57 protein-coding genes and 2 tRNA genes (2 of these 59 only partly in view) are annotated in these 56,470 nt (G+C 40.2%); 37 read left to right on the top strand and 22 right to left on the bottom strand.

Annotated features, from left to right (window positions below; genetic code table 11):
- Positions 1 to 709, top strand: partial view of an OmpH family outer membrane protein gene (locus tag AC6JA8_RS19010; protein ID WP_497975174.1) — the 3' end only. 1,376 nt of this gene lie to the left of the window's left edge; the window shows 709 of its 2,085 coding nt (coding positions 1,377-2,085); the start codon falls outside the window, past its left edge; it ends in the stop codon at positions 707 to 709.
- A 52-nt stretch (positions 710 to 761) separates the two neighbouring features.
- Here AC6JA8_RS19010 and AC6JA8_RS19005 read toward each other — a convergent pair whose 3' ends face one another.
- Positions 762 to 2,225 carry a hypothetical protein gene (locus AC6JA8_RS19005; protein ID WP_497975173.1) on the bottom strand — a complete coding sequence of 488 codons (1,464 nt, stop codon included), beginning with the start codon at positions 2,223 to 2,225 and terminating at the stop codon, positions 762 to 764.
- Positions 2,226 to 2,363: 138 nt separating this feature from the next.
- On the opposite strand from AC6JA8_RS19005, the gene AC6JA8_RS19000 reads away from it, so the two are divergent.
- The 6 genes from AC6JA8_RS19000 (at position 2,364) to AC6JA8_RS18975 (ending at position 8,260) form a co-directional block, all read left to right on the top strand.
- On the top strand, positions 2,364 to 4,301 hold the full coding sequence (locus AC6JA8_RS19000) for a transglycosylase domain-containing protein (RefSeq protein ID WP_497975172.1): 1,938 nt from the start codon (positions 2,364 to 2,366) through the stop codon (positions 4,299 to 4,301).
- Positions 4,302 to 4,366: 65 nt separating this feature from the next.
- Positions 4,367 to 4,441, top strand: a tRNA-Gln gene (locus AC6JA8_RS18995).
- Between the two features lie 41 nt (positions 4,442 to 4,482).
- Positions 4,483 to 5,427, top strand: coding sequence for a ribose-phosphate diphosphokinase (locus AC6JA8_RS18990; RefSeq protein WP_491638791.1), 945 nt, complete (start codon positions 4,483 to 4,485; stop codon positions 5,425 to 5,427).
- An 11-nt stretch (positions 5,428 to 5,438) separates the two neighbouring features.
- Entirely contained in the window at positions 5,439 to 6,008 is a 570-nt protein-coding gene (pth, locus tag AC6JA8_RS18985) for an aminoacyl-tRNA hydrolase (RefSeq protein ID WP_497975171.1), read from the top strand.
- Positions 6,009 to 6,026: 18 nt separating this feature from the next.
- The gene (gene ychF, locus AC6JA8_RS18980) at positions 6,027 to 7,136 is read left to right on the top strand and encodes a redox-regulated ATPase YchF (protein WP_497975170.1); all 1,110 of its coding nucleotides are present in this window, start codon (positions 6,027 to 6,029) and stop codon (positions 7,134 to 7,136) included.
- An 8-nt stretch (positions 7,137 to 7,144) separates the two neighbouring features.
- Complete coding sequence (locus tag AC6JA8_RS18975; protein WP_497975169.1) at positions 7,145 to 8,260, top strand: lipase/acyltransferase domain-containing protein; 1,116 nt, start codon at positions 7,145 to 7,147, stop codon at positions 8,258 to 8,260.
- On the opposite strand, the gene AC6JA8_RS18970 is transcribed toward AC6JA8_RS18975, so the two are convergent.
- Both AC6JA8_RS18970 and AC6JA8_RS18965 read right to left on the bottom strand, forming a co-directional pair.
- Positions 8,261 to 10,264 (bottom strand): lytic transglycosylase domain-containing protein, encoded by a 2,004-nt coding sequence (locus AC6JA8_RS18970; RefSeq protein WP_497975168.1) that lies wholly within the window; start codon positions 10,262 to 10,264, stop codon positions 8,261 to 8,263.
- A 119-nt stretch (positions 10,265 to 10,383) separates the two neighbouring features.
- Entirely contained in the window at positions 10,384 to 10,950 is a 567-nt protein-coding gene (locus AC6JA8_RS18965; protein ID WP_497975167.1) for a hypothetical protein, read from the bottom strand.
- Positions 10,951 to 11,131: 181 nt separating this feature from the next.
- Between AC6JA8_RS18965 and AC6JA8_RS18960 the strand changes: the two genes are divergently transcribed.
- From AC6JA8_RS18960 to AC6JA8_RS18935, 6 genes are all read left to right on the top strand, one after another.
- Entirely contained in the window at positions 11,132 to 12,301 is a 1,170-nt protein-coding gene (locus AC6JA8_RS18960) for an Mrp/NBP35 family ATP-binding protein (protein ID WP_497975166.1), read from the top strand.
- Between the two features lie 20 nt (positions 12,302 to 12,321).
- The gene (locus AC6JA8_RS18955) at positions 12,322 to 12,861 is read left to right on the top strand and encodes a hypothetical protein (RefSeq protein ID WP_102245375.1); all 540 of its coding nucleotides are present in this window, start codon (positions 12,322 to 12,324) and stop codon (positions 12,859 to 12,861) included.
- Between the two features lie 52 nt (positions 12,862 to 12,913).
- A complete protein-coding gene (locus AC6JA8_RS18950; protein WP_102245374.1) occupies positions 12,914 to 13,105 on the top strand; it encodes a hypothetical protein in 192 nt (63 codons plus the stop codon).
- A gap of 196 nt (positions 13,106 to 13,301) precedes the next feature.
- A complete protein-coding gene (locus AC6JA8_RS18945; protein WP_497975165.1) occupies positions 13,302 to 14,318 on the top strand; it encodes a hypothetical protein in 1,017 nt (338 codons plus the stop codon).
- 79 nt (positions 14,319 to 14,397) lie between these two features.
- On the top strand, positions 14,398 to 14,730 hold the full coding sequence (locus AC6JA8_RS18940; protein WP_497975164.1) for a tRNA-binding protein: 333 nt from the start codon (positions 14,398 to 14,400) through the stop codon (positions 14,728 to 14,730).
- Positions 14,731 to 15,108 (top strand): DOPA 4,5-dioxygenase family protein, encoded by a 378-nt coding sequence (locus AC6JA8_RS18935; protein ID WP_497975163.1) that lies wholly within the window; start codon positions 14,731 to 14,733, stop codon positions 15,106 to 15,108. It begins immediately after the preceding gene.
- Here AC6JA8_RS18935 and AC6JA8_RS18930 read toward each other — a convergent pair.
- Genes AC6JA8_RS18930 through AC6JA8_RS18920 form a run of 3 tightly spaced genes read right to left on the bottom strand, consistent with a single transcriptional unit; the run spans position 15,098 to position 17,564 of the window.
- Positions 15,098 to 15,841 carry an ABC transporter permease gene (locus tag AC6JA8_RS18930; RefSeq protein WP_497975162.1) on the bottom strand — a complete coding sequence of 248 codons (744 nt, stop codon included), beginning with the start codon at positions 15,839 to 15,841 and terminating at the stop codon, positions 15,098 to 15,100. The genes AC6JA8_RS18935 and AC6JA8_RS18930 overlap by 11 nt on opposite strands.
- Entirely contained in the window at positions 15,838 to 16,548 is a 711-nt protein-coding gene (locus AC6JA8_RS18925; RefSeq protein ID WP_497975161.1) for an ABC transporter ATP-binding protein, read from the bottom strand. The genes AC6JA8_RS18930 and AC6JA8_RS18925 overlap by 4 nt, the downstream gene beginning before the upstream one ends.
- A complete protein-coding gene (locus AC6JA8_RS18920) occupies positions 16,548 to 17,564 on the bottom strand; it encodes an ABC transporter substrate-binding protein (protein WP_497975160.1) in 1,017 nt (338 codons plus the stop codon). Before AC6JA8_RS18920 ends, AC6JA8_RS18925 begins: the two co-directional genes overlap by 1 nt.
- Positions 17,565 to 17,650: 86 nt before the next feature.
- Between AC6JA8_RS18920 and AC6JA8_RS18915 the strand changes: the two genes are divergently transcribed.
- Genes AC6JA8_RS18915 through AC6JA8_RS18900 form a run of 4 tightly spaced genes read left to right on the top strand, consistent with a single transcriptional unit; the run spans position 17,651 to position 21,771 of the window.
- Entirely contained in the window at positions 17,651 to 19,030 is a 1,380-nt protein-coding gene (locus AC6JA8_RS18915) for a class I adenylate-forming enzyme family protein (RefSeq protein ID WP_497975159.1), read from the top strand.
- On the top strand, positions 19,031 to 20,440 hold the full coding sequence (locus tag AC6JA8_RS18910) for an MBOAT family O-acyltransferase (RefSeq protein WP_497975158.1): 1,410 nt from the start codon (positions 19,031 to 19,033) through the stop codon (positions 20,438 to 20,440).
- Positions 20,441 to 21,541 carry a hypothetical protein gene (locus tag AC6JA8_RS18905; RefSeq protein ID WP_497975157.1) on the top strand — a complete coding sequence of 367 codons (1,101 nt, stop codon included), beginning with the start codon at positions 20,441 to 20,443 and terminating at the stop codon, positions 21,539 to 21,541.
- Entirely contained in the window at positions 21,541 to 21,771 is a 231-nt protein-coding gene (locus tag AC6JA8_RS18900; RefSeq protein WP_497975156.1) for a hypothetical protein, read from the top strand. Before AC6JA8_RS18905 ends, AC6JA8_RS18900 begins: the two co-directional genes overlap by 1 nt.
- A gap of 29 nt (positions 21,772 to 21,800) precedes the next feature.
- Here AC6JA8_RS18900 and AC6JA8_RS18895 read toward each other — a convergent pair whose 3' ends face one another.
- The 6 genes from AC6JA8_RS18895 to AC6JA8_RS18870 all read right to left on the bottom strand — a co-directional run bounded on the left by AC6JA8_RS18895 (position 21,801) and on the right by AC6JA8_RS18870 (position 26,527).
- Positions 21,801 to 22,763, bottom strand: a complete 963-nt coding sequence (locus AC6JA8_RS18895) for an electron transfer flavoprotein subunit alpha/FixB family protein (RefSeq protein WP_497975155.1) — start codon at positions 22,761 to 22,763, stop codon at positions 21,801 to 21,803.
- Positions 22,764 to 22,781: 18 nt separating this feature from the next.
- Entirely contained in the window at positions 22,782 to 23,570 is a 789-nt protein-coding gene (locus AC6JA8_RS18890; protein ID WP_102245362.1) for an electron transfer flavoprotein subunit beta/FixA family protein, read from the bottom strand.
- Between the two features lie 21 nt (positions 23,571 to 23,591).
- Complete coding sequence (locus AC6JA8_RS18885; protein ID WP_497975154.1) at positions 23,592 to 24,731, bottom strand: acyl-CoA dehydrogenase family protein; 1,140 nt, start codon at positions 24,729 to 24,731, stop codon at positions 23,592 to 23,594.
- Positions 24,732 to 24,811: 80 nt separating this feature from the next.
- Positions 24,812 to 25,273 carry a 2-amino-4-hydroxy-6-hydroxymethyldihydropteridine diphosphokinase gene (gene folK, locus AC6JA8_RS18880; RefSeq protein WP_497975153.1) on the bottom strand — a complete coding sequence of 154 codons (462 nt, stop codon included), beginning with the start codon at positions 25,271 to 25,273 and terminating at the stop codon, positions 24,812 to 24,814.
- Between the two features lie 2 nt (positions 25,274 to 25,275).
- Entirely contained in the window at positions 25,276 to 25,518 is a 243-nt protein-coding gene (locus tag AC6JA8_RS18875; RefSeq protein WP_497975152.1) for a hypothetical protein, read from the bottom strand.
- Positions 25,508 to 26,527, bottom strand: a complete 1,020-nt coding sequence (locus tag AC6JA8_RS18870) for a putative outer membrane beta-barrel protein (protein ID WP_497975151.1) — start codon at positions 26,525 to 26,527, stop codon at positions 25,508 to 25,510. The genes AC6JA8_RS18875 and AC6JA8_RS18870 overlap by 11 nt, the downstream gene beginning before the upstream one ends.
- Before the next feature lie 124 nt (positions 26,528 to 26,651).
- Between AC6JA8_RS18870 and AC6JA8_RS18865 the strand changes: the two genes are divergently transcribed.
- The 4 genes from AC6JA8_RS18865 to AC6JA8_RS18850 all read left to right on the top strand — a co-directional run bounded on the left by AC6JA8_RS18865 (position 26,652) and on the right by AC6JA8_RS18850 (position 30,125).
- The gene (locus tag AC6JA8_RS18865) at positions 26,652 to 27,383 is read left to right on the top strand and encodes a LysM peptidoglycan-binding domain-containing protein (RefSeq protein ID WP_497975150.1); all 732 of its coding nucleotides are present in this window, start codon (positions 26,652 to 26,654) and stop codon (positions 27,381 to 27,383) included.
- A 66-nt stretch (positions 27,384 to 27,449) separates the two neighbouring features.
- Positions 27,450 to 28,232 carry a hypothetical protein gene (locus tag AC6JA8_RS18860; RefSeq protein ID WP_497975149.1) on the top strand — a complete coding sequence of 261 codons (783 nt, stop codon included), beginning with the start codon at positions 27,450 to 27,452 and terminating at the stop codon, positions 28,230 to 28,232.
- Positions 28,229 to 29,263, top strand: coding sequence for an aminoglycoside phosphotransferase family protein (locus AC6JA8_RS18855; protein WP_497975148.1), 1,035 nt, complete (start codon positions 28,229 to 28,231; stop codon positions 29,261 to 29,263). The genes AC6JA8_RS18860 and AC6JA8_RS18855 overlap by 4 nt, the downstream gene beginning before the upstream one ends.
- On the top strand, positions 29,208 to 30,125 hold the full coding sequence (locus tag AC6JA8_RS18850) for a nucleotidyltransferase family protein (RefSeq protein WP_497975147.1): 918 nt from the start codon (positions 29,208 to 29,210) through the stop codon (positions 30,123 to 30,125). Before AC6JA8_RS18855 ends, AC6JA8_RS18850 begins: the two co-directional genes overlap by 56 nt.
- Here AC6JA8_RS18850 and AC6JA8_RS18845 read toward each other — a convergent pair.
- Positions 30,122 to 30,325, bottom strand: a complete 204-nt coding sequence (locus tag AC6JA8_RS18845; RefSeq protein WP_497975146.1) for a 4Fe-4S binding protein — start codon at positions 30,323 to 30,325, stop codon at positions 30,122 to 30,124. The two genes, AC6JA8_RS18850 and AC6JA8_RS18845, sit on opposite strands and share 4 nt — an antisense overlap.
- A 64-nt stretch (positions 30,326 to 30,389) precedes the next feature.
- Here AC6JA8_RS18845 and AC6JA8_RS18840 point away from each other — a divergent pair, with 64 nt between their 5' ends.
- The gene (locus tag AC6JA8_RS18840) at positions 30,390 to 31,121 is read left to right on the top strand and encodes a hypothetical protein (RefSeq protein WP_497975145.1); all 732 of its coding nucleotides are present in this window, start codon (positions 30,390 to 30,392) and stop codon (positions 31,119 to 31,121) included.
- Between the two features lie 39 nt (positions 31,122 to 31,160).
- Complete coding sequence (locus AC6JA8_RS18835) at positions 31,161 to 31,658, top strand: hypothetical protein (protein WP_102245351.1); 498 nt, start codon at positions 31,161 to 31,163, stop codon at positions 31,656 to 31,658.
- A gap of 28 nt (positions 31,659 to 31,686) precedes the next feature.
- Here the strand turns inward: AC6JA8_RS18835 and AC6JA8_RS18830 are convergent, their stop codons facing one another.
- A complete protein-coding gene (locus AC6JA8_RS18830; RefSeq protein WP_102245350.1) occupies positions 31,687 to 32,523 on the bottom strand; it encodes a TIM barrel protein in 837 nt (278 codons plus the stop codon).
- A 311-nt stretch (positions 32,524 to 32,834) separates the two neighbouring features.
- Here AC6JA8_RS18830 and AC6JA8_RS18825 point away from each other — a divergent pair, with 311 nt between their 5' ends.
- From AC6JA8_RS18825 to AC6JA8_RS18805, 5 genes are read left to right on the top strand one after another with little or no spacing between them, the layout of a single operon-like run.
- A complete protein-coding gene (locus AC6JA8_RS18825) occupies positions 32,835 to 33,566 on the top strand; it encodes a hypothetical protein (protein ID WP_497975144.1) in 732 nt (243 codons plus the stop codon).
- Between the two features lie 3 nt (positions 33,567 to 33,569).
- On the top strand, positions 33,570 to 35,450 hold the full coding sequence (locus AC6JA8_RS18820; RefSeq protein WP_497975143.1) for an ATP-binding protein: 1,881 nt from the start codon (positions 33,570 to 33,572) through the stop codon (positions 35,448 to 35,450).
- A 37-nt stretch (positions 35,451 to 35,487) separates the two neighbouring features.
- Positions 35,488 to 36,984: a sigma-54-dependent transcriptional regulator gene (locus tag AC6JA8_RS18815; RefSeq protein WP_102245347.1), complete on the top strand. Its 1,497-nt coding sequence runs from the start codon at positions 35,488 to 35,490 to the stop codon at positions 36,982 to 36,984.
- Positions 36,985 to 36,993: 9 nt separating this feature from the next.
- Positions 36,994 to 37,497, top strand: coding sequence for a signal peptidase II (gene lspA, locus AC6JA8_RS18810; protein ID WP_102245346.1), 504 nt, complete (start codon positions 36,994 to 36,996; stop codon positions 37,495 to 37,497).
- 37 nt (positions 37,498 to 37,534) lie between these two features.
- On the top strand, positions 37,535 to 38,221 hold the full coding sequence (locus AC6JA8_RS18805) for a prolipoprotein diacylglyceryl transferase (protein WP_497975142.1): 687 nt from the start codon (positions 37,535 to 37,537) through the stop codon (positions 38,219 to 38,221).
- Here AC6JA8_RS18805 and AC6JA8_RS18800 read toward each other — a convergent pair.
- On the bottom strand, positions 38,202 to 39,785 hold the full coding sequence (locus AC6JA8_RS18800; RefSeq protein WP_497975141.1) for a methyl-accepting chemotaxis protein: 1,584 nt from the start codon (positions 39,783 to 39,785) through the stop codon (positions 38,202 to 38,204). The two genes, AC6JA8_RS18805 and AC6JA8_RS18800, sit on opposite strands and share 20 nt — an antisense overlap.
- 271 nt (positions 39,786 to 40,056) lie before the next feature.
- Here AC6JA8_RS18800 and AC6JA8_RS18795 point away from each other — a divergent pair, with 271 nt between their 5' ends.
- Positions 40,057 to 41,061: a hypothetical protein gene (locus AC6JA8_RS18795; RefSeq protein WP_497975140.1), complete on the top strand. Its 1,005-nt coding sequence runs from the start codon at positions 40,057 to 40,059 to the stop codon at positions 41,059 to 41,061.
- A 19-nt stretch (positions 41,062 to 41,080) separates the two neighbouring features.
- Here AC6JA8_RS18795 and AC6JA8_RS18790 read toward each other — a convergent pair whose 3' ends face one another.
- Positions 41,081 to 41,506: a 4Fe-4S dicluster domain-containing protein gene (locus AC6JA8_RS18790; protein ID WP_102245342.1), complete on the bottom strand. Its 426-nt coding sequence runs from the start codon at positions 41,504 to 41,506 to the stop codon at positions 41,081 to 41,083.
- A 100-nt stretch (positions 41,507 to 41,606) separates the two neighbouring features.
- On the opposite strand from AC6JA8_RS18790, the gene icmF reads away from it, so the two are divergent.
- Together icmF and AC6JA8_RS18780 are read left to right on the top strand one after the other, a co-directional pair.
- Positions 41,607 to 44,762: a fused isobutyryl-CoA mutase/GTPase IcmF gene (gene icmF / locus AC6JA8_RS18785; RefSeq protein ID WP_497975139.1), complete on the top strand. Its 3,156-nt coding sequence runs from the start codon at positions 41,607 to 41,609 to the stop codon at positions 44,760 to 44,762.
- Positions 44,762 to 45,334 carry a cob(I)yrinic acid a,c-diamide adenosyltransferase gene (locus AC6JA8_RS18780; RefSeq protein ID WP_497975138.1) on the top strand — a complete coding sequence of 191 codons (573 nt, stop codon included), beginning with the start codon at positions 44,762 to 44,764 and terminating at the stop codon, positions 45,332 to 45,334. Before icmF ends, AC6JA8_RS18780 begins: the two co-directional genes overlap by 1 nt.
- Here AC6JA8_RS18780 and AC6JA8_RS18775 read toward each other — a convergent pair.
- Positions 45,331 to 45,930, bottom strand: a complete 600-nt coding sequence (locus tag AC6JA8_RS18775) for an FHA domain-containing protein (protein WP_497975137.1) — start codon at positions 45,928 to 45,930, stop codon at positions 45,331 to 45,333. The genes AC6JA8_RS18780 and AC6JA8_RS18775 overlap by 4 nt on opposite strands.
- A gap of 141 nt (positions 45,931 to 46,071) precedes the next feature.
- Between AC6JA8_RS18775 and AC6JA8_RS18770 the strand changes: the two genes are divergently transcribed.
- Together AC6JA8_RS18770 and AC6JA8_RS18765 are read left to right on the top strand one after the other, a co-directional pair.
- Positions 46,072 to 46,404, top strand: coding sequence for a HesB/IscA family protein (locus tag AC6JA8_RS18770; protein ID WP_102245338.1), 333 nt, complete (start codon positions 46,072 to 46,074; stop codon positions 46,402 to 46,404).
- A 2-nt stretch (positions 46,405 to 46,406) separates the two neighbouring features.
- A complete protein-coding gene (locus tag AC6JA8_RS18765; RefSeq protein ID WP_497975136.1) occupies positions 46,407 to 47,966 on the top strand; it encodes a tetratricopeptide repeat protein in 1,560 nt (519 codons plus the stop codon).
- On the opposite strand, the gene AC6JA8_RS18760 is transcribed toward AC6JA8_RS18765, so the two are convergent.
- Positions 47,931 to 49,367, bottom strand: a complete 1,437-nt coding sequence (locus tag AC6JA8_RS18760; protein ID WP_497975135.1) for an aKG-HExxH-type peptide beta-hydroxylase — start codon at positions 49,365 to 49,367, stop codon at positions 47,931 to 47,933. The genes AC6JA8_RS18765 and AC6JA8_RS18760 overlap by 36 nt on opposite strands.
- A gap of 88 nt (positions 49,368 to 49,455) precedes the next feature.
- A complete protein-coding gene (locus AC6JA8_RS18755; RefSeq protein ID WP_497975134.1) occupies positions 49,456 to 50,274 on the bottom strand; it encodes a penicillin-binding transpeptidase domain-containing protein in 819 nt (272 codons plus the stop codon).
- 105 nt (positions 50,275 to 50,379) lie between these two features.
- On the opposite strand from AC6JA8_RS18755, the gene AC6JA8_RS18750 reads away from it, so the two are divergent.
- Complete coding sequence (locus AC6JA8_RS18750) at positions 50,380 to 50,787, top strand: response regulator (RefSeq protein WP_497975133.1); 408 nt, start codon at positions 50,380 to 50,382, stop codon at positions 50,785 to 50,787.
- Positions 50,784 to 52,205, top strand: a complete 1,422-nt coding sequence (locus tag AC6JA8_RS18745) for a PAS domain-containing sensor histidine kinase (RefSeq protein WP_497975132.1) — start codon at positions 50,784 to 50,786, stop codon at positions 52,203 to 52,205. The genes AC6JA8_RS18750 and AC6JA8_RS18745 overlap by 4 nt, the downstream gene beginning before the upstream one ends.
- Positions 52,206 to 52,225: 20 nt before the next feature.
- Here AC6JA8_RS18745 and AC6JA8_RS18740 read toward each other — a convergent pair.
- A tRNA-Asn gene (locus AC6JA8_RS18740) sits at positions 52,226 to 52,300 on the bottom strand.
- Positions 52,301 to 52,469: 169 nt separating this feature from the next.
- On the opposite strand from AC6JA8_RS18740, the gene AC6JA8_RS18735 reads away from it, so the two are divergent.
- Together AC6JA8_RS18735 and AC6JA8_RS18730 are read left to right on the top strand one after the other, a co-directional pair.
- Positions 52,470 to 53,069 carry a hypothetical protein gene (locus AC6JA8_RS18735; protein WP_497975131.1) on the top strand — a complete coding sequence of 200 codons (600 nt, stop codon included), beginning with the start codon at positions 52,470 to 52,472 and terminating at the stop codon, positions 53,067 to 53,069.
- 1 nt (position 53,070) lies between these two features.
- Entirely contained in the window at positions 53,071 to 54,267 is a 1,197-nt protein-coding gene (locus tag AC6JA8_RS18730; protein ID WP_497975130.1) for a DUF2252 family protein, read from the top strand.
- Between the two features lie 39 nt (positions 54,268 to 54,306).
- On the opposite strand, the gene AC6JA8_RS18725 is transcribed toward AC6JA8_RS18730, so the two are convergent.
- Positions 54,307 to 54,957 (bottom strand): hypothetical protein, encoded by a 651-nt coding sequence (locus tag AC6JA8_RS18725; RefSeq protein ID WP_497975129.1) that lies wholly within the window; start codon positions 54,955 to 54,957, stop codon positions 54,307 to 54,309.
- A gap of 108 nt (positions 54,958 to 55,065) precedes the next feature.
- Positions 55,066 to 56,470: the 3' portion of an aldehyde dehydrogenase family protein gene (locus tag AC6JA8_RS18720; RefSeq protein ID WP_497975128.1), read on the bottom strand. Its footprint extends 119 nt past the window's final position; only the last 1,405 of its 1,524 coding nucleotides appear in the window; the start codon falls outside the window, past its right edge — the gene reads right to left on this strand; its stop codon occupies positions 55,066 to 55,068.

The raw sequence follows: 56,470 nt of genomic DNA, 5'->3' as shown, positions 1-56,470 counted from the left end.
AAAGCCATTAACTTTTGAAGCAGCTAACAAGCAACAAGTTGAGAAGCTTCAACGTTTTGATAAAACTCTTAATGATTGGACAGACCAATACCTTGTTGGACAAGGGAATATGTACCCAATCAAGAAAACAGAAAATGAGCGTCAAGCGGCCATTGACCGTATGAACTCTCGTTACGCTGCTTTTGAAAAGAAAGAGTATCAAGATTACAACAGCTACTGTGCGGTTGGGATGCTTGGAAGTGTGAAGAACCCGGTTAAGTGTAAAGAGTTCGTAAGCGGAAGAGATAAGCGTATGGCCGCTGAGCTTAAGAGACGTGAAAAAGACCTTTATTACATCAAAGGTAGAAATGATAAGTTAACAAAGATGGGTACAAACTATAACGAGTACCAGAGAAAAGTAGCTTCAAGAGAAGAAGCAGAAGCTGATATGTATGAGCCGTACGGATCATCATATACAAGCTACGAAGACAACTTCGCTGACAGATACCCTGGATACTATGGACCAACAACATCTACAGCATACGATGCTTCTATGTACAACATGGGAGGACAAAGTGCTGCGATGATGATGGGTCAACAACAACAACAGATGTACTACCCTCAACAGCAGTCACAAATGATGTACGGGCAGCAACAAGGTTACCAATACCAGATGCCGCAAATGAATCAAATGGGTGGACAGCAGATGGGTGCATGGCCTTCGATCTAATGAAAAATTAAAATTGAAACAAAAAGGCCCTCGAAAGAGGGCCTTTTTTATTTTAGAAAGTAACTGAAGTGTTGATTTGCAGAAGAAGCGAGTTTTTAGTTTCGTTCTTAATCGTTGTATCGTTCGTGTAACTGAAATAATCCCCAGTGATCAGGTAACCAAGACCAGCACCGATAGAGATCTCATTGTTCCACTTGTAAGTCGCGTTTACGTCGATTTCAGTCCCAAGGTCATCAGACTGAGTTGTCACAGCATTAAACATTTTGTTTTTTGTGTGATTGTAAGCAGCTTTACCAGCTTCAGCTGTTTCAAGAGCTTTAGCGTAGATAACGGCAGTATCAAACGTCCACTTCTCAGTGCTGTAGCTTGATTTCAGTTTGAAGTACATTGTGTTTGTAATGTATGAATCGTAAACACTTGCAGTGTTTGGAGCACCAATGGCGTTCAGGTTATAACGGAAAAGAATGTTTGCAACCTGGTAGTTTGGATTTAAGAAAAGAGCGCCGAATTTGCTTCTGCTTCCATCTTGTCCATTAACACGTCCACCATTGAATCCGAAATTCCAAGAGTCACTTGCTTTATAGTTTGCTTCAACAAGGATTGCTTTTGTTGAGTAGCTTGTCACTGTGTTGTCTGCGTTTGTTTTTCCTAAGTCACCAGAGATAAGCGGAACTTCAAGAGCTACATCAAATTTACCCCAAACTTTTTTAAGGTAGATATCTGTGATCTTAACGTCAGTTTCTCCAACTTGCTTGTTAGTATCTGTTGGGTCAATTGATGTTGTGAAGTGAGTGTTGTTTGCACTGCTTGATTTAACTGTGTAAAGAAGACCAAAAGCAATGTCTCTTTCCGGGTTATCGTAAAGAAGGCCAGCTCCTAATTCTTTTGAGTTTGTTGCATCAGTTAAGCCGCCGTTAGAAACTTTCGACCAGAATGGATTCACGTAGAAGTTTCCGATTTTAAGTTTCATCGTGATCCCGTCGCGTGAAGAAGCGTGGCGATCCCATGCGTTTGAACCATCGTTATAGATTGCTCCAAGACCCCAGTTATAAGTGTGGCGACCAATCATATATGTCGCTGTATCAGAGTAAAGCTCAAGGTAAGCTTTCTTGATATTAACCGATGAGCCCTTAGCTTCATTGTGGTAATAAACAGGAACGTTGTTAGCTCCGGCCTTATCTGTTTGAGCAGAGTCGCCAAGGAATCCGCCGCTAGCATAACCAGTTGTCAGTTCCGCTTTAAACGTAGCTGCGTCATTGATGATCATCGTTGGAGCAAGCTTTAGAACGTAGCTTTGCCAAGAAGCCGAAGATTTATCGCCTGTATCAAGTGCAACTTCTTGTGAACCGTTGTTGGTTGCTGTGCGAGCAGTTTTTCCATCGATTCTACGGAAGCTTGAAAGAAGAGTTGAGTCCACGCCGAAAGAGCCGTGCCAGTCGATAGGAAGAGCAAATGATGTCGCTGGAATAACCGCAAGAGAGGCGATGGCCAGGAATCTGTTCAAAGACATAGTCATGAAATACTCCAAAAAAGAGGTCAATTAACATTGGAAAGTTTTATCAAAATACTATATGAAATGGGACTGGTTAAGTCAAAATGAGAAACACAAGAATTATGACTGGATTATCCCTGTATTTGTGAGATTATAGATAAGATGAAGCAATGGGCAATTCGCATATTTATCTTCCTGCTAGCACTCCTGGTTCTGGTAACTATTGGCGTGTACATTTTTGTTAAGACAACGCTTAACGAGACGTCGATCGCTCTCTTGGAAGATAAAATTTTAAAAAGCTACGATCCTTACATCACTTCTTACCCGGTAGTGACTCTTGAAGAAGGCGCTCTGGTTAAAAGAGACGAACTTCAACGCTTTTATCTCTTTACTGCAGAAAAAAACAGTTTTGATGATTTTATGGCGCGCTCACGTGAAAGTGGTGCGATCTCAGATCTAAAGGCCATTCCTGGTCTGCTGCAAATCAATCATGATGTCTCTTTTAAAAACTTGATGAGCAACGATTGTGTTGAGATCTATTGTTACCAACACTACTTGCCATTTGAATACATACCTTCGATTTTCTGGAAGGGTCTGATTGGTGTAGAAGACCAACGCTACCTTGATCACTTTGGTGTCGATCTAAAATCTTTATTCCGTGCTTTTGTGACTAATTTAAAAACGATGCGCTACACGCAGGGTGGATCGACGATTTCTCAACAGCTGGTAAAAAACCTATTTTTTACCAATGAAAAAACGTTTACTAGAAAATTAAAAGAAATGGTTGTTTCAATTTATATCGAAACAAAATTTCCTAAAGAAAAAATCCTGGAAGCTTACTTGAATGAAGTTCACTGGGGAGCTCTTCAGGGAATAAAAATGAAAGGGGTCCTTTCCGCTTCACTTTTTTACTTCGGTAAAAAACCGGCCGACATCACTCCATTTGAAGGGGCAATCCTGATTGGCCTTTTAAAGGGGCCGGGCTATTTTCACCCGCTTAAAAAACTAGAAAGACTTCAGGAAAGAGCGGACGTCGTTTACAAAAAACTCGTCCAGGAAAATTTTGTTCCCAATGATCCAAGCCTCATCTGGAAACAAGCAGATTGGGATAATTGGACTGCTCGTCTGAAAAAACTTGAGACAGCTCGTTATCACCAGTCGATCTGGAGAACATTAAACGACCAGGAGCCAACGCTTTCTGAGTACGAAAAATTTGTTCTTATCCAGAAAGTGGCCGATGTAAAAAGCAAAATCAATGAGCGCTTTAACGATAAATTCAACACAGTTGATATCTCGGTAAAGGTTATGCTTGGACCACTGAGTTCTGATTCTTGGTATAGCTATTACAACCGTGTAGAAAGAAATAAAGAAAAGGCACTTTCAAAAGAAAGACACCAGGTCGGAAGTACAATCAAGCCGATTATCTACAGTGTTTTTGAAGATCTTGGACGCAGAATGGATGAATGGGTTATCACAGATCCAATCACTCTTCAGTTAAAATCCGGCCCGTGGACTCCAAGAGAGGCCCATCGCAATCTTCCACCACAAGTGACTTACACAGACGCACTTTTAAAATCGCTTAACCGTCCGGTTATCAGAATCGCCAGCGAACTAGGATTTCCTCAGGTAGAAGAAAAGCTAAAACCGTATTTCCCTGAGTTAAAAACCCCACTTGATCAGTACCCATCAGAGCTTCTGGGAAGTATGGAACTGAGCATGAGTGAGCTAAGGGATGTCTATGCGAACTTTATTAAAACAGAATGCGGCAAAATAAAAAATAGTGAGCGATTCATGGACCAGTCGGTGCTTCAGCTTCTGTCTGACCCGAACCAGACGACAGTAGAGCGTGCCGTAGATGTTGTTATGCAAAAGCTTAGGTTCTTCGGTAAGACCGGAACGACAAACAATGGTTATGACAACTGGTACGTGGCCTTCGATGGCAAGAACATCACCCTCATCTGGGTTGGGTACGAAGGAGAGCGCAAAACAAAATCACTGGGATTATACGGCGCAACTACCGCCTTTGATGTCTTCCAGAATTACTACCGCGACAGAGGCAAGCGCTTCCAGCAATTTGGCTGTGAGCTGGTTTCAAACTAGGCCCTTTTTTTAAGGACATGCTTGCAAAAAAGCGTCTCACCGTTTATATTGAATTCACAAAAGATTGGGGTGTCGACAAGTGGTAAGTCAGCAGATTTTGATTCTGCCATGCCAAGGTTCGAATCCTTGCACCCCAACCATTTTGTAAAATCAGTCCCACATTTATTTTAGAGAGGATCTTGTGAAACGAATTGTCTTAGTTTCTGGTTCTTCAAATCCAAGCCTTGCCAATCAAATATCAGATTTTTTAGATGTGCCGCTGGTTAATCCCCAATTAGTTCGTTTTGCTAATGGCGAAATTTTCTGTGAAATCGAAAAGCATGTTCGTGGTGCTGATGTTTTTGTTGTTCAGTCAACAAGTGCTCCGGTTAACGATAACCTGATGGAACTTTTGATTATGATCGATGCTCTAAAGCGAGCTTCGGCTTCATCAATCACAGCAGTGATTCCTTTCTACGGATACGCCAGACAAGATAGAAAAGCTTCTCCACGCACTCCGATTTCAGCAAAACTTGTTGCCGATATCGTAACAGTGGCAGGAGCAACGAGAGTCGTGACGATGGACCTGCACGCGGGCCAGATTCAGGGATTCTTCAATATTCCATTCGATAATATTTACGCTTCACCTGTAATCTTAAACTACATCAAGAAAGAAATTTTCACTGAAAACTCAGTGTTTGTTTCTCCTGATGCTGGTGGTGTTGAGCGCGTTCGTTTCTACGCTAAGAAATTAAACTCAGATATCGCCATGATTGATAAACGTAGGACTGGTAAAAACATCGCTGAAGCGATGAACGTTATCGGTAACGTTAATGGCAAAGAATGCATTATCATCGACGATATGATCGATACAGCAGGAACACTGGTTGAGGCCTGTAAAGCTCTTAAGAAAAATGGAGCGACTAAGGTTTATGCTTGTGCGACTCACCCGGTATTTTCTGATCCTGCGATTAAGAGAATTTCTGAGTGTGCTGAACTCGATAGAGTTATTGTCACAGATACAATCCAGTTAACTGAAGCTGCTAAAAAATGCGATAAGATTAAAGTTTTATCGACAGCAGAACTTCTAGCGAAAGCTATTCACAGAACATTCAACAACGATTCTGTCAGCTCACTGTTTATTTAGGTGAGGATTTGATGGACCGTTTGATTATTGGGCTGGGAAACCCCGGAATAAAATATCATTACACTCGCCACAACATTGGCTGGGATGTTTTTGAAGAACTAAGTTTCGCGGGCAATCTGAAATGGACGGACAAGTTTAAGGGCCAGTACGCCGTTTACCAAAACGGTGATGAGAAGATTTACTTCTTAAAACCCCAGACTTTTATGAACCTTTCTGGTGAAAGTGTTCAACCTTTGATGAACTTCTTTAAGATCCCCGTGGAAAATATCCTGGTTGTTCACGACGAGCTGGATTTGCCGTTTGGGACGATCGCTTTTAAAAAAGGCGGCGGTCTGGCCGGGCATAATGGCTTGAAATCTATTGCCGGACTCTTGGGAACGCAGGAATTCAGACGCGTGCGCGTAGGGATTGGCCGCCCGGTTCATGGCGATGTTTCCAATTGGGTTCTCTCAGGGTATACCGGAGAGGATAAGGATTTTTTCAGACCTTTTTTAAAAGGAACCGCAGAAGCGCTTGAGCAATATATCAAACTGGGTTTTGATAAAGCGGCGACTGCTTATAGTAAGAAAAAAATTGTTTAAATAAATAGAGGAATTTTTATGGGATTAAATTGTGGAATTGTAGGTCTTCCAAACGTTGGTAAGTCGACAATCTTCTCTGCTATCACTTCAGCTCCAGCAGAAGCTGCTAACTATCCATTTTGTACAATCGAACCAAACGTAGGGATCGTAGCAATGCACGACCCACGTATGAAAGCGATCGGAGACATCATTGGGCCGGAAAAAATGGTTTATACGACTGTTGAGTTCGTAGACATCGCAGGTCTGGTAAAAGGAGCTTCAAAAGGTGAAGGTCTTGGAAACCAATTCCTGGGACACATCAGAGCAGTAGACGGAATCGTTCACGTTGTTCGTTGTTTTGATGATGGAGACATCATCCACGTTCACGGAAAAGTTAACCCAAAAGACGATATCGAAACAATCAATCTTGAGTTAGCGTTTGCTGACCTTGAAGTTGTTGAGAAGAAACTGGCAAACATTCCAAAACTTCTTAAGTCACAAAATAAAGACGTTCTAACGTCGGCTAAAATCCAACTTCCAATCCTTGAGAATTTAAAAACTCAACTAGAAGCAGGTGTAGCGGCTAGAAACGTTGAAATGTCTGACGAAGACAGAGAAGCGATTAAAGATCTTAACCTGATCACTGGTAAAAAAGTTATTTACCTTTGTAACGTAGACGAAGAAGGTCTTTCAAAAGACAACGATTACGTAACAGCGGTAAAAGCCTACGCAAAAGCAGAAAATTCTGAAGTTATGGTTCTTTGTGGAAAACTAGAATCAGAAATCGCAGCTCTTGAGACTCTTGAAGAGAAAAAAGAGTTCCTTGAAGCAGCAGGAATTACAGAGTCTGGTTTAGATAAACTTACTCGTGCAGCTTACAACATGCTTGGCCTTAAGACTTACTTCACAGCAGGTGTTAAGGAAGTTCGCGCATGGACTTTTCATGAAGGTTACAAAGCGCCTCAGTGTGCTGGTGTGATCCACTCTGATTTCGAGCGCGGATTTATTAAAGCAGAAGTTTTCCACTTTGATGACCTGATCAAATACGGATCAGAAGCAAAAGTTAAAGAAGCTGGAAAATTTAGAGTTGAAGGTAAAGAATACGTCGTTAAAGATGGCGATATTATGCACTTCAGATTCAACGTCTAGTTAAACGCATGCCCAGAAAAATCCTCCTCTTCGTTCCCGGTTACTACGGGTCAATGCTAAAGGAAGAAAGGACCGGAAAGGTCCGCTGGGCAAAAGCTTCAAATTTTCTTCTCAGCCAAAAAGGCCTTTCACAAAACATTCCTGGAACAAAAATTGGATCTTTTAAAAAACTGGTGCCCGCTGGAATTTTAAAGAATGTTGTCGTTATTCCTCGTTATTGGGATGTCGACTCCTACGGGAAAACGCTCTCGCAATTAGAAATCTTCACTAGAGAAAATCAAATTGAATTAGCGACAGTTGATTATGACTGGCGCGATGATTTTATTGACTGCCTAAAAGTGATTGATCAAAAAATTAAAAGTCTCAACCTGCAGGATTCGGATGAACTTTATGTTCTTTGCCACAGCATGGGTGCGCTTTTAATGTCGTATTACCTTCGTTATGGTGCTCAGGATGTCGATCATGCAACTGAGAATTGGGAAGGGCTTCGCCATGTAAAAAAAGCAGCGTTGATTGCTCCTCCTTTGCATGGGCTGATGATTCTTTTTCGGGATATGGAGACTGGAACACGTCTGGCCTTTAACCGCACATTACTTTCAAATCTTGATTATTCAACATTTCGTTCGAGTTATTTTTTTCTTCCGCCTAAAGGTGAAGACGTGGGAATGGAGAAAAATGGTAACAGGCATTCGCTTGGGATTCACGACATCGAAAAATGGCAGAAAAATTTATGGGGGCCTTTTAAGCATGCGCGCTTAAATGAGCAAAAGACGGTTCGCGAGTTTGTGGAAAAAATGATGGAGAGATCAACTAAGTTCCATGCACTCTTAAGAGCGCCTGTTCTTGTCCATCCTTCCGTGAAGATACCGCTTCTGCACGTCAGAGGACTTGGTCATAAGACGCTGGAGATTGCGACTTTAAATCGTTCAAAAGGCCGTTTGAATTATCGCTTCACCAAAAAAGGGGCGGTGGATGGAGATGGAACAGTGACTGCCGTTTCCGGTGCGTCTTTGGCCTATTTTAATGTTTTTGATTTCAATGGCGTTGATAGCAGACTCGGGCATCTGGACGTTTTGGCCAAACCCGAGTCGCAAAAAATTATTCAAGATTTCTTTAAAAAATAATTACTTTAGAGATGTCGAAAACGTCACTTTGAACGTCTCGTCAAGTGGAGTCGTAAGCACTGAACGATTCGATAGAAGTGAATAGAAAAACTTATTTCTATAAATCAGCTTCACATAGTTTCTCGTTTCTTCATAAGGAATAGATTCAATCGTCGCCAATGGATCTTCATTTCTAAAGATCTCTTTTTTCCAGCGGTCGATTCTATTTTCACCAGCGTTGTATGAAGCCAGAGTGTAAATCAGGTTGCCATCAAACTTTGTGAATAACTGCTTTAAATATTTTGTCCCTAGAGCAACGTTGGTTGATGGGTCACTTAAATGTTTCACTTTAATTTTGCGGTTAAAACGCTTTGCTGTTGCTGGCATTAACTGCATTAAGCCTTTGGCCCCTACACGAGAAGTGGCTTCCGGGTTAAAAGCAGACTCTTGTCTAATAAGCGAGATAACAATAAGTGGGTCAAGGTCGTTTGAGTTTTTCTCAATAACGCTAAAATAGCTTAATGGGAAAACATACTTAATTAAGCGGTAGTTAAGACTTAATGAGTTCTCACCCAAAGAGTCCTGGAAAACTTTAAAAGACGTAATGAACTTATCTTGTGAATGCAGAAGGCGCACAAGGTTTAATACCACAAATTCTTTAGCATCATTAGCAGAAGCATTTTTTAAAGTATCGGCATCTTTAAAGATGTCTTTTTTATCCATTCCCTGGATATAACGAAGCTCTAGTGTGGCAAACCTTTCATGGCCAAGCTTATTCCACACGGCCAGGCGCTTAAGTGAATCTTTAAGCGTGTCTGTTGCCACGTCCATTTTGTATTCGGCCGGAGAATCCTTCGTGATAAGTTTTGAAAGAATTTCCTGCTCGCTCTTTCCTTTTTCTTGAGCAGCAAGCTCTTTTAGGGAAATGATTGAATAGAATGAATACGGTGAGCTGTTAATGATCTTGTGGAAATAATCATTCGCTTTTTTAGTATTGCCTGTTTTTAAAAGAGAGTAGGCGATCCAGTACTGAAGCTTTGAATCGTAAGAGTCAAAATTCTTCTCAAGATTGTTTTTATCAACTACGGCCTTCATCGCTTTATAGTCTTTATTAATTAGGTGCGGCCAAAGAAGGTAGAATGTAGATTCTGAGTTCTCTTCTTTAGGAGCAATTGTGCGTGAAAGGGCAAAGACTTCAATGGCATCGTTGTCACGGCCTTTGTAGTAAAGAGCTTTTGCAGCGAGAACTGCACCAACCCAAGCACGTCTTTCATCAATAAACTTTTTGTTTTTGCCGTAGAAGTTTAAGGCGGCAATAACCTGTTGCTTGGCCATGGCGTAATCGCCTTTGTCACTTGAGTCTTGCGAATCTTTAATCAGGCGCTGGTATTCTTCCTGGAAGAATGAACCAGAATTGTTATCAAGGTGAAGGTTGTTAGCAAGGAACTGGTTAAGTAGCTTACTTACATGAAGGTTTACCAAAATGGCCGATGTTGGTTTCGTTTTAAAGTCGACGTATTTAGCGATTAAGATATCTGAGATCTTTTCATGCTCAACTTTGTTTGCCTTGTAGTGCTTTAACAATGCTGAAACTTCAGACTGGTTTTCTCCGCTGGCATAAAAAGGAGCAGCATCTTTTAGGTAGTTTAAGTCTCTCGTCGACAGGTTGATGTTAGGAGAGAACTTTCTCATGTTTTTTAAATACAGAAAGCGACAATAGCGATCAAGCGTGATGTCCATTCTGTGTGCCAGGCTTTCGGTGAATTCATTGACCGGACGAGGTTGAATCGCACAGTTTGTATAAAACGAGTCTTGGTCTTTAATGGCCGCAATTTTTTCAAGACGATCAATCATTGGGTTTAAGTGATCGAACGAATGTGATTTGCCTTTGTATGAAGAAACTTTTTTAACCGTAGCTGAATTTAGTTCGTTTTTTGTCAGTTCATTGTAAAGAGTCACGAGCTCTTTTCCATAGTCGAGATCAGCTGGAGAATAGTTCAGCTTGAACGGAATATCATCGGCCATGGCAATGGATGCAAAATTGAGATTAGGATTAGCCAGCGCCACAGAGAGTGAACATGTGGTAAGGGCCGCTAATGTGATTAGCCGTAAAATAAAGACCTCCGTGTCTTGGCCTATTTTAGTTAGTTCTTATTAGTAAATCTCTCCTGAATTTCAGAGAGCCGCGAAGAGATTTCATTTAGTACGACTCGTTTGTCATCCGGGACAACGAGGCTTAGGTTATATATATATGAATTTACTTCGCTTAAATAGACCAGGTCATTTTTGTACCCGTCTTCGATATACTCGATCGTGTCATTCAAATCATCTGCAACGTCTTGGAAATAGTCGCCTTTTCTAAAAAATAATTTCCCCGGAGTAAATCCCTCGCGGATAGCGCGCAAATGTTTTTGCAATTTGTATAAAGGACCTGCAATTCGGTGAGAAAAAAAGATGCATCCAAAGAAAGTCAGGATGGCAAAACCGAAGTGAAGACCTGTTAAAAGCAGGATTAATAAATCGCGCTTCTCGCTATAATAAAGAGCAATTTCAGGGTTTTTAAGGGCGAAATTAGCACTAATAGCGCTCAATAAAACGTAAATAGTAAATGGGTAGATAAGCCCTGTTACGAATACCAGAATAGAAGCATAGAGGCTCAATCTGTATTGGAACTTGGGATTAATTAAATAGATTTTTCTACTGTAAGACACGAGATCCCCTAAAGCATTCAAAATATACTTTTATTTTAGTGTATAAAGGCGCACACACCTAGGAAAAATTGAAACACCCTGACAATTGTTGACGAGTCCCATCAGTCATTGGAAAACCTTTAACAATCGTAGCTCTTCAGGTATAAATAGCCTTGGAAAAAATCAAAATTTAGGGGCCTTTATGACCATCGAAAACATCCAAAATCAATTAAAAGTTATCGTGAATCCGAATACAGGGAAAACTCTTCATGAAGAAGGAAGAATTGTCGAAGTAAAAGCAGACCAAAATGAGCTGCTATTTAAATATAAACGCGATGGAATTACGCCGGAACAAAAGCGTGCGATCGAAACACTTGTTGTAAATATTGCAGCTCCAACTTATTCGGCAGACAAAGTAACGGTTCTGACAATTTCAGAAAATTCAGCAGATGTTTATGCTGGAAAAACTTTTACGAAACCAGAAACAAAAGCAGCACCAGCAGCTGCTGCTCAAATTAAAACAGGCCATGGTCCAGTTGGACAAAATAAGAAACACGTTGCTGGTGCAAAAAAGGTTATCGCCGTGTCTTCATGTAAAGGTGGAGTTGGTAAATCGACTGTGTCGGTTAACTTAGCTTTCGCTCTAAAAAATCTTGGATTAAAAGTAGGTCTTCTGGATGCAGATATCTACGGGCCATCAATGCCTATGCTTCTTAACCAAAGAGGCGCAAAACCTGGAGCGACTCCAGAGAAAAAAATTCTTCCCATCGATGCTTACGGAATTCCATTCATCAGCTTCGGCCTTTTTATCAATGAAAAAGATCCGGTTATCTGGAGAGGGCCAATGCTTGGAGGAGTTCTTAACCAATTCCTTTTTGATGTTGCCTGGGAAGGACTAGATTATTTAATTATCGATCTTCCTCCGGGGACAGGAGATATGCAGCTTTCAATGATTCAAGCGACAGATATCGACGGTGCGGTTGTTGTTTCAACTCCACAAGAAGTAGCTATCCTGGATTCTAAAAAAGGTCTTAACATGTTTAACCAGGTTAAAGTTCCAGTTCTGGGAATGGTTGAGAACATGAGTTACTTTGTTCCGGATGATAACACTTCTAAGAAGTATTTCATCTTCGGAGAAGGCGGAGTGAAAAAAGCTGCAGAAGAACTTAACGTTAATCTTTTAGCTGAAATTCCTTTAGAGATCGCTCTTCGCGAGGGATCAGACCAAGGAAAGCCATACATGAATGAAAAGAAGTATGAAGGCCGTCCAGTGTGGAATGCTTACATGCAACTGGCGAAAAATATCAACCAGTGTTTCAATGGCGAACCTCAAGGTGAATCAAAAGGTTTTTTTAAAAGACTTTTTTCATAAACTCGCACTAGAATAGAGTTATGAATAACTTGATAGACGTTTTAAAAGAGCAGGCCTCATTCGGATTTACGGGAAAGATTAATCTTCTCTCAAAAGAAAATGGCCAGTTTCTTGGAGTCATCTATCAACAAGAAGGTCTCATTGTCGGCGCTCAAATCAGAGAGCTGAAAGGCAAGAAGGCCCTTTTAAAAATGATCTTCGACGACGTCGAATCCAACGAAAATTTCAAATTCATTGTCGAGCCGGAAGTTCTTCCGGCCGAAGTGCTGACAATGAGAATTGCTTTTGAAGAAATCAAACTTGAAGCTCAAAAACATTTTCAAGAATACCTCTCTGCTAAAAAGCTCCGCCCGGCAGCCCACCTAAAACTGGTCATTGACCCTGAGGTTATTGTCTCTAAAGAGGACATTACCCCGCAGGAATTTGATGTCCTGGCAGTGATTAGCGAGTGGTGTAATGTTAGTGATATCTATAAATACAGTAAGTTAATGGATTTTGAGGTCACTCATGCCCTGGTGTCTCTACGTAAAAAAAGAGCAATAAAGGTGTTCCAAAACTAAGGCGAGAGCATTAGAATTTCATGGTTTTTATAAGTGATACATTGGAGAAACTATGAAAAGTCAGGTGCACAATCAAGGCGAACTTAAAGAATTAAACGTTAAAATCGAGAAAGACGTAGTGGAATCATTCGAGAGAATGAGCAAAGCTTCAGGTCTATCAGTTGAAGATATGGTGGTTATCGCTATGAAGAGATACCGCTCATCTCACTCTGATTGGGATGTTAAGTCTTCGAAATCAGAATAAGTCTAAAATATAGACACCTGGCCGTAGCATGTAAATGTTATAGCCAGGGTGTTTAAAATCTAATCACTTCCTTTTCACTGTCCAAAAAACATACATTAGAATTCAATAGCTTACCCTCAAAAATACCCGATTAAAGTGTTTTGAAACATGGCATTATCCTTGCTCCTTAAAGCTCAAACAATTAAGGGGAACGGTTATGAAAGTTTTAACATCTAAAAAGGCCATCATCGCAATCCTGAGCTTAGGTTCTGTGGTTCTAGCTGGTACAATTAAAGATATTAATTCACGCACCGTAAGTAGAAAGCATGCTCTAGAAGAACTTCCAGTAGAAAGAAGTTTAGCTTCAGATGTTGCACCTTCAATGAGGATTGCAGTAATGAGGGTAGAGATGTCGGAAGCCTTTAAGGTTAACGGTAAATGGGAAATCACTCGTATTGTAGGAAGCGATGAAGTCGTAACTTACGATAAGCTTAATAACCCGGAAGACTCTAAGAAAAACATTGTTGTGCCACTAAAATTAGTTGGGACTTCAAGCGTAATGGTTAATAACGATAGAGACCTGGTTTATAAAATCTCTCTTCTTTCTGACTTCGGAACAATCGCTATCTTTAAAAAGATGGGTAACGGTTTCGAAATCATTGAAGCGAGAATGATCAGAGAGAAAAAAGCAGAAGTAGCAGTTGCTGAAGAAGTTGAACTGGTACTGGAGAGAGCACTTAACCAGTCAAAGTCTAACAAGATTCTTTCTGGTTCAGACATCTCTGGTGAAATGACTTTAACAAAAAAATCAATTGAAGGACTAAGTGTATCTTTAACAAATACTAACGGTGAAGTTCAAAACATCGACATCGCCAGCGCTCAACTTTTAGATGGTGGATCATTTAAAGCTGACGTAGATGGTGAAGAGGTTTCTGGTGTAATCTTCAACAATGGTAAAGATGGATACAGATTAAGTTTCGTAACTGGTCCACTTGCAGGTGCAATGTTAAACTTCGTAACTGCTGGTGAGCTTGAAAGAATCGAACAAAAAGATGCTGAACAAAATGATAACTACTTCGAGCAAGAAGAACAAAAGATTCAAGAAATGGCCCAAAACGAAGTAGTAGAAGAAAGAAGAGAGATGGCAGAAAACGTTGAGAACTATGAGCCGGTAAAAATCTTAAGTGCTGATGAAATTAAAGAAACAGCAGAAACTCAAGGCTTCAACTTCTAAAATAAAAACCAAATAAAAAACACGAAAACCTCGCATCAGCGAGGTTTTTGCGTTTTAATGGATTCATGGAGAATACTATATGATTTCATGGGAAGATTTTGAGAAAGTAGATATTCGCGTCGGCACTATTGTTCAGACAGAAGAATTTCCAGAGGCGAAAAGGCCAGCTTATAAATTATGGGTAGATCTTGGGCCGGAACTTGGAATTAAGAAGTCGAGCGCACAAATCACGACTGTTTATAAACGAGAAGAGCTGGTAGGAAAGAAGGTCTTGGCCGTTGTTAATTTTCCTCCGCGCCAGGTTGGGAAATTTATGTCGGAAATCCTGGTGACGGGATTCTATCGCAATGATACAGATGTGGTGCTGGCGACAGTTGATCAAGACGTGCCCAATGGAGCAAGGTTAAAGTAGATGGAAACGAGAAACTTTAAAGTAAATTCAAAACTCTTACCGGTTGGGTTTCCTCGCGAGTTTGATGCACATATTTACTTTAAGTCAGAAGAGCTTGAAGCGGCGACTTTTTTAAGAGACAAAATTAAAGATCATTTCAAGGATGAGACATTTTTCGTTGGTGACATGATTGATGTTCCTATAGGACCACATCCAATGCCGATGTTTGAGGCGAACTTTCCTCAAGATATTTTTACCGAAGTTGTCCTGTGGCTAATGAAAGAAAGAGGGACATTTAATGTTCTTGTTCATCCGTTATCTGGCGATGATTATTATGACCATACTCAAGGTGCAATGTGGTTAGGTGATTCAGTGAAGCTGGATTACTCTAGGTTCTAGTCCACTTATCAATCATAGTATCAAGCACGTAAGAAAAGCAGAGTCCCAGAAGGCAAAGAATCAGGACTCCAGCATACATATCAATAATCCTGAACTGATCCCAAGCTTGCCAGATAAAATGCCCAATACCATTTTTGCTGACACTAAATTCACTCACGACAACCAAGAGTAGACCATATCCCAGCGCTGCTTTTAGGCCGACGAGAAAATCTCTGAAAACTCCTTTTAAAAGGAAATGATAGTAATAGTTCCATCCAGAAATTTTATAAACATGAACGATATCCATTAGTGATGAAGTTAGTATTCTTTTCGTTCCATTTCTTACGTTAATATAAATTAAGTAGAACATCCCGATAGCAATTAAAATAACTTTCGATGAATCACCAAGCCCAAAAATAAGCAGGATCAAAGGAAAAATTGCAACTTTTGGGAGAGGATAAGTCAAAGCGAGAAAGGGATTAATAATTCGATCTGCGATTTTTGAAGCCCCGGCCTCAAGTCCTAAAAGGCAAGCAAGCGGAATGCTGATAAGTCCGGCAAGAAAAAAACGCCAGAGACTATTACACAAATCATTGTGAAAGAAGTCACCTTTTAAAAGTTCAAACATTTTGGCGATGAAAAGATGAGGTGGTGGAAAAAATTGGACATCAATAATCTGTTTAAAGGCCAACAATTCCCAAAAAAATGCCATGAAAAGAATTGTAAGTGTTGAGAGCAGGAAGTTTTTCATCATTCTTCCTCTTCTTTTAAGTGAGTGTAGATATGAGAGAAAGATTGCTGGTAAAAAGCCGATTTCTTAAGATCTAAAATGCTTCCCTTTAATTCACCGATCATCACTTGGTCGACAATCTTTTTCTCATTTTTTCCGTAAAGAGAAATTTCTTGAGAAAGAAAAATGGCTTCATCAATATCGTGAGTGACAAAAAGAATGGTTGGACGATTTTTCTTCCAAAGCTGGATTAAAAAATGGTGAAGGTCTTCTTTTTGAATGGAATCGATATGGACAAAAGGCTCGTCCATTAAAATGAGATCGGGAGAGCCCAAAAAACATCTTAGTATATTTACCTTTTGAATCATCCCACCAGAAAGCTGGCCTGGAAAAAGTGAGGAAATAGAGTCAAGTTTGAAAGCTTCCAGGTATTGAGAAATTTCATCGTGATTTTTCGAGCAGACTTTTAAATTGTCTTCAACTGATAGCCAGGGAATGAGCGGGGACTGCTGAAAAGCAAAACTGATTTTTTTAGGAAGATTAAGTATCTCACCAGAAGAGAGAGGAAGTAGTGAGGCGATCAGTTTGAGGGTTAGCGATTTGCCAACCCCACTCTTGCCGATGAGTGAGTGAATCGATCCTTTTTTGATAGTTAAATTTAACCCATCAAGAATCTTATTGGTTCCATAAAAAAAGGAAATGTCCTTTAAGATAATTGATTCTTGAATCATTACTTCTTCTTTTTAACTTTTTTATTCAATTCTAGAGAAGCTGCTTTAGCAAACTGGTTATCGACCAGTTCTGTCATTGCCGGAACCGCCGTAATATACTTTTTACTTAAGTACCACTCCATATCTTCTTTCAAGGCTGCCTCATTTAGCTTTCCATCACTATCGAGACCAACCATGATCATTTTATTCCAAACATTGTCGTCTTCAATTTTTAAAGTCTTTTTAAGGTCAGCGATAACTTTGTCTTTATCTTTTCCTTTTTCAAAAGCGTTGTTGTAGTCGCGAACACCTTTTAAGTAGGCCACCATAAACTTCACTGCCAGGTCATGGTCCTTTTCAATAAAGTTTTGAGAATAAAGAAGAGCAGCACTTTGTTGATGTGGGTGAACATCTGTCGCCGGAAGTACATTTTGAGCAAACCCTTCCAGAACTGCTTTTGTTAAGAATGGCTCGATTTGAATAGTTGCATCGATAAGTTTTGCCTTAAGGGCATTATTCATTTCGGCATATGAGAGTTTGATAAATTCGACATCGTTAGGTTGTAGACCATTTTTAATCAGGATTCTCTCGGCAACAATTTGTTGAGAAACTCCATCAAGAGAAGTTAGCCCCATCTTAAAACCTTTAAGGTCCTTAGGTGTTTTATAACGTCCCGAAGTGATATGGTCAGCTCTTACAAGAAGAGCAATATAGTCCTTTTTCTTCTCAAGATGCCCTTTGTCTGCAACCAATTTAAACTTTTGTCCCATGTTAATGGCATTGAAGTGTGCAGACACGAGGTTGCCGGCCCCAACATCTAACTCACCTTTTGAAAGTAGCGCCGTCATTGAGGCACTTGAGTTGTTAAAGTCAGTGATATCAACTTCGAGACCTTGCTCTTTAAAATAGCCGCGCTCTTGTGCCAGGTAAATTCCAGCAGAACTCACAACAGGTGAAGAACCAACTTTAATGATACGCGGAGGAGTTGTTTGAGCGAAGCCAAGAGAAATAAAACAAGCGATCAAAAAGTTAACCATAACTAGAATTCCCTGTTAAAATGAAGAGACTTTAAGATTTTGGCAACAAAACTTATTCATGTAAAGTGATTTGAAAGAGCGATGGAATGCAGTTCAAAGAAGACATTTTAAAGAGCTTAGGTAACGAAAGCATTCTTTTTTTAGAAGATAAAAAAAACTTTATTTCCCATTCACTCATTCAGAAAATAGAGAAACGCAAGCACCAATTGTCATCGCAGGGATTAGGTCCTGGGCATAAACTTGTTTTGTGCCTGCCAAACTCAGAACTTCTTTGTGAGTATCTACTTGCAGGGCTCGCTCTCGGGATATGCCTTGTCCCTTTGTCTTCACAATCTACAGAAAATGAAATTAAGGAAATACTAAATCGCTTGCAGCCTTCGCTTGTTGTTTTCTCTGGAGGAAAAGAAGAAAAAATCTTAACTCCGACGATGACATCAAAAGAAGATGCTTTCATTCTTTTTACTTCAGGATCAAGCGGAAAGCCCAAAGGAGTCATTCTGACTCAAAAAGCGCTGGCCCATAAGCTTATCCTTTATCAAGAGAATCTTCCTCAGTCCTTTGAAAGAACGTTGTGCATGCTTCCTTTGAATTTTGGACATGGACTTATTTCTAATTTTCTCTTTCCTTTGCTGGCCGGAAATCAAGTGATCTTAGCTCCGAGTGGGCAGATGGAAATTTATACATCACTTGGCAGCCTCGTTGATGATTTCGGCATAACGAGTTTTAGTTCAGTTCCATCAATTTTAAAGATCGCGTCTCACTTTGGAGAATCACCAAAAAAGAAAACACTAAAAGATGTTTTTTGTGCTTCGGCCAATCTCGATCTGGCCACATGGAGTGCCGCTACCAACTGGCTAGATGGAATCAGGCTTCATAACATGTATGGGATGACAGAATTAGCTTCATGGGTTGCTGGAGACTTAAAAAGCACTCAAGGATATAAAGAGAGCACTTTTGATTTGCCGTGGAATGCTGAAGTTAAAATGGCAGAAGAGACGGGAGAAATCTGGATTAAGTCTGATTCTTTGATGAGCGGTTATTACAATGACCCAGAGGCCACTAAAAAAGTTTTAGAAAATGGCTGGTTTAAGACCGGTGATGTCGGGGAGATCTCTTCAGAACACATCATTCTTAAAGGACGTGCTGATAATGTCATTAACTTGGGCGGAATTAAAATTTACCCGGAAGAAATCAATAGAGTCATCAGGTCGCACCCAGACGTTATGGATTGTTATACATTGGGGTTAAAATCGGCAGATGGTCTAACGGATCAAGCGATTGGATGCCTGGTTGTTCCTAAAAATTCTTCTTTTAAGGTTGTGAGTCTCGAGGAGATTTGTCGTCATCATTTATCGGCCTATAAAGTTCCAGGACAATTTTTAGTTAGCGACAAGGTTCCAGTTAATCAGAGAGGAAAGCCTGATCATGGTGCAGTTAAGTTGTTATTTCAAGCAAAGAGGAATTAATTGGCCATAACCTTTGCTAATATATTTTTTCTCGCAGTCATTTTCGTTCTCTTTTATTCAAAGAAAGACGAAATCTTTCGCATGCGTGTGCTTCTTTATGGAAGTTTACTTTTTTATTTTTACTACGAGCCTTTTTTAACGCCATTAATGGCGGCGATCACTCTCGTCTCTTACCTGGCGGGAAACGCCCTGGCAGCCTTTCCTAAATATAAAAAGGGCATTCTGTGGGCCTTTTTACTTTCGCTTCTATGTCTTTATTACCCATTTAAGTACAACGGAACCTTTGCCATTATTGTGAATGACGTCTTTCACTTCAAAGGACTCAGATGGTTATATCTTCCGCTAGGTCTGTCGTTTTATTCATATAAGACCATGACTTATATTTTTGATATCTACTATGAACGCTCAACTCCACAAAAGAGCGTAGAGAAATACGTGCTCTTTATTAGTTATTTCCCACAAATATTCTGTGGGCCCATTATGGGTGCGGAAGAGTTCTTCAAACAACTCAAGTTTGATCAGGACTATCAGCACGACAATGTCTTTCATGGATTAAGGACGATTATTATTGGTCTTTTTAAAAAGCTTGTCCTCGCTAATAATTTAATTCTGCTTATTCAGCCGGCCTATTTCACCCCCTCTCAGGTCTCTGGGTTAGAGTGGGTTGTAATCTGTGTTCTCACTCGTTTTTATGTCTATTACGATTTTTCAGGTTACTCTGATATCTCTAATGGCGTGTCACTGCTTTTTGGCATTAAGGTGAAAAAGAATTTCGATCTGCCATTTGTCTCAAAAAGTATCGGTGAATTCTGGAGGAGATGGCATATTTCACTGGCCGCATGGATCAGGGATTATGTTTATTATCCATTAGTCAGTAAGTTCTCCAGTTATGCAGGCATCTATATCAGCCTCATTATTTCATTTGTGTGCCTTGGTCTTTGGCATGGAGATCATATTAATTATATTCTTTATGGTTTCATTAATGGTGTTGCTGTTGCCACCAGCACTTACTTTATGAAGAAAAACCGCCTAGCGCCTCCTGCTCCAAAGTGGAAAGTGATCCTGTCGCGTTTCGGGCTATACTTTTTCCTGATTTTTATGCCATCTTTTCTGCTTCTTTCTCCAGACTCCGCAACGTTTTTTGAAATCGTAAAGGCCTTTGTAAAAACGGATTCATGGTTTGCGACAGATTACATTAGTAACCTAAATATTCTTTCAATTATTTTCTGGGTCATCCCGCTCTTTTTACTCTTTGAATATGTGTTGGTCTTTTATGGAGAGAAGCTACGTTTAAAATTTGAAGAAGTTTCTAGGCCCGAGCGATTGATTTGGCTTATCGTTGGGATTTTTGTGACGTTTTCACTACTTTCTCCACAGATAAATTACCGCTTTTTATACCAGGGATTTTAGATGAAGCTTTGGAGTAAGACATTCATTCTGGTTATAATCGCGCTTCTTGTCGCTTTTGGCGGCAGCACGCTGAATTCTTACTATTATGAGAATTCCTCAATCAATGATGTCCTGTTGGAAGCAGGGAACACTTATAAAGAGTTCCAAAAAAATTATGATCCGTCCAAAAAGACGATTGTTATTATCGGTCGATCAACTTCTCTGTATTCATTTAATGATCAGGAGGCTGAACCTGTTCGAAACAGTTATGCAGATCTCTTAAAGTATCAGGCCAATGTTCTAAATCTTTCATCCATTTCTCTTTTTAATATCGCCCAAGCTAAGGCCCTATTGAAGTTTGCCCGTCAGAACGTTTCAAAAATAGACCTGATTGTTTTAGAGAATTTATTTTTTATGAGGAATGTGGATATTTTTGAAGGTTATAACTACTTTCAGGTTGTCGAGCTTTGCGCGAAAGATGGACTAAGAGATATTCTTTACCCGAGTCGAGGACAAAGATTGCATGAAAAGTTTGTTTGTAGAGGTCTTTTAGAAACAAACCTTGGAGAATCAAAATTTATTCCTAATCCTTGCATCAAAAAATATCAGGAAGCTTTAAAACTCTCTTTTATTAAAGGCCCTCAAGATAGAGTTAAAATGATTACACAAACTTTAAAGTGTGACAGAGGGGCCGAGGTGCAACTTTATCTAACGAGAATGTTTTATCATGAGTTTTTTGACGATCTAAAACAAGGTTTTTTGGCCGTCGGTCGAGATGTAAGTGTTTGGGAAAAAGAGTATATGGAAGACTATACAACCGATGAGCTTATTCTCATTAATAAGTTCACGGCAGAGATGTTCCCGAATCATGACCAAAATGTTTTATTGATCCCGGCATTTTCTAAAGTGACAAAACACCTGGAAGAGCTCTCTATTTTTCATCGCGAGGATGGAAAAGTGCAGTTGTTAGATATTTCGGGTGACATTAGCAGGGTTAAAAATCAAAATCATCTGAGTTTTGGAGATGTCTTTCACGATGGTTCCCACTCAAAAACCTGGGTTCATGAGTTGATCGCCGCTAAAATTAGTGAGCTGTATTTCAATATGCCGGAGAAGAAGTAATGAATGAAGCTGAAGTAAATAAGCGTATTGAGGACGTCTTTCATTCCGTTTTAGGCAGTGGTCTGGAAGCTTATACCAAAGGTGACAGGCAGATTGAATCGGTGATTTATGTCGAGCTTTTAATCGCTTTTCAAAACGAATTTAAAATCAAATTCAGCACTCAAGAATTTTTCTCGCTTCGCTCGATTGAAAACATTCGAAAGGGTGTTGTCGATAAACTGCAAAAATAAAAAAGGCCCCTTTCGGGGCCTTTCATTTATTACTTACCAAGTAAGTTTTTAAATTCTTGAGTCATGATCGGAACGATTGTGAAAAGGTCACCAACAATTCCGTAGTCAGCTTTTGTGAAGATCGGAGCATCTGGATCAGTGTTGATCGCAACAATAACTTTCGATGTTCTCATACCAGCTAAGTGCTGAATCGCTCCTGAGATACCACAAGCGATGTATAGAGAAGGAGCAACTGTCTTACCAGTTTGTCCAACTTGCATAGCGTGTGGAGCAAATCCTGAGTCTACAGCGGCACGTGAAGCACCAACTGTTGCACCGATAACGTTTGCCATTTCTTCAAGAATTTTAAAGTTAGCAGCGTCTTTCATTGCACGTCCACCAGAGACGATGATGTTTGCTTCAGTTAAATCTAGCTTTTCAGAAGCACCTTTAACGATGTCTTTGATCATCGCGCGGATGGCTCCAGCATCAACTGCGTCTTCTTTCACAGCAGCTGCCCCAGATGTTGGGTTAGCGTTCATCCCAAGAGCGTTTGGTCTAACTGTTACGAAGTGTGGTTTTGGTCCTTGAAGTTCAACTTTCGCGAAACACTTACCAGCAAATAGTGGGCGAGTTCCTGCGAATTTATCGCCTTCCATAATGAAGTTTGTCACTTCAGATGCCATACCAGCATCAAACATAGTTGCAACACGTGGAAGAAGGTCTTTTCCAAGTGAAGTTGCTCCAGCAAAAACGTAATCGTAAGATCCACCAGCGATGAATCCTTTAAGTGCGTTTGCGTATCCTTCTGGAGTGTACTTATCTAAGTTTGCACCCTTTAGAGAGTGAACATTAGCAGCTCCGAATTTTGCCAGGTCTGCGATAGCTTCAGCTGGGATTGCTCCGATAGCTGCAACGTCAACAGTGTGGCCTGAAAGCTTTCCTAAGATTTCTAAAGTCACACCTTTAACGTGTGATCCGTGAAGTTCTGTGAATACTAAAATTTTAGCCATAAAATCCTCTTAAATTAATTAAATTACTTTTGCTTCAGTTCTAAGTAGACCAACAACATCTTTTACAACTTGAGCTTGTTTAGCAGCGTCTGTTGCATCGAATTTCTTCCCAGGTGGTTTTTCTGGTGGAAGTTGGAAGTTAGAATATTTAACTCTCTTATCAGCGTCAGAAACACCAACGTCAGCAAGAGATAGAGTTGTAAGAGGTTTTTTCTTCGCTTTCATGATCCCTGGAAGAGAAGCGTATCTTGGAGTGTTGATCCCTTTGTTACAAGCGATCATTGCTGGAAGTTTAACACCGTAAACTTCAAGAGCTCCACCTTCAACTTCACGCTTTACAGTGATGTCAGTAGCAGATCCTTCGTATCCAACAACAACTGAAACCGATGGAAGGTTAAGCATTGTTGCAAGAATTTGAGGAACCTGAAGACAGTCGTCGTCGATAGCTTGTTTACCAGAAAGGATAAGGTCTGGAGTTTTTCCAGATTTTTCGATCGCGCCTTTAAGAGCTTTAGCGATCATATAAGAATCTAAGTTATCAGCAGCTTCAACCAGGAAAGCATCGTCAGCTCCCATCGCCATAGCTGTTCTTAGAGCTTCAGTGTCTTTTACACTTCCAACGCGAACAACTGTTACAGTTGAACCAGCGTTAGCTGCTTGAACAAGAAGAGCTTGCTCTACTGCAAATTCATCATAAGGGTTCATAATCCATTTAATTGAGCTAGTTTCAATAAATGATCCGTCACCAGATGGAACAATCTTTGTTTCTGTGTCTGGTACTTGTTTTACGCAAACGAAAATATTCATATATAAATTCTCCTGGGGTAATTACCTAGTAAATATTTCTTTAGCTATAACTAATCGCTGAATTTGAGATGTGCCTTCGTAGAGCTGGATGAGTTTCGCGTCTCGCATGATTTTTTCGACGGGATACTCTTTGCTGTATCCATATCCACCATAAATTTGTACCGCATCCGTCGCTATTTGCATACACGAATCGGCCGCAAACGCCTTAGAGTAAGACGCTAGCTGTGTATTGGGAAGATGGTTATCCAGAAGCCATGCCGCTTTGTGAACCAGAAGTCTTGAAGCTTCAATCTTCATGGCCATATCAGCGATCATAAATTGAATTGCTTGATGATTGGCGATAGGCACATTGAACTGCACGCGCTCTTTCGCATATTTTACAGCGTGGTCAAGCGCACATTGTGCACCACCGACCGCACTTGAAGCTACCATTGGTCTAGAGTGATCTAGAGTTTTCATGGCAATCTTCCAGCCTTGATTCAGGCCGCCTAAAATATTTTTCTTTGGGACGCGAACATTGTTGAAAGTCACAGCTCTCGTATCCGAGCAGCGATGACCCATCTTGTCTTCTTTTTTGCCAACTTCGATTCCAGGAGTACCTTTTTCAATAACAACGGCCGTAATCCCTTTGTGTTTTAAAGCAGGGTCAGTTGTCCCGTATAAAACAAAAAGATCAGCGTATCCGGCATTGGTGATCCACATTTTGTTTCCGTTGATTACAACGTCGTCACCGTCTTCTTTAATCAGTGTTTTGATCCCACCAGCATCCGAACCATTTCCTGGTTCTGTTAAGCAGAATGCGGCGATCTTATAGTCTTGAGTAAAGGGAGTGAGAAATCTTTTTTTCTGCTCATCATTTCCACCAATCACGATTGGAAGAAGGGCGAGGTCATTGGCCATGATAGATGTATTCATCCCCATACAGCCATAGGCCAAGGCTTCAGTGATAATCATTGAATCAACAGCTGTAAAACCGTTTCCACCGTATTCAGCAGGAATACAAGTGTTCACTAATCCAAGCTCCCATGCCTTTCTTAAAATATCTAAAGGCATTGTTGCTTTTTCATCAAACTCAGATGCCTTTGGCATCATTTCGTTTTTAGCAAACTTCATGGCGAGATCTTTGATCTCGAGTTGGTCGTTCGTCAGGTTGAAATCCATAGATTTTCCTTGGTGATCTTAGATGATCTTGAGATATTTTGATCTAGATAATTTTACTTCCCGAAAGCGATTTTGGTCAATCAGGAAATAGGAGAGGCAGTATTGTCGAAGGTGAATGTAAAAGGATATTTTTTTTGCAAAAGTTTAAAACCCGGAAGCTCAGATAAAGGAAGAACGACAAAGCTTCTGGTGAAAAGGCGAGGGTGAGGCAAAGTAAGTTTCTCACTTTCAATTGTCAGATCACTCCAAAAAAGAATGTCGAGATCGATGATCCTAGGCCCTTTAGGTATCGTGCGATTTCTTCCCATGATTTTTTCTGTTTCCAGAAGGAAGTCCATGATGCTCTCTGGCGAATCGGCAGGAAGTTTAAACTCCAATACTTGATTATAAAAGTCTGGTTGGTTGAGATAATCCACGGCCGGGCTTTCATAAATTCGGCTTTCAGCTATGAATGTGAGCCTTTGGGAAAGTAGATTGCGCGCTTCCTCTAAATGGATTTTGCGCTCGCCGAGATTTGATCCTGTCGCAATAAAAAGTGACATGATTATTTTGTCGTTTTCTTGTTGTCTTCCGTCTCGGTGCTTGGACGGACCTGATCTTCAACGCTAGAGACTGGTGGCTTATCTTTTGTGCGTTCAATTTCTTCTGGCGTGAGTTCAGTTGTTCCGGTGTATTCGCGGATGTAAGAATCCACGCTGGTATCCGGATACTGTACAGGCGGAGCTTTGACTCCACAGCTTGATAGTGTGATTGAAATAAGAGAAAGAAGAAGTATTTTAGAATTCAAGAGTCATACCACCGCTAATAATATCGCTTCCTAGGTCGGCCCTAATAAACCAACCAGGCACAATCCTTTTTAGAACAGTGACACCGAAAATAACAGAACTCTTTTTTAAATCATCAACTAAGGCCAGTTCATTTTCTCTTTGCGCGGCGGTTGTTGTCCCGTCATCCACACCGGCCCCCGGAGAATCGACATTAATAACCTGATAACCGACATAAGGCATGATGTAGCTATAGAAAGGTGCATTGAAAGTGTACTTAAATTTCCCAGTGATATTCACCATACGGGTATCTAGCCCTGTTGATGGATAATCATTGATCGTGTTCATTCCTGCGCCCAATTCGGCCCAGATATTGTCGCTTAACTGATATCCCCATGAGGCATTAAAGTGAGTGTAGCGCTTGCTTGCACCTTGATCATCTTTTCCTGCGATTAAACCAACACCGGCAGAAAGTAGGTTGTCAGTTTTAATTAAACGCTTAGATGTCTCTTCTAGTGAAAGATCATCATCATTGAGTGTTGTCGAGTTAAAGAGGTCATCTTCGTCCTGAACCTTGAGATCATTTTTCGCTTTTTCGGCAGTCTCTTTAGGGGCCTTTTCTAAGTTGCTATAGTAACTGTCGTCACCTTTTAGCACTAAAACTTCTTTTCCCTGATTGAGTTGCTTCCATAAATTTACATTGTAAATTTTAACGATCTTAATTCCCGACATGGCCTCATCATTTGTTTTTGCAACTAAAGCACGGCAAACTAATTTATTGGCCAAAAGAAGGGAGATGAAGTCACCCTTAGAAAAAGTTTTATTTTCATTAGTAAGGATGAAGATTTTTTTAGAAGGCGAGATTCTTTTGATCGTTTCTGAGACTAAATTAGGAGCAGCATCCGTCTGAGCGGTCTCCATGCGGTCTTCTTCCTCTATATCATCTAATACATTTTGGGCATATCCCGCCGAAATCATTAGCGTAAATAGTAGAGTAAAAAGAATAGGTAATTTAATATCCTTTAAGAACATAAAAATATTCTAGGATTTCGCGAAAAATTTGCAACTTAAATAATTCCCGCACCTTTTGTTCCACTTTGGTGACTAAACTATTTGGCAACATTTGCCGATATAGGTACCAACAAGAGGTATTTATATGAAGATTGTTACCCTACTAGCTTTGATTTTAACCCTGAGTGCTTGTAGCTTATCCGACTCTAAAAAAGAGGAAGTGGGTGTTCATAATGATGACCTGGAGTTCGCAGTAGACACTCTTGGCGATCAACCCTCAAATTCAGAATTTAAAGTTGAAGAACAAAAGATTTCAGAATCTGTTGTTCCAGACGAATATCAGGCACCACAGCCGCAAGAAAATGAAATGGCGATGACGGCACCTGAAGAGCCAAAATTCGAAGAATTTAAGAAACCAGATGAAAAGGTGGAAGAGTTCCTGGCCAACAACACAGTGGAAGCTCCGGCCAAAATCAAAGTTGAAGAGCAGCCAGCTATGCACTATGGGCCAATGGAAACATACCGCGTTCAAAAAGGCGATACAATGATGATGATCGCTTTCAAAATCTATGGTGACTACCGTAAATGGAAAGACATTAAAGAATGGAACAAAGGTGTAAAGAAGGTGTCTGAGGGCGTAGAGTTGAAATACTATGTGCCGGATCAAAAATTTGGATGGATGCCAATGGGTCTACCATACCTGGTTAAGACTGGTGACACTCTACAAATCATTTCTATGGATAAATACGGAACGACGAGAAAGTGGAAGTCTATTTACGAGAATAACCGTCCACTTATTAGAGACCCGAATCTGATCTTCGCAGGCTTCACGTTATATTATCAACCAACACGTGATCTTGCTTCTGAGCCAAAATAATCTATAATTAAAAGATAATGGTCATTAAACCGCAAGGCCCAATTAAATTGGGCCTTTTTTATTTTTATGAAACGATCTTTTAATTTAATTCTCTGCCTTGCCCTGGGGCTTCTTTTATCTGCTTGCTCAAGCACTAAAAAAGCAACAATCGACTACACTGGAATGGGTGAGCTGAAAAATACTGACTATATCGACCACCTGGCCTCGGCCGGAGGTGATTACTTAAGCTACGACGAGGTTAAGACCATCAAGCTGCTTCCTGCAAGTCAGGAATACCTGGAAGATGTTTATGAACGTCTGGTTTCAAATAATCAGATGATTTTAAATCTTTCAGAAAAGCCGAAGTTTTATATCATCCAACATAAATCGCCATTCCTTTTTTCTCTCCCGCGCTCCCAGTTCTTTTTTTCATCAGCATTGATTGAACGCTATCTAAAGAGTGAAGAGCTTTTTGTCGCGGCCTTTGCTGCCGAGATCGTCAGAAGCCAGCGCTATATTTATGAAAAGCAGTTCCTTCTTCCACTGGGCTTTTACAGTACAGAAAAAATGATTCAATTGACCCGCCTTAAAAATGAAACCAAGGTTCAGGTTAATGAATGGGCGTATTTTATTTTAAAGCGCGCGGGCTACGATGCTTCGGCCTATCTGAACTGGATTCAAATCCAAAACAGAAACACACTGGATTTCGCCCTTTTTCTGGGAGACCCGATCGGGATCTCTAAAGAAGAACACTTATTTAAAAATTTTATGTCAAAACAAGGTGTACTCGGTGTTGAAAAGAGATTCAACGAAGCCAACTCATCTAAAGCATTTTATAAACTGTTAAACAATATTGTGAGTAGAAAATGAAGCCAGAGCAATCAGAAAGAATCCTCGTTGAAGAGCTGTTTAAAAAGACCATCCATAAAAACCTTCTTAGCGATGATCATGTTATTAACGTCGAGAAATTGACTGGAGATGCTTCAACTAGAAAATACTATCGTATCTGGACCTCAAAAGAGTCATATGTTGTTTGCTTGGATAACCCGACAGCAGAAGGCGCAGATGAGCCAACATTTCTAAAACTTCAGCGCGTACTTCACGCAGAAAAAGTTCGCGTTCCACTAATTCATGATAAAGAGCTCTCGACAGGTTATATCCTGGAAGAAGATTTAGGGGATGTGACTTTTCTAAAAGACATTGCTCATGTTGAAGGCGTGAGAGCAGAGTATGATTATTATATTAAGGCCATTGATCTTATGGCCTCAATCCATAAAATCGACACCAGAAAATACGCAGGAGAAAGCTTTACGAAGCTTGCTTTTGATACAGAAAAACTTTATCAGGAAATGGAATTTACTAAAAAGTACTTCCTGAAAATGTACCTGGGTCTAGATGTTGAAACAACAGAAGTTCAGGCCCTTTATAAAAAACTGCATGAAATGTGTGTCACTCTCTCAAATGAGCCACGCGTTCTCGTTCATCGCGATTACCATTCGAGAAACCTGATGATTAAAAATGGCGAACAAATCGTCATTGATTTCCAGGACGCGAGAATGGGGACTCCACTTTATGACCTGGTGTCTTTACTTGAAGACTGCTACTACCAGATTAACGAGACAAACAAAAAGCTTCTGATTGAGTATTACTATAATACTTATTTTAAGAACTTCGATCCGAATAAAAACTTCGAACAATTCAAATCAATGTATGACTTGATGGCCATTCAAAGAGTGTTTAAGGCCATTGGAAGTTTCGCTTATATTTATGCGGATAGAAAAGACCTTCGTTACATTAAATACATCGGGTACGCTTTTGAAAAAGTCAGAAGTATCATGTTGAATCATGAGCACTTTGCGAATGAGAGAAAAATTCTTTCGAGCTTATACTATGCAAATTGATCATGCTTTAATTCTATGTGCTGGAATGGGAACCCGCATGGGGGAGATTGGAAAGAAGATTCCAAAACCACTGTGGCCGGTATTTTTTAAAACCCTTTTAGAGCTGCAGGTGGATTACTGCCACTCTTTGGGAATTAAGAGACTCTTTCTTAATACTCATTTCCTCTCAGAGGAAATTGAAGCACATCTCAAATCAAATCCTAAATTTGCAGACGTGATTATGCTTCATGAAGATCCTCTTTTGGATTCTGGTGGCGCTATCCATAACATGGCCTCGAGAGGCGATGTCAATTACACAGGCAATTTACTTCTGGTAAATGCTGATCAATTTTTGTTCTTTGATCAAAAATACTTCACTGATGCCCTCTCGGCATTAGAGAACTCGCGCGCAGCTTTATTTGGTATCAAGGTTGATAAAAGTGCCAAGTACAACGAAACGGTGCTGGAAAATGACCTGTTAAAAGAAATCAGAAAAACTGACGGGACTTATGACTACGTGACATATTCTGGCCTTGGGATTTTAAAGCTGGATTCCCTTGATCATGTGGCAGGTATTTCAAAGTTTTTTGAAACTGTGGCCAACTATAAAAAAGAACGCGTGCACTTTGTAGTTCCTGAAAAGTTTGAATACTGGGATTTTGGGACAGCAGAAATCTATTTTGAAAGTATTCAGGTAATTTATCATTCACTTAAAGAAAATAAACATAGTCGTTTAATGGATTTTCTTCAGGAAAATAAGGCACTGGAAGGCAACGTCGATGCGTTTTTTAACGATGAACTTCGCTCGGTGAACCTGGAAGGAAACGGTGAGTTTTTTGCCAATGCTATTGTTGGAAAGGGACTCGTGCAGAAGTTAAACTAGAAGATTTTCTTTTTAGTTTCTTCATTGATGAGTTTGATGCAATCTACTGGGCACACCTCAACGCAGGCATTACACAGAGTGCATGACCATGTTTCTACGATATACTGAGTGCCGTTTTTTAAGATAGCATTTTCAGGACAAATTAAATTGCAATTGTCGCATGAAATACAAAGTGTGTTAATTTCAAGATATGGTATCATTGGTACTATAATAGCAAACCTCTTGCCAGGCTTCCGGCAAGGGATAAAATTTCCTCAATAAGCGATGAAAATTTTAAGAAGAAATTACGAACATAGAAACTTGATCTTGTTTTTGATCTTTTCCCTGATCTATCTCCAAGCGATTTACTCGCTTTCTAAAGGTGTTTCGCTTATTTCTTTGGATGGCGTAAAAAGCTTTTTAGGAAATCACTCTTTCATTCTGGTTTTAACTGCGATCACTCTCTATATGATTGTGACGGTCAAAAAACACTCAGATAAAATGCTGCTTTTTTGCCTTGGGGTTATTACTGCTAAAAACTTTATTATGCTGGCCGCGACCTTTAATAAGCTCATCCTGGGATTAAACTTCGTTTACCTCATCTTTGCTTTCTACTTTTTTGTAACGTGGGAGCTGGAAATTGCCAAGGCTTCTTACAATCCGAACTTCTCTGAAAACGACCTGGAAAAAGAGTCGCGCTTTCAACTTAAAGGAAGAATTGAAGGCACTAATGGTGAAGGTGGATTTGATGTTCACATTACTAATATTGATGAAAATAGCTGTTTTGCCCTGGTGACGAGAGCAGATGCCGAAACTCTCATTGATGGACTGGATCCTAAAGCGACTTATAAACTGGTTGCCGATTATGAAGGAATCAGCTTCACCCACCCGGCGACCCTCACATCAACCTATGACCGCGGAATTGGCCTTGATTTCATTAAAGAAAAGAAATCGGATATCCAACTGGATTGGTCGGACTTGTACAAAGTTTGCCTAGAAAGAGGCCTTTTTAGTTAGTCTCTTAATTTTCCCTGGGCCAGTGCCGAAAAGTCAGGCATGAGTAATGATGACACATTAATTTCCAAATTAATTTCTGAAACCTACACAGAGGCCCCAGATAAGGATCAGCCGAATGCCGTTGTGGATTTGAGAAATTATTTTGAAAGAAAACTTAACGAAGTTGATTTCAATTCTCTAAGTGATTATCTCATTCAACACGACCTGAGAATGAGCGAGCTTACGTTCCAATCAGGAAGTAAATGCTACCGTTTAGTTTACAACAAATCAGTTCTGGATTTCCCATCGAACTGGTCGATCTTTAAAGACATCAAATCAGAAGACGTCGTGTACGTCGATCAATCTCTTGACCAGGATTTCCTACTGGATATTTTCTCAGAGCTGACAGGGATTCAATCAAACCTGGCGCTGGTGAAAGAGGACAGTGGAGTGAAATTAATCTATCTTCCGGAAGAAGTTTCTAGGGATCATGTGAAGTGGTTCAGAGGATTTTTTGAAAAGAAGAATCTGGAAAAGTCACAAGAAGAAGCGGCCTAAATTTCTTCAGACCGCTATTGCAATTTAATTATAGACCTAGGTAGAAGTCTTTCATCATCTTCGCGTCTTTTTCAAGATTTGGCGAGTTACAGATGACGTATCCACGACAGTCAAAATCTTTAAGCGCACGAAGTAAATCGCGCCAGTTAAAGTCTGAGTCTTCAAGGTTAAGGTGCTTTAAGTCACCCTTAGAGTTCGAAGAAATCCCAGAGATATGAATGTGCATGTTCTGAAGAGCATTTGGATCCAGCTCTTCTTTTAACTTCTTAAGTACAGTACAGAATTCTTCGTACGTGTTGTACTCGTTTGTACGAGCAAATAGGTGAGAGAAGTCCATACATGGTGAACATGAAGAAACTGATTTTGTTAAATCAATTAACTCTTCAAGTGAACCGAATTGAGATGTCTTTCCTGTAAGCTCAGGACGAAGCTCAATCTGGATATCAAGACGGTTAAGTCTTTCTTCAATCACGTTAAGTGATTTTTGAACCAGGTCGAATACATCATAAGGAGAATCTTTCATGTAGAAAGCAGCGTGGAAAGTCATAGACTCGGCTCCACATAGATCAGAGATCTTTGCTGTTTGAATGATTCTTTCTACAGATGAATCGATTTTATCTTGTTCGCGAGCGTTCAAGTTAATGTAGTACGGGCCGTGTGATGTTAAAGGAATTCCTAGCTCGTAAGAAACCTTACGTAATCCAGAAGACACTTCTTCTTTCATACGAACACCATGAGCAAATTCAAGTTGCATACAGTCCAGGCCTAAAGCGTGAACTTGCTTAACTCCGTCGATTGGATTATTTTTCTTTGGCGTAGAGTTCGGTACACCAGCTGTACCAAAAAGAAGACGTTCAAATTTCATATAGAGCTCCCCCAAGTAATAAGACTCGAAATCACCACATTGTTACCACAAATCCGAAAAATACGAGAGACGCGTCGTGAAAACCCCTTTAATATCGGAGCCTTATAGAGCGCCTAAAAATCCCCACCCTTTCAAAAATGCACTTGCTTGCCTTATAGCTCTAGCCCGGATTTTTGTCTATAATTTATGAATAGCAGTGTAATAATGACATCAAGATAAACTTAATTTAGGGAGTTTTTATTTTTCGTTACAGGTATTTAATCATTATCTTATCTCTCTTTATTCTGAGCTTTGCACTCCTGGGGCTGTTATTGAGCCTGACTTACGGACTAGGTGGAGGAATCCTTCTGGCCGTTATCCTTATAGCTCTTTTTTCAAAGTGGGGAGAGAAGCTGATTTTGGTTTTCGCTAAGGCCCGTTATGTAACGGATGATGAGTCTCTTATCAATCAGGTTAAAAACTTCTGCTGCCATTTAAGTATCAATGAGGTCAAAGTCTACTGGTCTAATGCTTTCGTTAATAATGTTTATTACACAGACTCGTATTTCGGTAAACCGGCCTTGATTATCGGAAAAAATATTTACTCTCAGTTCTCACGAAATGAGCTTAACAGCTTGATCTATGCTTCTTTGTTAAAGATTAAATCCAAGGAAGCTAAAAACCGCACCTTGGTGTCGCTGATTTTCCTGGTGCTTTATTCACCTGTTTATCTGGCCCGCGCTTTCTTTAATTCTTCTCGCACCAGACGCAATTTTGAAATTTTCTTCTACCCGGCATTCAGTATTAAAACTTTGATGTATGAGAATGAAAAAGCGGTCATCGCTTTTGATCAGGAAGTAGGTAAGATGCAGGGGCTTAGAAAAGACTATATCGCAGCTCTTTTTAAAGTGAGTCACTTGCCGAGCTTTAATGAAAAAACGATTGGGGCCCTGGCCTTAGCTGAGCTTTCACATACTAAAAACTCTACGGAAGAGGTTCTTGGTAATCTTCTTTTTAAAACTGTAGATATCAAGGCCCGCATGAAGGCCTTAAGCGCGAATTAATTTATGAAAATGCAGTTTAAAAAACTTAATATCGATCTTTCGGATTATTATCCACTGCTTTTCACACTTATTTTCGTTACCATCCTCTTTCAATACCCACTGGCCTCTTTTGAATCGATCATCTACGACTTAAAAGTCCGCTGGGATTTCGGGACAAGGCCGACACCTGAAATTGTGATTGTCACTCTCGATGAGGAAAGTGATGACTATCTAGGCGACATCTATCCTTATTCATATGCCACACACTCGCGTTTTTTGGAAAAAGTCCTGAAGTCTGGTCCTAAAATCGTAGACTATTTTGTAAAAATGCCGGAGCCATCTGGCGAAAGTGATCCATACTTTGATGAGTTTAAAACGAAGTTAAAAGATTTTTCAACAAAAGGCGGCCAGGTCAATTTCGCAACAGAAATTGATGAGGTGAGAGGAGAAGAGCTTCCCCCTGGAGGGCTTCGCGAGTTTCATTATTCATTAGCTCAACTCAATATAGACAATAGTGTTTTTGCTAAAGATGATGTCGTTCGACGCGCGATCTTTAACGTCTCTGGTGAAGAGAGTCTTCACTTGTTGACGGCCAATCAATTTAGACAAATGAGAGGACAGCCGGCGCTTAACGTGTCTGACGTTCTTGGGGCTTATTATAACGATGAGGCCGATGCGAATTTTGTTCTCTTTAGGTATTCAGGTTCTCCGGTTTATAGCGAATTTAAATACAAAACAATTCCTTATCACCGTGTACTTGTAGGGAATTTCTCTCCAGAGATTTTTAAAGATAAGATCGTTTTAATCGGTCCCAACTACATTTCTCAAAGTGATAATTTTTACCTGACGCCATTTAACTTAGAAGAGTACAAAGCGCCCAAGCTTATTATTCACGCTTCAATTATCGATTCTTTTATCCAGAATAAAACGATCAAGATGATTCCCAGAACGGTTTCGAATATCCTGGCCTTTATTGTCGCGATTGTTCTATCAATTTTGATTTCAAGGCTAAAGCCAAAAGACGGTCTTATCATCACACTCTTGGTCTTGGCGTCTATTTTGATTATCTCTTATCTGCTTTTTGTGCTTATGGGATTGTGGCTTTATACGGCCCACCTGGTGGTGACGGTTTTCGTGGTTTACTACATCTGGATTCCGTTTAGAGCGATTGGTGAATACCAGCGCCGTTTTGCGATTCAAGAGGAAGCAAAACTATTAAAGCAGGTAGAAAAGCTAAAACAAAACTTCCTGTCTCTTATGAGTCACGACTTAAAAACTCCGGTTGCAAAAATCGCCGGTGTTGCTGACAACTTATACACGCAAAACTCGGGGAATCCGGATATTCGCGAAAAGTCTCAACTTATTATTGATTCAACTAAAGAACTTAACAAATTCATTTCATCAATTCTCGATCTGACAAAAATTGAATCGAGTAACTTCGGATTGAATAAAGTTTCAAAAGATATTAACTCAATCATTGAAACAGTTGTGAAGGATTTGAACTTCAGTGCCAACCAAAAACAGGTGTTGGTGAAAAAAGAGCTGGCCCCTCTTTATCCAATTCAAATGGATGTAAACCTGATTACCCGCGTGATCTCAAACCTTGTGGAAAACTCTATTAAATATTCCGGGACGGGAACGACTGTCGAAGTGAAGACCTGGGACGATGAGAAATGGGTTTATATTGAAATCAAAGATAATGGGGTGGGAATCCCGGCCGAAGAGCTTTCTAACATTTTTGAGAAGTTTTATCGGATAAAAAATGATGCAAACCATTCAATCAAAGGGACCGGTCTGGGCCTTTATTTGGTAAAATATTTCGTAGAGCTACACGGCGGAACGATCTCCGTTGACTCAATAGTGGGCAAAGAGACGAAATTCTTAGTTAAATTAGTAAATCAATAGTAAAATAGACCAAAGGATTTAACTCCAGGAGAAGACAATGCATCGAGTGTTAGTTGTTGATGATGATAAGGTTTTACAGGACTCAGTAAAAGAGGCCCTGCTTTACCATAGCTTTGCTGTTGATGTTGCCAACAACGGGAAAGAAGCACTACACGCAGTCTATAAAGAAAAATACGATCTGGTGGTCATGGACGTAAACATGCCAGAGATGGACGGTATTTCAGCATTAACTGAAATTAAAAAAGTCGATCCATCGGTAATCGTTATCATCCTGACAGCTTACTCAAACGTCGGTGACGCCGTAAAAGTTGTTAAGGAAGGGGCTTATAACTATCTTGAAAAGCCAATCTCGTCAGAGAACCTGGTTGCACTTATTAAGCGTGCTCTTAAGGCCCGCTCACTTGTTGAAACATCAATGTTCTCATCTCCAAGACTTTCTCTTGGCGGTGATGATCAATTCGTTGGTGAATCACATGTTATGCAAAAAGTTTTTAACGTTATCGACAAGCTGGCAAAAGTTAATACGCCAGTATTGATTCGTGGTGAATCTGGAACAGGTAAAGAGCTTGTTGCCCGTGCGATTCACTTTAACGGTCCAAGAAAAGACGCTAAGTTCGTAACGATCAACTTAGCCGCTGTTCCTGAGAACTTAATTGAATCAGAACTATTCGGTCACGAAAAAGGGGCCTTTACTGGAGCTTCAGAAAGAAAGCTTGGTAAATTCCAATTCGCTGACGGAGGAACGCTGTTTTTGGATGAAATTGGGGATATTAGCCCTACAATGCAGGTTAAACTTCTGCGCGTTCTGCAGGAAAAAACTTTTACTCCAATTGGATCTAACCGCGACATCAAAGTTGATGTTCGTGTCATTGCAGCTTCACACAAGCCATTTGAAAAAATGATTGCTGATGGGACATTCCGCGAAGACTTATTCTACCGCTTAAACGTTCTACCTGTTTATCTTCCTCCATTAAGAGAAAGAAAATCAGACATCCCATACCTGGTTGATTACTACATCAAGTACTTCAACAACGTTCACGGTCTGAATATCAAGGGAGCAAGTGAAGAGGCGAAAAACCTTTTAACAAACTTCTCATGGCCGGGAAACATTAGAGAGCTAAGAAACGTTATTGAGCACGCGTTCATTATCGAATCTTCTGATATGATCCAGGCCCCATCTCTTCCATCAAGCTTGAAAATGACGTCTCCAACGAAAGTGCCGGAGCCGGAAGATAACTCAGACATGATGATTGACGTTGAGGGCATCCAGGATTCAATCTTCGATATGAAGAGTGATGAAGTGGACCGTGAACCTGAGAGTTTCTCATTTAACAGTGTCCTCGTTTCAAAAGAAATGGTAATGGACTTCCAGGTTGCCAAAGATCTTTTTGAAAAAGAGTTCATTATCTGGGCCCTAAAACAAAATAAAGGGAAGATTAACCAAACGGCATTAAAGGCGAATATTCCTAAGAAGACGCTTTTAAGAAAAATTGAAAAATACGAAATTCACGCAAAAGATTACGTTAACGGATAAGTTGTTCTCATGAATATGATTTATAAAATGTGTATCCTGATCTCTACGATCATCATTGGAGATCAGGCCACAAAAGCTATCGTCCAACAAAAGTTTTACCTCGGTGAAACTGTTCCGGTTATTGAAGGACTTTTCCATTTCACTTACGTGAGAAACCCAGGTGCTGCTTTTGGGATGTTTGGTTATTCGCATGACTTCATTCGCATTCCGCTATTTTTTGGTGTGCCGGTTATTGCCTGCCTTTGGCTGATTTATTTAATTTGGACGACGAGAAATACGCATAAGATTCAGTGTCTTGCTTATAGCTTGATTTTTGCTGGTGCTGTTGGAAACCTGATTGACCGCTTTAGCATGAACTACGTTGTGGATTTCTTGGATTTCTTTTACAAAACTCATCACTTTCCGGCGTTTAATATCGCCGACAGTTCAATTACCATTGCCGCGTTTCTTCTAATTTATGAAACATTTTTTGCGGCCAAAAAGACAGACGACAGTGTTACCCGTACTGTTTGAATCCAGCTTTTTTACACTCTATGCTTACCCCTTGTTTATGGGGTTGGCATGGGGGATTGGCTTTTATCTCACTCGCTACTTACTGGAAAAGCACCAATTAGATTCGGCCCCTCTATTTAAACTCTTTGCCGGAGTTTTTATCACTTCATGGATTGGAGCAAAGGTTTTTTTCCTAGCAGTTTCTAGCGGAAACAAAGTTTACCAATACATTGCCAATGACAACTTCTGGTTAGGTGGAGGATTTGTCTTTTACGGCGGATTGATTTTCGGGCTGCTTTTTTATTTCATTTACTCACTTTGGTTAAAACAGTTTCCATTCGAACAAAGTAAATACCTTGTTCCGGGTTTGGTTTTTGGACATGCTGTTGGCCGCGTAGGTTGTTTTTTTACCGGCTGCTGCTATGGAACTCAATGCGATCTTCCCTGGGCCGTGCATATGCATGGTGAATGGATTCATCCCGTGCAGTTGTATGAAGCGTTTGGGCTTTTTGCCATCGGATACATGACATTGAAATGGGTCGAGCAGAAAAAAGACAACCTTTTTATCGTGACTCGCTACCTTCTCATTTATTCACTACTAAGATTTGTGGTGGAATTCTTTCGCGGAGATCTCATCCGCGGCGTCTACTGGTATCACCTTTCGACGTCGCAGATAATCTCGCTTGCTTTATTCTTTGCCTCGCTGGCAACAGTCTGTTACCAGACTACGAAGCGCGGCCATTAATGATATAAGTTAATTCAGCTGTTACTTCACCCAGGTCATTGGCCTCTTTTGTCAGAGACTCGGCGTGCTCCACGTTGCTTTTTGCAGATTGGGCATTTTGCTGAGTCAGAAGATCCAGGTCTGTTACCGCTTTGGTGATTTCTTCAACGGCGATGTTCTGTTCTTTGAAGGCCACGAATGTTTCACCAACCATCGAGTTAATGGTTTCAGAATCAGTAACAATCAAATCGAAAGTTTTAGAGCAGTCTTCAGCGATTCCAAACCCGTGGTTAAGGTTTTTAACTGAAGCATCCATTAGAGGGGCGATGTTCGCTTTCGTTTTAGTCACGATTTCTTGAACTCTATTTGTCGATTTAGAAAGAATTTGTGAAATTTCTTCAGAAGCTTTCCCCGACATAGTTGCCAGATTACCAACTTCTTCCGCAACAACAGCGAATCCTTTTCCATTTTCTCCTGCTCTTGCCGCCTCAACAGAAGCGTTAAAAGAAAGAAGTTTTGTCTGGAAAACGATGTCATTGATAATCTTTGTTTTATCAGAGATCTCGTGGATCAGGTTAACGATATTGGCGATATCGTTATTACTATTTTCTACCTGTTGATTGATGTTTTTGTTGTTTTCATTGATGGTATTTAAACTATCCATCATTTCCTGTAGGGATTTTTTCCCGACATTAACGTTGCTCTTACTTGCCTGAGCAATCGTTTGCAGAGTGGCCATGTTGTCCGAGCTCTTTTTAATCATGCTGGAAATCTCTTCAAGACTTGCTGAAGTCTGCTGAAGAGCGGCCGCAGAGGTATCTGTTCTGCTTGAAACTTCTAAGCTTGAAGCATTGATACTTGTCGAAGAGTCTCTGAAGGCCTGCGCCCCGTGATTGATTTTGCTTGAAACAGTAATAAGAGTTTTCGTTAAGTAACCTGAAAAAAGCGTAACCAGGATAACGGCAACAGCTAGAACTGAAGCCAGGACTGTCCACACCTTAATAGTGACTGCGCGAACTTCAGCGACTACGTCATCAACGTAAACACCTGTCCCAACAACCCATCCCCAAGGCTCAAACCCTTTTACGTAAGAAATTTTTGGAACAGGGATCGTTTCACCTGGTCTTTCCCAATAGTATTTTAAGTATCCGGCCTTATCCTTTTTTACAATTTCAGTCATATCAACGAACAGTAGTTTCCCATTAGCATCTTTTTTCCCGCTCAAGTCCTGATTGATGAGTTTTTCATTAATCGGGTGCATGATCATTGTTGGCTTCATGTCGTTGATCCAGAAATACTCTTTCTCATTATAGCGAAGAGCTTTTATGGCCTTGAGAGCTTCTTCTTTGGCCACGGCTTCTGTGATCTTGTTGTCTTTAAAGTCCTGATAAAATTTTGAAATAGTCCCAATGGCCAGCTCTACAGCATAGCGAGTGGTTTCTCTTTTTCCTTCATAAATTTTATCTTCGAATGTTGGAAGAATAAAAAATTGCACAAGAATGCAAACAGGAAGAAGTAGAAAAGCAATTAATGAAAAGATACGGAAACGAATACTTTTTGATCTCATCCAATTAAAAAGAAACATCTTGTACTCCGTAGTGGGGTTAGAAAAAATCGTTTTATAAAATCTGATCAAAGTCATATCGGGGCAAAGTTTGAAATCCTAAATTTAAGTTTATCTAAAGAAAGTAATTGATGTTGGCGGTTGTCAGTCTACAATAACTTTAAAGATGAATGGAAATCCCATAAGTTAGGATTTAGTTAGGTGGAGAAAAAGTGCCAATGTTATAATAATTCATCAAATTCAAGTACAATGATTGTAGTACCATTCCGGAAGGAATCGAGGGAGTCCTGTTATGACTAAGTACATTTCACTTTGGTTGATTGTTTTAGTAACTGCATTCTCAGCATCTGCTGCGGATGTTGAAAAAGAGACCCTCGATTATTTAACCAAAAAAACTATTGATGATTTCCATCACGGAATTGAAAACTATAACACCAGTAAAGATGTGGGTGTGCCTGCGATTAAAAAAGTAAAGGCCCAGGTTTATCAGTTTAAGGCAAAGGAAAATACCATCCACTTTTCAATCGTCAATTACCTCAATGATCAAATCTATATTAACAATCGCCTGGTTATCAAAAGCACTTTCGGACTTCCAAAAACCACTTCTTGGTTTGATCGTTTCATTACACCAGCTCATGCAGAAGAAGGTGATCTGGACGCTGAGAGTACAAAAATTATTCTTACGGCACTAGGAAGTCTATCCCGCAATTTAGAAGAAGTAGGGATGATTTGTTTTGCCGGTTGCCAGAAAGAGATAAGAGAAAAGAACTTAAAGAAAATCATCACTACACTTGATCGCGAAAATAATGAGTGCGCTGAAGCCGCTGAAGCACAAGAAGATACGATTAATAAATTTTCCAGCTATAAAATGGTTTCAATGCTTCACTCGACATTTAGTCCCGAGTTCCAGTCGGTGAAAAACCTTTTCCAAAAAGTAGCAGAGGCCAATAGAAAATCAGTCTCGGCCTTTATGGAGAATAAACTGGCGATCGAAAAGAACTACCAGTCTTGCGTAGGGATTATGACAGCGGGAACTGTCGCTGATGGATCTTACGATAGTATGAGCCGTGGGATTGCGGTTTTAAAGGCCGGAGGAGTGGCGAGCATGGCGATGGAGAGCGCTATTGAGCAGGCCAAGAGTATTTGTGTAAAAATGGATTCATTAAAGAGTTGTCTGCTGACAGTGAAAAAGAACCTGGCCTCAATCAATAACATCAAACGTGCAGAAAAAAGAAGAACAGGACAAGAGTATTCGCCACAGGAAAACCTGCCGGCTATCGACTCGATTGCTCGCTAAGGCTAAGGGCTAAATAAAATTAACCGATAATCTTTTTCTTAATTTCTTCTAAGTTGCTTTCTTCGATGTAAAGCTCAGACTTAAGTGTCTCATTCGACCAAGCTGTGAAAGCGTCGTCGTGCTCGTACATCATGATTGTTTCCCAAGGACAGTCTTGAGAACAGTTTTGGCATCCAATACAGCGGGCAAGGTCAATCTCTACCGTTTGATTGAATTGAGGGTTGTTCGGGTTTGGTCCCGGAACTAGCTCGATTGAGTCTACAGGGCATCCCTGAATACAGACTTCACACCCAGTACAGCCAGATTGGTGAACGATAGCTAGGAGTTTAGGTGGTTTTTTACCTTTTCTCTTAGGCTTAAGACGGGCCGTGTGGAATGGATTTTCTACGATAGTCGCTTCATCGGCTTCATTCGTAGTATTATTTGCTGTATTTTCGGTGCTCATAGCAAACCCAAATCATGTAACTTGTGTTAATAAATATCCCCATATTATAACCCAAATTAGCCCTTTTCGCTATTAGATTAACTAGAGATAGAGTGAGATTATGAAAAAACTTAGATTTGTAACCGCCGCCAGCCTTTTTGACGGCCATGACGTATCAGTCAACATTATGCGAAGAATGCTTCAATCCAAGGGGGTAGAGGTCATTCATTTAGGGCATAACCGCTCAGCGCAAGAGGTTGTCGATGCGGCCCTTCAAGAAGATGTCCACGCTGTGGCATTAAGCTCATACCAGGGCGGACATGTTGAGTATTTTACTTATATTAGAGAGCTTCTGGACGCTGCAGGTGCAAAAAACGTAAAGATTTTTGGTGGTGGTGGTGGAGTTATCACTCCTTCAGAAATTAAGCTTCTGCACTCTCGCGGGATCACGCGCATTTATTCTCCACAAGATGGGATGGAAATTGGTCTAAACGGAATCATTGATGACATGATTGAAAGGGCCAACACTTCAACTCTTGAGGGAGTAGACTTCTCAAAGTTCAATCTTGGGAAACTAGAAAAAAGAGAGATTTCAAAAGTCATTACGGCCATCGAAGATAACGGAGAGCTTCCGGTAAAATTCGCGGAAGGAAAAGTTCCGGTTTTGGGTATCACGGGAACAGGGGGAGCAGGTAAGTCGTCTCTTATCGATGAACTTCTACTTCGTTTCTACCGCCATTCTCCAGACTGCAAGATCGCACTTATCTCAGTAGACCCGACAAAAAAGAAAACATCGGGAGCGCTTCTTGGAGACCGTATCCGTTTAGGAAGTGCAAGCTTCAATAATTTTTATATTCGTTCACTTGCAACGAGAGATTCAAATACAGAACTTTCACCGCAAATTAAAAACGTTGTGTCGTTCTTAAAGTCTCAGCCGTTTGATTTAATCCTGGTTGAAACATCAGGGATCGGTCAGGCCTCTGATGAAATCACAAAAGTAGCAGACAAGTGCATTTACGTTATGACTCCGGAATACGGAGCAGCCACTCAGCTGGAAAAAATCGAAATGCTTGAAGCGGCGACATTCATTGTCCTAAACAAGTTTGAAAAACCTCGCTCTGAAGACGCTCTAAGAGACATTAGAAAACAATACAGAAGAAACCACCAGGAATTCGCTGGTCACCCAGGTGCTCGCGAAGACCATGAACTTCCAATCTATGGAACAATGGCCTCTCAGTTTAACGACGTTGGTGTCAACGCCCTTTTCTACGATATCGTTAAAGCTCTTAACGTGAAGGCCGAAAACCTTGAATCAATGAAGCGCGATAAAGCTCCAACTGAAAAAAAGAGAATCATCGCTCCAGAAAGATCTCTTTACCTGCGCGATATCGCGGGAACTGTGCGCGCTTATAACCGTGAAGCAGTTGAGATTGCGGAAAAATTAAAAGACTACGAAGCGCTAACGATTGTTTCGAAGCTTCTTAATGGAAATAAAGATATTGCTTCTAAACTTTCAGAAGTTCAGGCGTCAATTCCAGAGAAAGCATTTGCTGAACTAAAAGTTCTTGATGAAACAATCGCTCAGTACGAATCTGGAACTTATTCTTACTTCGTTCGTGGAAAAGAAATCAAAGTTAAAACAAAATACAAATCGCTTTCAGGAAATGATGTTTCTAAAGTCGCGTACCCGACATTTAATTCAGTGGTTGATAAATACCGCTTTATTAAAAACTCAAACCTTCCAGGACATTTCCCATTTGCCGCTGGGATTTTCCCATTCAAGCGCGCCGATGAAGATCCAAAGAGAATGTTTGCCGGAGAAGGCGGGCCACTTAGAACAAACACTCGCTTCCACTACTTATCAAAAGACGACAATGCAAAACGCTTATCAACAGCATTTGACTCGGTCACTTTATACGGAGAAGATCCAGATACACGTCCGGATATCTTCGGAAAAATCGGAGAGGCCGGAGTTTCAATTGCAACGTTAGATGACATGCAAGACCTGTATAAAGGCTTCAGCCTTATTGATCCAGCAACATCTGTGTCGATGACCATCAACGGACCAGCTCCAATCATCCTTGCTCTTTTCATGAACACAGCTATGAAACAAGCATTAAAAGGTGATGATTTCTGGAATCAAGAAAAACGCGTTGAAGTCATGAGACAAGTGCGCGGGACAGTTCAAGCAGATATCCTAAAAGAAGACCAGGCCCAAAACACTTGTATCTTCTCTTTAGAATTCGCTCTCAAAATGATGGGAGATATCCAGGAATACTTCTGCAGAAACGCGATTAAAAACTATTACTCAGTTTCAATCTCTGGTTACCACATTGCTGAAGCGGGAGCTAATCCGATTTCTCAGATGGCCTTTACTCTTTCAAACGGATTTACGTTTGTTGAGTACTACCTGTCTCGTGGAATGAAGATTGATGATTTCTCAGGAAACCTTTCATACTTCTTCTCTAACGGTCTAGACCCTGAATACACAGTTATGGGTCGTGTCGCTCGTAAGATTTGGGCAGTTACATTAAGAGATAAATACGGCGCGAACGAAAAATCGCAGCAGTTTAAATACCACGTTCAAACTTCTGGGCGCTCTCTGCACGCTCAAGAAATCGATTTCAACGATATCAGAACAACATTACAGGCCTTCTTAGCTCTTTCTGATAACTGTAACTCACTTCATACCAATGCTTACGATGAAGCGATTACAACGCCAACAGAAGAGTCGGTAAGACGTGCGATGGCCATCCAGATGATCATCAACCGTGAATTCGGTATGAACAAGACGGACAACCCGGTTCAAGGGGCCTACATCGTTGAAGAACTCGCAGCGATCGTTGAAGAGCAGGTTCTAAGAGAATTCGAAAACATCTCTGATAAAGGTGGTGTTCTTGGAGCGATGGAATCAATGTACCAAAGATCAAAAATCCAGGAAGAGTCTCTTTATTATGAAACTTTAAAAGACTCAGGAGAGTTCCCGATTATTGGAGTTAATACTTACATTGCTCCAAATATTAAAGAGCAGATGGCCAAAGAGATCGAAATTTCTCGTTGTACAGACGATGAAAAAATGGATCAGATCAATCGCCTGAACAAGTTCAAGGAAAGAAATAAAGATAAATCAGAAGAGGCGCTAAAACGCCTTAGAGAAGTGGCCCTGACAGACGGAAACGTCTTCGAAGAGCTTCTGACAACTGTTAACTACGCCAGCCTTGGGCAGATCACGAACCTTCTTTATGAAGTTGGTGGTAAATACCGCAGGAACATGTAATGAAAAAAGCAGCCGTCTACACACGCACAGGAGATAAAGGAACGACTGGTCTAGTTGGAGGAACACGTATTAAAAAAAGTGATCCACGCATTCATCTTTACGGCGAAGTAGACGAGCTGAATTCTCACATCGGTATGGCGATGTCTTTATTGGAAAAAGACTTTGATCAGGCCCTATTGCGAAAAATTCAATCTTCGCTCTTTGATCTTGGAAGCAATTTAGCTTGTGAAAAAGAAAAAAGAGCGCAGTTTAAACTTCCACAGATTAAAGACGGCACAATCTTAAAACTTGAAAAAGAAATTGATGAAATGGATGCGCATCTTGAACCATTAAAGCATTTTATTTTACCAGGTGGTCATCCGGCCGCAGCCGCTTTTCATGTTTGTCGTACAGTGTGCAGAAGAATTGAGAGACAGATGGTGGATTTTGAAGATGCCCATAATGGGGAAGTGCCAGAGAAGGCGCTTACTTACATTAACCGTTTGTCGGATTATTTCTTTATGCTCTCGCGTTTTATCAACGCAAAAAAACACATTAAAGAACCTATTTGGATAGCTGAGAGCGAAGGTTAAGGTTTCTTCTTCGTTTTATCTTTGTCGAGCTTTAAAAACTTGGTGTGCCCAGTGCTTTCTTCCTGTTCAATAACAGTGTCAGCAGATCCGGCCCAGTGATTCACTGGCCTTTTTTTCTCTTTGATATTTTTCCCAAGAACAACTGTCTTCTTTTTTGGAGCTTCACCTTTTGGTTCGCCTGGTCGCTCAGGATTATCGACAGAGTTCGTTCCATTCGGGCGCAGGCTTCCCAGCGCTGGAAGAGTCTTGTCGTTTTTATTTCTAAGTTGCGTGCTTCCGATAGCTAATCTTTCAGTTGGAGAGAGTCTTTTGTCGTCAATTTTAATGAGAGTATTTCCAATGCGGATAACATCATTGATACGAACATAGGTTTGGTGAACCTGACTGTTATTTATGTACGAACCATTGGTGGAACCCAGGTCGCAAAAAAGAACTTCGCCCTTGCCTGTGATTTCAAATGAGCAGTGTTTGCTCGACATTTTTGAGTCGACAATTTTGTAATCACTCGAGCTCGAACGCCCCATCACGACTTTGTTAAGTATTGGCAATTCTGTGACTTGCCCGTCCTCGGTCTTGATTAATAGAATTACGGCCATAAAATCCCTCTCTAACTAAATAATATCTCATGAATAGAAAATCACAAAACTAGGGGAAAAACATTCTTAGGTATTTATGCTATAATATGATAATAACAGAGGGAAATACCCGATAAAAGGGGTCTCTTGTTCGAGGTTTTTATGGAACAAATTATCACTGTAACAGACAAAGCACTTCACCATATTCGCGAAATCTACCAAAAGGAACAAAAGGGCCTTGATACTGGACTTCGTTTAGGTGTATCTGGTGGCGGATGTTCAGGACTGTCATATAAAATCGAATTTTCTGAGAAAAAAGAAAAAGACAATATTCTCGATTTCGGTGACATCAAAATCCTGATTGACCCAAAGTCATCAATTTACCTTAAAGGTGTTGAGCTGGATTTTAAAGATGGCCTTAACGGAAAAGGCTTCGTATTCAATAACCCAAATGCAACTAATACTTGCGGTTGTGGCGAATCGTTCTCTGTCTAATTATGAAAGCCGATCTTTCATCAATCCGTTTTAACGAAACTCAAATTGAACTTCGCGGCTACTCTTTGATTGAAGTCACGGGAGCTGACCGCGAAACTTTTTTCCAAGGTCAGGTCACTAATGACCTTCATGCACTGGAAATCGGCGAAGGCCAGCTGACAGCAAGACTTAACCGCACTGGAAAAGTTCAGTCTTTTTTCACCATTGCCCGCTTAGCTGATAAGCTGCTACTTCTTTGTGAAAATGAATTAGTGGAATCGGTGCTGGCGGATTTTAACAAGTTTATTATTATGGACGACGTTGAGCTTAAAGCGCTTAATGAGAAAGTCTATTTGCATTTTAATTACTATCTCGGCGAAAGCGATGAATCGCTTTTCCGTTTCAATTATGCTGGTCTTAATACTTCATTATCAACAGCTCCTATTGCAGGTGTTCCATTTGCTTCTGAGTCTGAGTTAGAAGAAGTTCGTTTTTTAAACGGTTATCCAAAATGGAAGAAAGATGTTGATGACTCTTTTTTCGTGAATGACTCTTACTTAAATGAGATCGCCATCTCTTATAAGAAAGGATGTTTTTTAGGGCAGGAAACAGTCGCTAAAATCGAAAATAACCGCGGAGCCGCCTATTACCCGGTGATTTTGGAAATGAGCTCAGAAGCTCCATTAGAAAGTGGCAGCGACTTTTTTGTTGAAGATAAAAAAGCCGGAAAAATCCAATACCAAAAAAATAATATTGTAGTTGCAAGCCTTTTTAGAGACTTCCGCGTAGAGGGAAAGAAGATACCTGTAACAGTCGGGGGGCAAACTCTAACGGCGACGGTTCATTATCTTCCATTTTATAAAAAACAAAAACGCCAGGATATCGCTGAAGAGCTTTATCATGCAGGCGTAGAAGAATTCCAGGCCACAAATGTTGAAGCGGCCATGGATTTTATGAAAAAGGCGATTGCTTTTAATCCGGAACACTCAGATGCTTTTGAATCCATCGGAGTTATTCTAGGGCGCAAAGAGCGTTATGAAGAAGCTATCGGTTGGATGGATAAACTTTTAAAGGTAAAACCGTCTTCAGTTATGGCCCACACAAATAAATCGCTTTTCTTGATGAAGCTTGGAAAAATCGAAGAAGCTGAAGCCGAAAAGGCCCTGGCAACAGTGAAGTCTTTTTCAATGTTTGGTGAAGAGGCCAAACTTAAGAAGGCCTTAGACGAAGAAAAGAAAAAGAAAGACGCCGATATCGAAAGACGTGAAGGAATGTTTAAACAGGTCCTGGAAATTGATCCTGATGATACTGTGGCCCTTTATGGCCTGGGTGATGTGGCCTTCTATCGTGAAAATTTTAAAGAAGCCGTCACTCACTTAGAAAGAGTGGTTGTTCTTGATGAAAAATACTCAGCAGCTTATCTATTATTAGGCAAAAGTCTCGAGGCCAGTGGGAATTTAGAACGTGCCATGCAGGTGTATAAAAAAGGCATCGATGTCGCTTCTAAAAGAGGAGACATGATGCCTGCTAATGAAATGCAATCCAGATTAAATCAACTTATAGTGGCTTCTCGTCTCGCTTAATTCTTTTTTCAGCGTAGAGATTTTAACGAAAGCCTCAGTGTCTAATGCCTCAAGGTTTTTAAGGGCAGCATCCACCATCTTTTTATAAGCATCAATGCGCTCATAAGTCGCGTTGATTAGTGCCAGACCTTCTTTATTTACGCGCTTATTTTTAAAAGCGTGTGTGAAGTCAGGACGGCAGTACTCCAGCATAAAATACTCTTCTAAGAAGCGAGTCTTGATCTTAACTCTTTCAGCTTTTGTGAAGGTCAGCGTTTTCTTTTCAGCAGCAGCATCCAGGTTTGCAAAAAGCTCCATCGCCCAGAAAAACGTGAACGTTGCATGGTAAATCCCGCGGATAGGGCGAAGGGCCTTTCTCCAAGGAGAATAATAAACTTTATCGTCATCTTCGTTGATCAGGTCAACGTGATTTAAATAAGTATTCAAGTAGTGGTGTCCATTTTCATGAAGAAGATCGTCCATTAAGTCGATTTGGTCGCGGTCAAACATGTTTAAGCATGAATAGCCAGGAAGAGACTGCATCGAGTAGCTAACGATACCTTTTTCATTAACAGGAACAATGGTGTGAGTGAAGCTCTTAAAAGTTGTGTAAAGGTGTGGGGCCACTTTTTTAATATTTCCCAGGGCCTTTGTGATGTTCTTTTTAAATTCATCAATTTTCTTTTCACCTTCTTCACAGTGAGGAAGGACATAAAGTTTTGAGTCTTCAAGAGTTAATGCTTCTGGAGCCTCTTCAATTTTTAATTCAACATCTTTATCGTCAACTTCAATAACCATCTTGCTGGCTTCTGGGTCAAGCTTGCGCAGAGGAAGTGAAGGATAAGTCTCAGGCGTCTTCTTTAGCTTCACTGGAAGGTGCTTATCTGTGATATAAATCTTCTTTTCAGAGTCTCCTAATTCAGGAACAACCTGGTACATAAGAGCGTCTTCAAAATCCTGGCGGTAAAGGCTCAGGTGAACAACGTAGAAAGAAACAATCTGGTTTTCCAGAAGTGGGATTAGGTTTGTTGAAACTTCAATAACAGGTGAACCATCATTTAGGAAGTTCAAGAAACTCTCGGCCAGTTCAGAATCATTCCAGAAATTAAAAAGCTCATTTTCCAGGTCAGTCAGTTCGTCGCTATCGATGTCTTCTTCAATCAGAAGTTCTTCGTGCAACTGGATAACGTAAATTAAGTTATCAACTAGGTTTAACCAGTAAAATTTTAGCGGTGAATATGTATCAAATGTTTCATCGTGGACGATATCATTTAATTGATCGAGAAAATCTGGATCGACAACATCAGTGTCAAAACCTTTTTGAAAATCGATTCTTAAATCTTCGATGAAGTCGAGGTAACTTCTTTCAACATTTTTCTGTAATTTTTTGTGGAAATCTTTGGAAAATAATTGCTCTTTCATAAGGCCTTCGTTTCGGAGTTATGTGCCGATCTTATTGATATTTCTGATATAAAGCAAGGATAAGGGTAAAATAATTAAGCGCGAGTCATTACTCTGTTACTAGTCCCATTTGGGTGGCGATGTCGATGGTGGCCCTTCTCATTCTCACGCCTCCTGGCGCTTTTTCGTCTGTTAGATCAGAGGCATTTCCAGCGACAGCATAGACTTTAGAGGGAGTTTTGATAATACCTACAAACCAGCCAAACATTTTATCTGGCTTGTTCATACAGTCATGTCCAGCAGTGCAGCCAGTTCCTGTTTTGCCATAGAGTTCTGTATTTTTACTTAAGTTTTTAATGAAGATAATTTTTTTAGTTAGATCTGTTGTTCGTTTCGAGAGTCCTAATTTTTCATTCCAAAAATGAGAAACAAAAGTTAACTCTTCGTATGCGGAAATTTTCAGGCTGGAAGAGACCCAGGCATTTTTTAGACCGCCAGAGAAGTCTTCATTGCCGTACTGGAATGTGTGCAAATATCTTTTAATAGTTTTGATGCCTAATTGAGGCATGATCCATTCGGTCACCCACTTAGCGGAAAAAGTCATAAAGGTAAAAGGCGTCAGGTCTTGATTGAGCTCGGCGCGTCTTCTTTTCACTCCGTCCCACTTGATAATCTGGTGCTCATCTTTGAGAACATTGTTTTCAAAGGCCATGAGTGCTGCCGGTAATTTAAACGTTGAGTAAGGCGAAAATCGCTTTTTGCAGCGAGCTGGGTTGTATTCATCCAGGATTTTACCTGTACTAAGATCTGAAATAATAAAACACCCATCGCGTTTGCCGAAAATCTTTTTGTAGTCGACCTTTAAAGGGGCCGCCGAGTGAGCGCTACTGAAGATTAAAAATGAGAGTACAAGTGAGAGTTTTTTCATGCCTTAATTTTAAAGGAGTATTTAGGAATACACACTAAAATAATAATTATTGACACATATAAATTGTGAACCTTATGATTCAATAAAATTACGATAGGAATTCCCATGAGCAAAGTGCTGTTTTTTATAGATGATGATGAAGACTTTTTATACGTTCTCTCGAGAGTGGCCAACAAACTGGATTTTATCTCAGAAATTCAAACTGCTAAACACGGAAAGGCCGCTCTCGATACACTACTAGCTTTAAAAGATGCAGGTAAGCGTTTACCAGATACTATGTTTGTTGATCTGAACATGCCGGTTATGGATGGTTTTGAGTTTTTAGAAAAATTTAAACTGCTCAGAGAAACTTATAGTGAGTTTAAAAAAATAGTTCCGATTATTATGCTGACATCATCCCGTGAAGACTCAGATAAAAAAACTGCACTTGATATGGGAATTGTTCAAAACTATGTCATTAAGCCAGCGGGAATTAAAAATCTGGAAAACATGCTTAGGGACCTGGTTCAATGACAGTGTATGAGGCCATTTTTAATTGCAGTCCAGTGGCCATGCTCTTAGTGAACGAAGACAGTATTATCGAGCTTGCTAATGTTCATGCGGGAACTTTATTTGATTACTCGCCTGATGAATTGGTTGGAAAAAATCTCGATATGCTCCTGCCGTCTCAAATCAAAAAAACTCATCCTGGCCTTGTCAAAGAATACCTCGCCAATCCTATATCGAGAAAAATGGGAGTAGGGAGGAATCTTTATGGCGTGAGAAAGAATGGCGAAAACATTCCAGTAGAAATCGGTTTAAATCCAATCCAGAAAGATGGAAAAATCTATGTCATGAGTTCTGTTATCGACATTACAGAACGACTAAAGGCAGAAGTGCGATTTAAAGCAGCAGTTCAAGCTTCACCGTGTGGAATGTTAATGATTAACCAAAATGGAATCATTGAACTGGCCAATAAAAAAACTCAGGAAATATTTGGCTATGATGAGCATGAGCTTATTGGACAGCCAATAGAAATGCTTGTCCCGGAAGAGTTTAAAAAACCGCATCCACTTTTTGTAAAAGGTTATGTGGCCAACCCTGTTCCAAGGGCCATGGGGATTGGGCGCGAATTATTCGGCCGTCACAAGTCTGGTAAATTAGTTCCAGTGGAAATTGGCCTGCAGCCAGTTTATACAAATAACGAAACGTTTGTTATCAGCTCCATTGTCGACATTACTGAAAGAAAAAGGAACGAAGAAGAGATTCAGGAAAAATCTGATGAGATGAAAGAGTTTTCTTATCGAACTTCTCACGATTTAAAATCACCGCTTATGACAATAGGTAATCTAAGCGATTGCATCCTGGAAGACCTGGAAGAACATAATTTTGAGCATGTGAAAGCAAACGCTGAAAGAGTAAAAAAGCTTACGGTTAAACTAAGTAAACTCATTGAAGACATTCTAACGTTAACTAAAACAGACGTTATGGATGAGGAGCTCAGTGTTTTTTCTTTTGATGAGTATCTTAAAGAAGTGCAAGAGAAGTATGATTACATCATCAAAGAAAACAATGTGAAAATTATCGGATCTTTTAGTCATAGAAAAGATTTCTATGTTCAAAAAACACGTCTCACACAGGTGCTTGATAACCTAATCAGCAATTCAATTAAGTATTCCAATAAAGACAGCAAAGAGCCCTATGTGCGAATTAATGTCTTCAATGATCCGAGCAAGTTTTATATTCAAGTGGAAGATAATGGAAAAGGAATTCCTGTTGAGAAACACAATCAGGTCTTTGGAATGTTTAAGCGATTCGATAACAGCGATATCCCAGGGAGTGGTTTAGGTCTTTATATCATCAAGAAGAATATGCAGAAGCTCAACGGTCACCTTAGCTTTGAAAGCAATCCATCTGGAACAACATTTTACTTAGAATTTAAATTGATTTAAAAAAGTGGTTTTAGAAAAAATGGCTGGGAAGGTGGGACTCGAACCCACGACCAATAGATTAACAGTCTACTGCGCTACCACTGCGCCACTCCCCAACATCTACTGAAATAAGTCTACAAGTTATAAAAATTATTGGCCTAAATGTCTACTACTTTTTTAAAAAATGCCAGTTTGAATGACTAAGTATTTGAAATCTTATTTCAAGGGGAATGCCAGATCAAATGACTCAAGTTTAAAGGCAATGCTTCCGATAAGTTCATTACTATGGCCGTCCAAAATCTACTTATCATGAACCTTCTGCGAATTATCACCCCTGAGGAGATCGCAGACATTGCTACCAAACACAATGGTGGTAAGTTCCTTTCACTTACAGACTTAGTAAATGAAAGAGTAGAGCATAAAATTTACCGCGACTTCTCAAGCACAGAATCGCTTGATGAGATTCACGAAGCCCACTCAAAACAAAACAAAGAAGAAGAGGTCTCAGCTAAAATTCTTCCTTTCACAAAAAAAGAATCAGCTGACGTTGAAAGTGAAGAGGCGCCTATCGGGCCTGAGCAAACACCAGCTCCACGTTTTGTTGTGCAGGCGAAAACAACTTCACAGGTTGCTTATGAACCTGAACCGGAAGTTGTCCAGGCCAAAACAATCGCACCAGAGCATAAAGAAGATGAAAATATGTCGTCGTTTATTCTTATTGAAAAAGCGAGACTAAAACAATCTCAGAAATCACTTAAGCAAAAAGAGATCATCGACCTTTATCAGAAAAACTCTAATGTTGATGTCGAGCAGATAAAATCAACCAATCAGAACCCGATGTCTTCTTCAGAAGTCGGTGTTCTCGTCAATAAAAAGCAGTATTGATATGAGATGGATGTATGTGCCATTCATGTTCGCACTGGCCTTCATCTACACCAAGTTATCTTTTAACGATTACATGCCAAAAAATGCTGTTTCCCGAGCTCCTGCGGCAGCTCCAGCACTTACGTGCAAGGAAATGCTGGAAGAGTTTTACCCGAATCAAAAAGGGTCATTCATTGAAAAACGCATTGAAGCCAACAAAGATTTTCATTCTTTCTATCGTGCCTTTTCTCCGGTTTTTTACAAGTATGTTGCTGATCCTGACTTTGCAGCTCTCTATAAATCATTAGAGAAATTCCAGGGAACAATTGCAGGGGATCTGCACATCGAAAACTTTGGATTCGTTATTGATGACAAAGGAAAAGTGATTTTCACCTTGAATGATTTTGATGATTCAACGGAAGGCCTGCTTTATCACGATGTCTTAAGGCATTTTGTCTCTGGTAAGATTGTGGATAAAGATCTTGCCTGGAAAACTTATTTTGAAGCTTATGCAAAAGGTCTTAAGGGAGAAGCTCATGTGAGCTCTTTTTATATTGAAAAAGGCATTGAAGACGTTTCAACGGTCACAGAAAAAACACTGAAAAAGTTTATCAGTGAAGATGCACCTTTTAAATTTATTAAGCATAAAACACCAGATCGCCCGACAAAAGAAGAAGAATTAAAATCATTAACGAGTGCTCTTAAAGAAAAATTCCCCAAAATTGAGATCTTTGATCATTATGTTCGAATCAAAGAAGACGGAGGGAGTGCAGGGCTAAAGCGCTTTCAGGTTCTCGCACGTGTGAGACCTCAGGATAAAGTTCAATGGCTGGATATAAAAGAGTCGGCACAAAGTGGATACGACAAAGTGTTTGTGAAGGCCGAAGTTAATTTTGAAGGGCGTATGGCCGCTTTTAAAGAACGCATTTATGACGGCAGATTAAATAAGTCTATTGATAGTGTTTCTATTGAAGGCCACGCTTACAGCCTAAGATTTGTCGATCAATTTGCTTCAGGCCTAAAACTAGAAGACATTCCTGCAGATGATTACGCTGATATTATTGCGGATGAAGCTTATGTTGTAGGCAGAATGCATCGATTGTCCCTTGGGGATCAGGCGAGCAATTATGTTAGTGCTTGGGAAAGTATCAATAGTGGTCTGATTGAAGAGAGTTTGATTAATTTGAAGTTTAAGCTAAAAGATCTTTATAAAAATTAATAAATTCAGCCCGCAAGTTTCCTCACGGGCATTGTAAAATTATAAGCATCGAAAAAGAGCATCGGCCGTGTAGTCACTCTCATTCACACTGATATTGATCCACCCTTTATACTCAGTAGATTCATTCGTGTTTCTTGTAATCGACTCGACAAAGTTATAGGCTTTGTTTGCAGAGTAGATTTCTCCTGCTCCACCTGCACTTTGAACTTCACGGTTAAAAGTATCGATCATAGAGACTAAAGAAAACATATTGCTTCTGTATTTATTTTGAAAATTTTCAAATTGCTTAACTTTTTCCATGAAGCCATTGAGTTCGTTTGAACATTTGCTCTTTTGTTCATCAGAAAGACAGCTGTTAAAGTCATTGGCAATAGAGACTGAATTAATATGGATACCAGAGCCATAGCTTGGATCTAGTGCTTCTTTTAATTTTTGAACATAAAAATCATAAAGTCTTGTCATCGTCATTGTCGTCGTCTGAGCAACGACCTGACCTTGAGAAGACTGCATGTAAACATCTCGACCAATTTCTGGCCAACCTTTGTTGATATGTTCTTCATACATTCTGCGTGTGAGGTTATCCGTCAGGACTTGTTTCATCTCGAAAACTGTAATTTTAGGTTTGTCACTACAGTCATCAGCGAATGCGTAACCAGAAATCATCATAAGAACGAGAGCTAATGTCTTCATTTTATTTATCCCTTGAAATGTAGGGGGTTTTTATAAAAATTCTCCTCTCTTGTCCAGAGAAGTAGTATTTTCTACAGGAAATGGCCCTCTTGAAGAGGGCCATTTGTATTAAAGGTCTAATCCGATAATCGATTTAATATCTTCCGGCTCATCTGAGAGCACTTCTAAACAAGACATCTGATACACGCAGGCATCAATCGTCGTTAAAGCGGCCGGGTGATAGTTCCCAGAGTTCTTCACCCCTCCAAATGGAAGCTTCGCTGAAGCACCCACAGTTGAGCGGTTGAAGTTAACAAGACCAGAATCAATTTCTTCCACACATTGCTTGAAGATTGCCTGATCTTTCGTGAAAACGGCTGCGGCCAGACCGTATTCAGTTGCATTGGCAATAGAGATAGCTTCTTCAATTGTGTCGTAAGGGATAAATGTTACGTTTGGCCCGAAGATTTCACTGTGAAGGAACATGCTGTCGTTATTCCATCTCTCCGCTAGGTGAATAGATGGGCTGACGTAGTGACCTTTTTTCGTTTTATCCAGTTGCTTTCCACGCATGATTTCCTGGATACCTTCGCGTTTTGCCATTCCCATGAATAGGAGATAGGCGTCAACTGCACCTTGGTCAACGAGTGGTCCCATAAATGGTTCACGAGAGAATTCCACTGGGTGATCAATGATGATTTTTTTCGCCATTTCGTGGAATTTAGCAATGAACTCGTCTTGGATGCTTCTGTGGATGGCGACGATTGAAGTCGAAGTACATCTTTGACCAGAGCTTAGGAAACATGATTTTAAAAGTTCCTGAAGAGCGTGGTCCTGGTTGGCATCTTTGTGAAGGATCGTTGTGTTTTTTCCACCTAGTTCAAGTGAAACAAGTTTTGAAAGATCATGGTGAGTGATATCCAGGATTTTCTTTCCAACTTCTTTTGAACCTGTGAAGAATACACCTTTTACTGATTTTTCTTTGAGTAGGCGTCTTGCTACTTCGCCATCACCTTGGATGAGATTGACAACACCTTCTGGGAAACCAGCAGCGTGGAAACACTCGATCATTAGCTGAGCAGAGTAACAAGTTTTTTCACTTGGCTTAAAGATAATTGAGTTACCAGCAATCAGTGAACTTAAAATCTGTCCGTTTGCCAGGTGGCAAGGGAAGTTAAATGGCCCGATGATTAAGCTTGGTCCAAGAGGCTTAAATACGATGTGACCATTTGTTTTTGGAAGAATGGCATCGATTTGTTTGTTTGAAATGCGTGGAAGAGAATCGTTGATTGTCACATCAACTTTGGCGACAACCGAAGCAGCTTCAGTTTTTGAATCCCAAAGTGGCTTTCCTGTTTCGTAAGCGATGGCGATAGCGATCTCTTCTTGTCTTTTCTTAACTTCTGCCTGGTATTTTTTCAGGTAGTCATTTCTTTCAGCTTGAGAAAGTTTTCTCCACGTCTTGAATCCTTTGATTGCCGATTCAACTACGCGATCCACATCGCGGTAATCAACCGGAGCTTCCCAAAGGGCC

This window comes from Bacteriovorax sp. HI3, assembly GCF_059738875.1.
This window is presented reverse-complemented; position numbering and strand designations above follow the sequence as displayed.

Coding starts and splice junctions, on each gene's coding strand:
- AC6JA8_RS19005 (WP_497975173.1), bottom strand. CDS start 2,225: ATGACTATGTCTTTGAACAGATTCCTGGCCATCGCCTCTCTTGCGGTT.
- AC6JA8_RS19000 (WP_497975172.1), top strand. CDS start 2,364: ATGAAGCAATGGGCAATTCGCATATTTATCTTCCTGCTAGCACTCCTG.
- pth (WP_497975171.1), top strand. CDS start 5,439: ATGGACCGTTTGATTATTGGGCTGGGAAACCCCGGAATAAAATATCAT.
- ychF (WP_497975170.1), top strand. CDS start 6,027: ATGGGATTAAATTGTGGAATTGTAGGTCTTCCAAACGTTGGTAAGTCG.
- AC6JA8_RS18975 (WP_497975169.1), top strand. CDS start 7,145: ATGCCCAGAAAAATCCTCCTCTTCGTTCCCGGTTACTACGGGTCAATG.
- AC6JA8_RS18970 (WP_497975168.1), bottom strand. CDS start 10,264: ATGGCCGATGATATTCCGTTCAAGCTGAACTATTCTCCAGCTGATCTC.
- AC6JA8_RS18960 (WP_497975166.1), top strand. CDS start 11,132: ATGACCATCGAAAACATCCAAAATCAATTAAAAGTTATCGTGAATCCG.
- AC6JA8_RS18955 (WP_102245375.1), top strand. CDS start 12,322: ATGAATAACTTGATAGACGTTTTAAAAGAGCAGGCCTCATTCGGATTT.
- AC6JA8_RS18950 (WP_102245374.1), top strand. CDS start 12,914: ATGAAAAGTCAGGTGCACAATCAAGGCGAACTTAAAGAATTAAACGTT.
- AC6JA8_RS18945 (WP_497975165.1), top strand. CDS start 13,302: ATGAAAGTTTTAACATCTAAAAAGGCCATCATCGCAATCCTGAGCTTA.
- AC6JA8_RS18940 (WP_497975164.1), top strand. CDS start 14,398: ATGATTTCATGGGAAGATTTTGAGAAAGTAGATATTCGCGTCGGCACT.
- AC6JA8_RS18935 (WP_497975163.1), top strand. CDS start 14,731: ATGGAAACGAGAAACTTTAAAGTAAATTCAAAACTCTTACCGGTTGGG.
- AC6JA8_RS18930 (WP_497975162.1), bottom strand. CDS start 15,841: ATGATGAAAAACTTCCTGCTCTCAACACTTACAATTCTTTTCATGGCA.
- AC6JA8_RS18925 (WP_497975161.1), bottom strand. CDS start 16,548: ATGATTCAAGAATCAATTATCTTAAAGGACATTTCCTTTTTTTATGGA.
- AC6JA8_RS18920 (WP_497975160.1), bottom strand. CDS start 17,564: ATGGTTAACTTTTTGATCGCTTGTTTTATTTCTCTTGGCTTCGCTCAA.
- AC6JA8_RS18915 (WP_497975159.1), top strand. CDS start 17,651: ATGCAGTTCAAAGAAGACATTTTAAAGAGCTTAGGTAACGAAAGCATT.
- AC6JA8_RS18905 (WP_497975157.1), top strand. CDS start 20,441: ATGAAGCTTTGGAGTAAGACATTCATTCTGGTTATAATCGCGCTTCTT.
- AC6JA8_RS18900 (WP_497975156.1), top strand. CDS start 21,541: ATGAATGAAGCTGAAGTAAATAAGCGTATTGAGGACGTCTTTCATTCC.
- AC6JA8_RS18895 (WP_497975155.1), bottom strand. CDS start 22,763: ATGGCTAAAATTTTAGTATTCACAGAACTTCACGGATCACACGTTAAA.
- AC6JA8_RS18890 (WP_102245362.1), bottom strand. CDS start 23,570: ATGAATATTTTCGTTTGCGTAAAACAAGTACCAGACACAGAAACAAAG.
- AC6JA8_RS18885 (WP_497975154.1), bottom strand. CDS start 24,731: ATGGATTTCAACCTGACGAACGACCAACTCGAGATCAAAGATCTCGCC.
- folK (WP_497975153.1), bottom strand. CDS start 25,273: ATGTCACTTTTTATTGCGACAGGATCAAATCTCGGCGAGCGCAAAATC.
- AC6JA8_RS18870 (WP_497975151.1), bottom strand. CDS start 26,527: ATGTTCTTAAAGGATATTAAATTACCTATTCTTTTTACTCTACTATTT.
- AC6JA8_RS18865 (WP_497975150.1), top strand. CDS start 26,652: ATGAAGATTGTTACCCTACTAGCTTTGATTTTAACCCTGAGTGCTTGT.
- AC6JA8_RS18860 (WP_497975149.1), top strand. CDS start 27,450: ATGAAACGATCTTTTAATTTAATTCTCTGCCTTGCCCTGGGGCTTCTT.
- AC6JA8_RS18855 (WP_497975148.1), top strand. CDS start 28,229: ATGAAGCCAGAGCAATCAGAAAGAATCCTCGTTGAAGAGCTGTTTAAA.
- AC6JA8_RS18850 (WP_497975147.1), top strand. CDS start 29,208: ATGAGCACTTTGCGAATGAGAGAAAAATTCTTTCGAGCTTATACTATG.
- AC6JA8_RS18845 (WP_497975146.1), bottom strand. CDS start 30,325: ATGATACCATATCTTGAAATTAACACACTTTGTATTTCATGCGACAAT.
- AC6JA8_RS18840 (WP_497975145.1), top strand. CDS start 30,390: ATGAAAATTTTAAGAAGAAATTACGAACATAGAAACTTGATCTTGTTT.
- AC6JA8_RS18835 (WP_102245351.1), top strand. CDS start 31,161: ATGAGTAATGATGACACATTAATTTCCAAATTAATTTCTGAAACCTAC.
- AC6JA8_RS18830 (WP_102245350.1), bottom strand. CDS start 32,523: ATGAAATTTGAACGTCTTCTTTTTGGTACAGCTGGTGTACCGAACTCT.
- AC6JA8_RS18820 (WP_497975143.1), top strand. CDS start 33,570: ATGAAAATGCAGTTTAAAAAACTTAATATCGATCTTTCGGATTATTAT.
- AC6JA8_RS18815 (WP_102245347.1), top strand. CDS start 35,488: ATGCATCGAGTGTTAGTTGTTGATGATGATAAGGTTTTACAGGACTCA.
- lspA (WP_102245346.1), top strand. CDS start 36,994: ATGAATATGATTTATAAAATGTGTATCCTGATCTCTACGATCATCATT.
- AC6JA8_RS18805 (WP_497975142.1), top strand. CDS start 37,535: ATGGGGTTGGCATGGGGGATTGGCTTTTATCTCACTCGCTACTTACTG.
- AC6JA8_RS18800 (WP_497975141.1), bottom strand. CDS start 39,785: ATGTTTCTTTTTAATTGGATGAGATCAAAAAGTATTCGTTTCCGTATC.
- AC6JA8_RS18795 (WP_497975140.1), top strand. CDS start 40,057: ATGACTAAGTACATTTCACTTTGGTTGATTGTTTTAGTAACTGCATTC.
- AC6JA8_RS18790 (WP_102245342.1), bottom strand. CDS start 41,506: ATGAGCACCGAAAATACAGCAAATAATACTACGAATGAAGCCGATGAA.
- icmF (WP_497975139.1), top strand. CDS start 41,607: ATGAAAAAACTTAGATTTGTAACCGCCGCCAGCCTTTTTGACGGCCAT.
- AC6JA8_RS18780 (WP_497975138.1), top strand. CDS start 44,762: ATGAAAAAAGCAGCCGTCTACACACGCACAGGAGATAAAGGAACGACT.
- AC6JA8_RS18775 (WP_497975137.1), bottom strand. CDS start 45,930: ATGGCCGTAATTCTATTAATCAAGACCGAGGACGGGCAAGTCACAGAA.
- AC6JA8_RS18770 (WP_102245338.1), top strand. CDS start 46,072: ATGGAACAAATTATCACTGTAACAGACAAAGCACTTCACCATATTCGC.
- AC6JA8_RS18765 (WP_497975136.1), top strand. CDS start 46,407: ATGAAAGCCGATCTTTCATCAATCCGTTTTAACGAAACTCAAATTGAA.
- AC6JA8_RS18760 (WP_497975135.1), bottom strand. CDS start 49,367: ATGAAAGAGCAATTATTTTCCAAAGATTTCCACAAAAAATTACAGAAA.
- AC6JA8_RS18755 (WP_497975134.1), bottom strand. CDS start 50,274: ATGAAAAAACTCTCACTTGTACTCTCATTTTTAATCTTCAGTAGCGCT.
- AC6JA8_RS18750 (WP_497975133.1), top strand. CDS start 50,380: ATGAGCAAAGTGCTGTTTTTTATAGATGATGATGAAGACTTTTTATAC.
- AC6JA8_RS18745 (WP_497975132.1), top strand. CDS start 50,784: ATGACAGTGTATGAGGCCATTTTTAATTGCAGTCCAGTGGCCATGCTC.
- AC6JA8_RS18735 (WP_497975131.1), top strand. CDS start 52,470: ATGGCCGTCCAAAATCTACTTATCATGAACCTTCTGCGAATTATCACC.
- AC6JA8_RS18730 (WP_497975130.1), top strand. CDS start 53,071: ATGAGATGGATGTATGTGCCATTCATGTTCGCACTGGCCTTCATCTAC.
- AC6JA8_RS18725 (WP_497975129.1), bottom strand. CDS start 54,957: ATGAAGACATTAGCTCTCGTTCTTATGATGATTTCTGGTTACGCATTC.